The organism is Gracilimonas amylolytica (genome assembly GCF_002911695.1).
In the GTDB taxonomy this organism is placed as follows: Bacteria; Bacteroidota; Rhodothermia; order Balneolales; family Balneolaceae; genus Gracilimonas; species Gracilimonas amylolytica.
This window is the reverse complement of sequence record NZ_PQBS01000007.1, coordinates 1-57,671: the sequence shown is the minus strand read 5'-3', so window position 1 is coordinate 57,671 and position 57,671 is coordinate 1. Positions and strand designations below refer to the sequence as shown.

Genomic DNA, 57,671 nt, shown 5'->3' with positions numbered 1-57,671 from the left:
GGGTTGTTCTTATACCTCAGGGAATGGCCTATGCTGTAATTGCAGGGCTGCCCCCGATCTATGGACTATATGCCGGACTGATCCCATTATTTGTGTATCCATTTTTTGGAACCTCCAGACACATTTCAATTGGACCTGTTGCCATAGATATGTTGATTCTTGCTGCCGGCCTCGGGTTTTTAGTAGGAAGTGATTCAACCGAAAAAGTCACTTTTGCCATCCTTATAGCTGTCATGACCGGTACCTTTCAGGTTTTGATGGGATTTATGAAGCTTGGTTTTGTTTTCAACTTATTCTCCCGGCCGGTCATTTCCGGATTCACCATTGCCGCTCCTGTTATTATAATAGCCAGCCAAATGGGAACACTGCTCAATATAGATGTACAGAACTCACAATTCATTCATGTAATGATCATGGATGTTTGGGACCAACTCGGTAATATTCATTTTCCATCATTTGGTCTGTCAGTGTTCTTTATTCTCTTTCTGTTACTTATGAGAAAGTATTATGCTAAACTGCCTGAGTCAGTCATTCTCGTAACTATTACCATCATTGTGGTTTCATTTATAAGTATCTCCCAATGGGGGATTGATCAAGTTGGGGCCATACCGGTTGGCTTGCCGGAATTTGCCCTGCCAAAATTCGATATGGAATCGATCAGGAAGATAGCATCGAATGCATTTACCCTGGCCCTTATACAATTCATGACAGTGGCTTCATTATCCAAATCATTTGCCAGAAAACATGGTTACACGGTCAATCCTAATCAGGAGCTAATTGCTGTGGGTGCCAGTAACATTGCCGGAAGTTTATTTCAATCCCTGCCGGTTTCTTCCAGTTTTACCCGCTCTGCCATTGCCGAACAAGCCGGAGCAAAAACCTCACTGAACAATGTGTTTGCAGGAATATTGATCCTGTTTACGCTGCTTTTTCTAACGCCTTTATTTGAGATCTTACCTGAACCTTTACTGGGTGCCATCATAGTAGTATCAGTAAGTGGACTCATTGATATCAAAGAGCTTAAATTCCTAGTCAATACTAAACGCAGAGATGCACTCGTGGCATTGATCACTTTCATAAGTGTCTTGGCGATTGGTATTCAGGAAGGTATCATAATTGGTTTGGTTTCATCCGTTCTGGCATTACTCCTAAAGATGAGTAAACCAACCGTTGCTGAACTTGGACTGATGCCAGAAACACGTGATTTTAAGAACAAAGAACGATTTTCTGAGGTTAAAACCATTCCCGGCATTTTAATTCTTAGAGTGGATGCCCCCTTCTCTTTCGTTAATGCGGAGTTCTTCAAAAACTATATACTTGAAAAAAGCATGAACGGATCTGAGGCACCCAAATACGTGATCATTGATGGAACCACAATTGGTGACCTTGATATTTCGGCTATGGATTCTTTGTTAATGATTATCGAAACGCTCAACAAACAAGGAATTGAACTATACATTTCAGGCTTGATCGGACCGGTTCGGGATGTGATCCGAAAGTCTGATATCAGCACCTTTGTTAAATCAAATCGGTTCCACAATACGGTTCATGACGGAGTGAAAGCAGCTCTCAAAAAACTTGATTCGGAAGATGGAGGTCATCGACTGGAAGAATACAACAAGTTTTGTGCCTGACCTGCAAACTTCTGTTACTACTTTAATTTTTAAAGGTTCGTTTTAAAAATTGAGGCATTCATTTCTTATCTTCGACAAAAAACAGACTAACTCACTCTAATGCCCAATAAAAAACGAATTCTTGTTACTTCTGCCCTTCCCTATGCAAACGGTCCTATTCACCTTGGTCACCTTGCAGGAGCTTACCTTACACCGGATTTTTATGTCCGATACAAACGACGTACTGATGCCGACGTGGCATTTATTTGTGGATCCGATGAGCATGGCGTTCCTATAACAATCGCCGCTGAAAAAGAAGGCGTATCTCCTCAGGATATTGTGGATAGATACCATGGAATGAACAAGAAAGTATTCGAGGACTTCGGGATCTCTTTCGATTACTATGGGCGTACCAGCTCAAAAGTACACCATGAGACCTCACAGGAATTCTTCACCACCCTAAATAATAAAGGGTTCTTCAAGAAAAAGACCGAAGAGCAGCTCTATGATCCAAAGGCAGACATGTTCCTCCCAGATCGTTATGTAAAAGGAACCTGCCCGAATTGTGGATATGAAGAAGCCTATGGAGATCAGTGTGAGAAATGCGGTACCTCACTTTCCCCTACCGAATTGATCGATCCCTTCAGCGCCCTTAGCGGTGAAAAACCGGAACTCAAAAAAACGGAACATTGGTATATGCCGTTGGGTGATGTACAGCCAAAACTCGAGAAATGGCTGGATACCCGTGAAAACTGGAAACCCAATGTAATGGGTCAGGTCAAAAGCTGGCTCACCGATGGACTGGCAGATAGGGCTGCAACCCGGGATCTTAGCTGGGGCGTACCTGTTCCACTTGAAGAAGCCAAGGGTAAAGTACTCTACGTATGGTTTGATGCCCCTATCGGTTACGTTTCAGCCACTAAAGAATGGGCTCAGAAACAGGGGAATCCGGATCTTTGGAAAGATTACTGGCAAAATGAGGAGACCGAGTTATATCATTTTATTGGAAAGGATAACATCGTGTTTCACTGTATCATGTTCCCCATTGTATTAATGGAACATGGTGGATATGTGCTGCCAAAAAATGTTCCCGCAAATGAGTTTTTAAATCTTGAGGGTAAAAAACTATCCACTTCACGCGGATGGGCTGTGTGGCTGCACGAGTATCTTGAGGATTTTGAACCTGACCTTCTTCGTTATGCCCTTGGAACGACCCTGCCGGAATCTAAAGACTCTGATTTTTCATGGAAAGACTTCCAGATGCACATCAATACAGAGCTTGCAGATGTGTTAGGAAACTTCACAAATCGCTCACTTTCATTTACCGTCAATTATGTGGAAGGCAAGGTTCCGGAGTTAGTGGAACCATCAGATATTGACCTGGAAGCATTAAAAGCTATTGAAGATCAGAAAGAAAAGGTCACCCAGGCTTACGAGAATTTCCGTTTTAAGGAAGCGATCTCAGAGACCATGAACCTGGCCCGTATTGGAAACCGCTATTTCACAGAAACAGAACCCTGGAAAACCCGAAAGACCGAACCCATAAAAGCGGGTAACACGCTTCATGTGAGTTTACAGATCAGCGCAGCTCTCTCCTGCCTGTTTGACCCAATACTCCCAGATAAAATGAAACAACTGAGATCTCAGCTTGGGATATCCGATTCTTTTACATGGAATGATATCTCAAACAACATGCTGAAGGTCGGTGATTCAGTGATACAGGGCGACATACTATTTGAAAAAATTGAGGACGATATCATCGAAGAACAAATCCAAAAACTGCACGACAAAGCCAAAGAAGCAGATCCAACCCCTGATGTACCTGAACTTAAAGACAATATCGAGTTTGGTGATTTCATGAAGCTGGACCTGCGTGCCGGTAAGATCATTTCTGCTAAAAAGATCGAAAAATCCACCAAGCTTCTGGAGATCAAAGTGGACATCGGTATAGAGCAGAGAACGATCGTATCAGGTATCTCAAAATATTTTGAAGCAGATGAACTGGCAGGACAAAAAGTAAGCGTCGTAGCTAATCTGGCTCCCAAAAAACTTATGGGTGTTGAGAGTAAAGGCATGATCCTTATGGCAGAAAATCCGGATGGTTCCCTCAAATTTGTTGAAACCGATGCAGAACCGGGTAGCCCCATTACTTAATGCCTAATAATTCACATCAGCAATGCAGTATATCGGGAATAGAGGATTATCCCCTGGGATGTACTGTATCAGATAAGAATACCCTGTTCAGGTTGTTTTCGCCAAAGGCTCATTTTGTCGAAGTGGTGATCTTCGAACAGTATGAGGATGAAGAGGGATTAAGCTTCGTCATGGAAAAGAACCATGAAGGTGTCTGGAGTTGCCTTATTCAGGATGTGTTCCCGGATCATTGGTATGCCTACAAAATTCAGGGACCGGTTCATGACCATTTCTTTCTTTCTACTGATGAATTTATCGCGGATCCCCGAAGCAGGCATGTAACAACCAGGAACCATTACCTACAATATCCAAAAACCAGGATCTGTAATCCCACTGAATTTGACTGGGAAGATGACACCTTTGTTGTACCCGAAGACCCCAGGGATCTTATCATATACGAGACACACATCAAGGATCTTGTGGCACATAGTTCAGCAAAAACCAAAGTTAATGGGATTTACAACGATTTCCGGGAAGCTGAAGTTGGGGGTGTCAGTCACCTTAAAAGACTGGGAGTAAATGCAGTAGAGTTTTTACCTCTTCAAAAGTTTGCCTATTTCGAACCCCCTTTCAATGAAACGGTTCCAAACGGGATCAAGAATGTTTGGAATCCATATTCCATCAATTACTGGGGGTACATGACCTCCTTTCATTTTGCCCCTGAAACGGTCTATGCCTCTGATGCTACCTTAGAATTAAATAAGGTGAATGGAAGTACGGTTACCGCAGAACATGAACTTAAAGAACTGGTAAAAGCACTTCACAAAGAAAATATCACAGTTCTGATGGATGTGGTATATAATCATGCTTCTCACTATGACCTCAACCCTCTCAAATACACTGCAAAGGATCATTATTTCAGTTTAGATGACAGCGGTAACTTCACCAACGATAGCTGGACCGGTAATGATATTGATACGACAGCCAGGTATTCACGTGAATTGATCGTAGAATCTATCAAATATTGGATGAAAGAGTACCACATTGATGGTTTTCGTTTTGACCTGGCCGGTATCATAGATTGGGAAACGGTAGATCTGATCAGGGAAGAAGCACATAAGATCAATCCAAATGTTTTACTCATTGCTGAACCCTGGGGCAAAGAATATAAGCCTGATGGTTTCTCTGATCATGGTTGGTCATCCTGGAATGATCGGTTCAGAAATACTATAAAAGGGTATAATCCGAAGGAAGATAAAGGACTGATATTTGGAAACACGGGCCATAACACAAGATTTGGTCTGGAAAACTTGATACGCGGAACCCTCAGATCAGGCGAAAATGGATTATTCCACCATTCAGGTCATTCAGTAAACTACCTGGAAAGTCATGATGGATACACCCTGGGAGATTATATCCGCATTGCCTTAGACCCTGAAAAGGCTGACAAAGTCTTTGAAGATGTGAGCCACATAGCAGACCTGAATACTCAGGAAGAGTCTATTGCAAAACTTGCTGCCTTGGTTTTATTTGTTTCTCAGGGTATAACAATGATGCATGCGGGACAAGAATGGGCTCGCTCAAAGATCATTCGTGATCCCAAGAATATTGACTCACAAAAGGGTAAGATTGATCGAGACACATACAACAAGGATGATCGTACCAATTGGCTTAATTTCAACGAAATTCAGATCAATCAATCCTTATTTAATTATTATAAAGGGTTAATAAAACTTCGTTTAAACGCACCTGCGTTCAGGAGATCAAATCCTGAAGACATTCATTTCAAGGTTTATAACGACCCCTTACATATCACGTTCTCAATTGACGGAAAAAGTTCAGGTGATATGTATAATTACTTTGTATCATTGAACGCAAGTTTGGAGCAGGACTATGAGATCATACTACCGGAAGGTTATTGGGAAATAGTCGCAGATGATCAGCATTCAGGTATAAAAACTTTAAAAAGCGTTAAAACTAAGTATAATGTGCCTGCAAGCTCCGGAATTATTTTAAGAAAGTTGCGTGTGAGTAAAGCTTAAAATATTTTACGCCGTCTAAACAAATAACATCCTAAGGAGGAATACACTTGGCTGGAACAACCACCACTGACAGAGGTTCTTGGAATTCAAAACTTGGCTTTATACTCGCTGCGGCGGGTTCGGCTGTGGGTTTAGGTAACATTTGGGCCTTCCCAACTAAAGTAGCCACTCAAGGTGGCGCTGCCTATCTGATTATTTACCTGCTTTGTACGTTTGCCATTGGTTTTCCGGTAATGGCAGCAGAAATTGCCATTGGCCGTAAGTCAGGAAAAAATCCTGTTGGAGCATTCAAAGCTATTACCTCAAACAAATTCTTCCCATTGGTAGGTTTGTGGGGTGTTATATGTGGAGTGATGATCCTTTCCTTCTACACCGTTATTGCTGGCTGGGCATTTGGTTTTGCCTTCGAAGAGATCTTTTACTACTTCGGATGGGCAGCTGCAGCTGACTGGTTAACGGATACCGGAAACGGATTCAAAAACGCATTGATTGCCACCCTGTTTATGCTGGGTACTATCAAGATCATTACCGGTGGAGTCAGTGATGGTATTGAACGGGCAACTAAAGCCATGATGCCTTTGCTCATTAGTATCATCGTGATAATGATTATCTATGTATTGCTTCAGCCCGGAAGTGCTGAAGGTGTTCGAACTTACCTCCTTCCGGATTTCTCAAAGATCAATGCTGAATTGATCTTCTCAGCCATGGGTCAGGCCTTCTTCTCTCTCTCACTAGGTATGGGAGCCCTTATTACCTACGGCTCTTATCTGAACAAAAAAGAAAATATTCCCCAAGCGGCTGCTTTTGTAACGCTTGCAGATGTTGGTATTGCATTTTTAGCCGGTCTGCTGATCGTGCCAGCCATGTACCTGGCTCAAAGTCAGGGTATTAACATCAACGCCGGTGGTTCATTGGCCTCAAGTACAGATCTGGTATTTCAGATCTTGCCCGCCCTGTTCCACACGATTGGTGGTGGGGTTGGAATGTTGCTTGGTGTAACATTCTTCCTCTTGTTGAGTATTGCCGCACTTACCTCAACCATTTCACTTCTTGAAGTGCCGGTATCTTACGTGATCGATGAATTTGAGGTGAAACGTAAAAAAGCTGCCTGGTCCGTTGGGTTAGGAATTCTTGCAGTTTCCATCTGTGTGGCCTTCTTCCCTGTTATGATCGGTTGGTTCGATTACCTGTTCAGCAGTATTGGACTTCCATTAGGTGGATTCCTTATCTGTCTGTTTGTCGGTTATGTTTGGACCACTGATAGCGCCTTAACCGAAATGGAATACGGGTATGCCGGCATCAAGCAGACATTATTCTCAAAAGTTTGGCCGATATTCATCAAATTTATCTGTCCTGCTGCCATCCTTTATAACTTGATATCTAATTTCATTTAAACAGGTTTGTTATCCAAAGAGGCAGGTGCTATTTTTGGATGAATTTTTATTTAAGGAGAATCTAAGGAATGTCAAAAGTATCTACATCAGATTTCAGAAACGGAATGGTTCTGGATCTTGACGGTGAACTGTACTCGATCACTGAATTTCAGCATGTTAAACCCGGAAAGGGTCCTGCGTTTGTAAGAACCAAACTAAAAGGGATCATGAACGGTAAGAATATTGATAAAACCTGGCGATCAGGTGAAAATGCTGAGTCAGTGCGGGTTGAAACTCGCGATTACCAGTATCTGTACAATGATGGCGAGCTATACTACCTCATGCATACAGATACCTATGAACAAGTTCCGGTTAACGCCTCACAAGTTGAGCGAAAAGGATATTTTGTTGAAGGTCAGAATTGCACCGTGGTTGTAAATGCTGATGAGGAATCTATTCTCTATGCGGAACCTAAAGACCACATTGAGGTAACTGTTGAAAAAACCGATCCTGGGTTACGTGGCGACACGGCTCAAGGTGGAAGTAAACCGGCTACCCTGGAATCGGGTGCAACTGTTCAGGTTCCACTTTTTATCAACGAAAATGAAAAGATCAAAGTTGACACCAGAACCGGCGAATATATAGAACGAGCTAAATAAAACGAATCATGGATTTAAAACTTATAAAAAACATATTAGAACTCATCTCCGAAAGTGATGTAAATGAAGTATCACTTGAAGAAGGAGATTTCAAGATCAAAGTTAAAAAACAGGGCGAAGTACAGCAGGTGAGCTACTCTCAACCGGCTCCGCAGGCTCCTGTTCAGCCGGCTGCTCCGCAAGCTCAACAAGCGGCCCCTGCTGCTGAAGCATCTGATGCACAAAAAGCTGATCAACCCGAAGGTGATACGGTTAAGTCCCCAATTGTAGGAACCTTCTACACGTCCCCTTCACCCGATTCTGATCCGTTTGTTAAAGTTGGCGATCATATTTCCAAAGGGGAAACATTATGTATCGTTGAAGCTATGAAGATCATGAATGAGATCGAAGCAGAGTTCAGTGGTACGGTACAAAAGGTGTTGGTCGATGACGGACAACCTGTAGAGTTTGACCAGCCATTATTTATCATTAAAAAAGACTAAAACGGCTTTCATGTTCAACAAAATTCTGATCGCTAACAGAGGTGAAATTGCACTGCGTATCATTCGCACGTGTCAGGAAATGGGTATCAAAACAGTGGCTGTTTACTCCACTGCCGATGCTGATAGCTTACATGTGAAATTTGCGGATGAAGCGGTATGTATTGGGCCACCTGCAGGTAAAGACAGTTACCTGAAGATCCCAAGCATTCTGGCTGCAGCTGAGATCACCAATGCAGAAGCTATTCACCCCGGTTACGGATTTCTATCTGAAAATGCTGAATTCTCACGTATTTGCGGGGAACATGACCTCAAATTTATTGGCCCCTCCCCTGAGTCGATCAGTAAAATGGGTGATAAGGCCGTGGCAAAAGCAACCATGATAGCCAACGACGTTCCGGTTGTTCCTGGTAGTGATGGTGTTGTTGAAAGCTTTGAAGAAGCCAAAAAAGTATGTGATGAGATCGGATTTCCGGTGATCATCAAAGCATCTGCCGGTGGCGGAGGACGTGGTATGCGCATGGTGATGGAGGCTAAAGACCTTGAAAAAAATTATAAGATGTGTCGGCAAGAGGCCGAGACTTCTTTCAATAATCCGGCTGTTTATATTGAGCGGTTTGTCCTGAACCCTCATCACGTTGAGATACAGATCATGGCCGACCAACATGGTACAGCCGTTCACTACGGTGAACGTGATTGTTCATTACAGCGTCGTCATCAGAAAGTTCTGGAAGAATCCCCCTCTCCACTAATGACCGAGGAATTACGTGAAAGAATGGGAACTGCCGCTGTAAATGCAGCAAAAGCAGTAAATTACGAAGGGGCCGGAACCGTGGAATTCCTTGTGGATGATGACCACAACTTCTACTTCATGGAAATGAACACCCGTATTCAGGTAGAACATCCTGTAACGGAAGAAGTGACCGGCATTGACCTGATCGAACAACAGATCAGGGTTGCAGCAGGCGAGAAGATCGATGAATACCCTCTAAACTTTGAAAACCACGCTATTGAATGCCGTATCAATGCAGAAGATCCTGAGCATAATTTCAGGCCCTCTGCGGGTGAAATTACGGTGTTCCACCCACCGGGAGGTCATGGCGTTCGTTTAGATACCCATGCGTATTCCGGCTACAGAATTCCTCCGCATTACGATTCAATGATCGCAAAATTGATCGTAAGCGCTCCAACCCGGGAAGACGCCATTAAAAAGATGAAGCGTGCCCTCAAAGAGTTTATCATTGAAGGAATTAAGACTAACATCCCTTTCCATATTCAATTGATGGATGACGAAAATTTTATAAAAGGAACCTTCGATACCAAATATCTGGAAAGAGAATTCAAATTCATACCAAATAAAGACTGAGATGAGTATACCGGCTGATTTAAAATATACAAGAGAACATGAATGGATAAAGGACAACGGTGATGGAACCGTCACAGTTGGCATCACTGATTTTGCGCAGGGTGAACTTGGCGATATCGTTTTTGTAGAACTTGAACCTGAGGGTTCAGAGTTTTCACAGGACGATACATTTGGAACCGTTGAAGCCGTAAAAACAGTATCTGACCTTTATGCTCCTGTTGATGGAGAGATCGCTGAAATCAACGAAGCTTTAGAAGATGAGCCTGAGTTGGTTAACGACGATCCATATGGTGAAGGCTGGATGGTTAAGATCAAACTATCAGACCCTGATCAGTTGGATGATCTTCTTACTGCAGATGAATACGAAGAGGTTATCGCCTAATTATTTAATAAACCGATTTCATGCATAGCCGACATTCTGAATGGATCCTGATCCTTGACTACGGTTCACAATTTACACAACTCATTGCACGTCGGCTTAGAGAGCTGAATATCTACTGCGAGATCCACCCATTTAATGTGGATCTGGATACTGTCAGGGAACCACATCCCGGGGGTATCATCCTATCTGGAGGCCCCAAAAGCGTCAATGACAAAGACGCCCCTGCCCTTCAAACTGAAATTCTAAGCTGGGATGTTCCGATTCTTGGAATTTGCTACGGTTTGCAACTCCTGGCTCATACTGAAATTCCGGGTAGTGTAGAGAAAGCTGAAAAAAGAGAATACGGCCGCGCAAATCTGTTGATCGACAATCAGGAAGACCTTTTAAAAGATATTCCGAATGAAAGCGTGGTATGGATGAGTCACGGTGATCACATCCATGAACTGCCAGAACCCTACGAGATCATTGGCCATACCTCTAATGCTAAAGTAGCGGCTGTTCGTCATAAAGAAGATCATGTATATGGTGTGCAATTCCACCCAGAGGTTGCCCATACGGATCATGGAAAACAATTACTTCAGAATTTCGCTTACAACATTTGTGACCTTAAGGGTGACTGGACCTCTGAGTCTTTTATAGACGAGCAGATCAAAAGTATTCGTGAAAAAGTCGGTGATAATAAAGTTTTATGTGGCCTCTCAGGGGGTGTTGATTCAACTGTGGTGGCAACACTCATTCACAAAGCCATTGGAGATCAGCTTGAATGTGTATTTGTGGATAATGGACTGCTTCGAAAGAATGAATTTGAGTCGGTCATGCATCTCTATACTAGAGACCTTCACCTGCCAGTTCGTGGTGTAGATGCCTCCGAATTATTTCTTTCCAGACTGGAGGGTGTATCTGATCCCGAAGAAAAAAGGAAGATCATTGGCAACACCTTCATTGATGTTTTTGATAAGGAAATTGGAAACGACTCTGACTTTAAATATCTCGCCCAGGGAACCCTCTATCCGGATGTGATCGAAAGTGTTTCTTTCAAGGGACCATCTGCCACCATTAAATCGCACCACAATGTAGGCGGGCTTCCAGAAAAGATGAAACTTGATCTGATTGAACCGGTTAGGGAATTATTCAAGGATGAAGTCAGAAACGTTGGTCGTGCATTAGGGATTCCTGATCATTTTATTGAACGACACCCCTTCCCGGGCCCGGGATTGGGTATCAGAGTTTTGGGAGATCTGTCCAAAGAACGACTCAGCTTACTTCGTGAAGCTGACTATATCTTTGTCGAAGAACTTAAAAAACAGGATCTATATCACGAGGTATGGCAGGCTTTAGCCGTACTTCTGCCGGTTCAAAGTGTAGGAGTTATGGGCGATGAAAGAACCTATGAGTTCACTTGTGCCTTACGGGCAGTGACCAGCCTGGATGGTATGACAGCTGACTGGGCTCACTTACCTTATGAATTTTTAGCTCATGTATCCAATCGAATCATCAACGAGATCAAGGGAATAAATCGGGTGGTGTACGACATAAGTTCCAAGCCCCCTGCCACCATTGAGTGGGAATAAAATTACTCGAGAACAAATAGGTCTCATTTAAGTTAATACTTAGTGTACCCTAAAATAATGGAAATAATGAAACGTATCTCTCTGGTTTTTACTCTTTGTTTTTTAATTGTTACAGCAAACGCTCAATCCCTGCAAACAGGGGTTAATTTTTATGAAGAAGGTAATTATGAAGAAGCTTTACGCATCTTTGACTCCATTGAAGAACCTACTTCCTACCTATTTTCCGGTAAATCATATTTTGCCTTAAATAACTACCTGAAAGCCAAAAAAGTTTTAAATAAGGTAGATAGTACAAACATCACTTCTGAGATCTTTTACGAAGCTAAATACACTAAAGCCTTAGCTGACTTTGAGCTTCAAAATTTTTCAGCTTCACTTGATGCACTGTTCGAGATCAATCAATTTTCTACTCAGGGAAGTGTAAAACGTGATGCCTTTAGTTTTTACCGGGATCTGCTTAATTACCTAACCCTTGAACAAAGGTTCTCGACTTTTAAAGGGGTATCCTATGATGAAATTCGTTTTGACCTGGTTGATGCCGCCATTGGAATAGTAGATTATCCTTCTGCCAAGTCATTGTACACAGCTTATACCAATACAGTGCAGATTTCTGATTCCAGTAATTATGAAAATGTATTTAGTGTATTAAAAGATTCAGCTTCTTACGCACAACGTTACAATCCAAACAAATACACCCAGGCACCTACCGGATTATCATACAATATTGGGGTCGCACTACCCGAATTTGATATGGAAGCGGATGAATTTGAGATCACTCAGCATTTATATTTTGGCATTCAATTAGCCGTTGAACGCTTTAACTCACAAAATAATCGTCAAAAAGCATTCCTAACCTATCGAAATACTGATGCTGACGTAGAGAATGCCGCTTTTATCGCTAATGATCTGATATGGAATCATGGAGTCGATGCTATCATTGGTCCATTATTCTCTGAAGTTGCATTGGAACTTTCAAAATATGCTGAGATGTATGAAACTCCGCTGCTCACTCCTCTGGCAAATTCGGATAACATCAACCTCGATCTTAATTACACCTTCCAGTTAAACCCTACCTTTGCTATTCAGGGACAAGAAATGGCTCGTTACGCCATCCAAACACTGCGATATGATACCTTGGCTGTCTTAGCAGAGAAAGGCTCTCTGGGTGAAGCCTCAGCTTATGCATTTTTAGATGAAGTCAGAAATCTTGGTGGAGAAGTGGTTCGATTTTATGTGGAGGACCTCGCCTCAGAAGGATATGATATCAGTGAATATGTTAAATATTTTGACCCTGAAGTTGATACAGTATTTAACTACAACATAGATGCCGTTTATGCTCCATTTACCGGAAATATTGCACAGACTCTGATGAGCTCTCTGATCACAAATCTTGAGGCTATGGGTAGCGAAATGTCCATATTAGGTTCTGAAGAATGGGAAACTGCTAACATCAATTCCGGCCGACTTCCTGAAACGAATGTTTATTACACAAAATCATTTGAAATAGATTCCACCAATTCAATGGTGAATGACTTTGAAAGTGAATTTCGATTAAGATTTGAGTCTCAACCCAATCAGTTTGCCTACATTGGTTATGACGCTGCTTCAGTTCTGCTTGAAAGTCTTCAAAGAGTTCAAAACCCTGAATACTTAAAAGAAGGTTTAAAATCACTAAATAACTACAGAGGGCTTATTAACCGGGTAAGCTTTGACGGTTCACGTATTAATCAAAATGTGAAGATCAAAAGACTAAGCAACAGTAACTAACCAAGAGCAAATTCTAAGTTAGCTTACTAATTAATTACTTTGTAAAGCCTCTTGCTGCCGTTTTATACGGTATTGTTCCCTCAGCCAAATTCTCCATTTTTCACTTTCTCTCTGATGCTCTCTGAATGTTTTAGTGAACACATGGCCTCCTTCAGGATTGGCCACCATATATAGATAATCATGATCTTGTGGATACAAAGTAGCCTCTATGGTACTCAAACTGGGGTTCGTTATTGGTCCGGGCGGTAAACCTTTGTTAACATAGGTGTTAAATGGATGGTCAAATTCATAATCTTCAAATAAAAGCCTTCTTCTCTCTCCCAATGCATAATTAACGGTTGGATCGGCTTGCAGTAACATTCCTCGGTTCAGACGATTCCAATATAGTCCACTGATCACAGGTTTTTCCTCACTGATCTTTGCTTCCCATTCTACAATAGATGCCAGGGTAACGATCTCATCCGGAGTGTAATCTAACTCCTGAAATCGACCTTCATGTTGGTCAATAACTCTTTTATCAAATTCTCTCAATATCTGATTGACAATTTCTTTTGGAGACCGGGTCCAGTAGGTTAAATATGTGTCCGGTAACATTCTGCCAAATAGTTGTTCTTTCGACAGATCTTTTGAACTTAGAAAAGTAGAATCAGAGAATAAGGTTAAAAGGTCCTCTTCCTCAAAATGAAGTCTGTTGGCTATTGACGCCGAAACCCGATCGATGGTAGTACCGGGAAGGATTGTAATTTCTACCGGATCCTGAATTCCCCTGGTCATTTTAGAGAGAAAAGCATTATAACTCAGTGCACCTTCAAATTTATAACTGCCTCTTTGATATTTTCGCCATCCAAGTAAAGTAGCCGCCCACCTAAGTTCCTCTGACCCGTAATTCACACCAATTGAATCCAATTTTACTTCTAACTCATCCAAACCTGAAAGCTGATTGAATGTGAGCTCAGTTTCTACAGGGAATACTATAGCATCATTACCTGACAACCTGTTTAGTCTGGAGGTCATTACCAATATTAGGACAAGTAGAAATGCTACAATGGCGGTTATTAACTCCGCCCTGCTTATAGATGTTAGTTGTTGAATATTCATACGGTAAGATAAGAAACAGTGTACATATTGATAATACCGTGTTAAATAAAATTCGATACGATCCCATAAACACAAAATGTAACAAAAGTATTCAGTAGTCGTACAGGCACGGGAAGAGCAAAAGAGCTTTTGGATGCTGCAAAAGCACCAAATGCCCTAAAGAAAAAAACCCGGGTCTTGAACGATCCGGGTTTTTTATTCTTGATATAAGAACTTGTTCCTAAAATGTTGGATTTAAACGGAGCCAAAATACACTTTGGCCTCCCACACCGGAGATCGGTTTTGCAACTTCAAGTTTGATAAAACCTAATCCCAATCCCATACCTACATTATGAGAGAGATCACCAAATGAAATGTTGTAATGACCTAAGGGATCATCAGACATTTCTAATCTACTATTATAGTTGGAATAACCGGAATCCATAAAAATTGAGATCGTGGTGTTACTCAGATCCGGCCATCGATTTCCGTGATCCCTGCTGCTGCCAAATTCGAGTTCAATATTACTTAACAGCATTTGATTACCCTTCATCATTTTATAGCCAAAGGCTCTTAAACTGCCAATGCCTCCTAAAGCAAAATTTTTGTAATCAGGGGCTACTCCTGTAATACTACCGGCCATCACCCGCCATTTAAGCATGGTACTTTTATCCAATCGAAGAAATGATTTGGCTTCTGCCTGATAGGAATTGTACCGAAAATCATTATTGAATCCTTCTATGTTTGCCAGTTCAGCTTTTGCTGAAAGTGTGGTTTGAAGGGCCGAGTTACTTCTGATTCCATATGGATTGAATGTAACTCCAACAGTAAGATTCTGTAGCCCGATCTGATCAAACTGGGAATCAATAGCAGGATTTGGTCTCCAGTCAGAATAGCGACTGAATATTGAGAACTCGGTGTGTTGTTCTAAAGTGCTTACGGTTTGGTTGTTGTAAGCGAGACCTAACTCAACATTTCTCAATGGTTTCAACATCGTATAGAAACCAAATCCATCACTTTGCTGGTAATCCATGTAATCGAATCCGGTGAAAAATGATGTAACAGAGTTTTCAAAAATTCCAGTACGCCAATAATCTTCAGTTGAAGTGGTTTGATATAACTCACCGCCTATCAGCCACCACTTGCGGTCGTTTCCAATACTTTTTTCTGCACCCAGTGAATACTGAAGGTTACCCAAGGCGGTAGAAAAGCCTATCAATCCATGCAGATCGACATTTTCTACATTCAGGAAATTAGAATTATTCCAATCCATTTTGTCTTCCTGATACCCAATAAATAATCCATCCACGCGATTGTAACGCAGCATGGAGTTGACAGGAAAAGCGGAGTAAATAGGGTTTTTAACGCCAAAGTTACTTTCTGTGTAGAAGTCTTTGTCTAAACCTTCATACAGATCTACAGAGTAATGAAGTTTGTTCTCTAAATGCTGGGCATCAACGCTAATTGAATAGCTCAAAATTATGATAACTGCATAGTATATTACTTTCATATTATCCTGTTTTGTTGATGTTTGTACCTCTCCGAATAAATAATACCCTAATAGGATAATAAAAATCACATAATCATGCTTTAAAAACATTGATCAGGAACTGTATATGCTCCCTGAGCTCCACTCCAATCAATTCAGCCCCCTTCCTGATGTCCTCTCTCGGTACATTAGCAGCAAATTTTGAGTCTTTTAGCTTTTTAGTGACCGATTTTACTTTCATGTCATCAAACGCATTGGGCCTCATCAGTGATACTGCATTCATAAAACCGGAGAGTTCATCGCAGGCAAAAAGATAGCGTTCTATTTCAGATTCAGGGTGTTTACCGGTTCTTTCCGGTGCATGGGCTTTTACGGCATCTATCACCTCTTCAGCATAACCGTGATCAGGTAAGATCTCATCAACTGCTTTATTTGGATGTTCATCAGGGAATTTCTCCCAATCGATGTCATGCAGTAACCCGGCTTCCCACCAATGTTCAACCTCTTCTTGTGCCTTCTCAAGATGGCGTGCATAAGCTTCCATAGCCTGTGCTACCATTTCACAGTGATTTATAAGATTTTCATTATCTATGTACTGCTTTAGTAAGTTGATCGAATCTTGTCTGTTCATCATTATTTTATGTATGAGTGGACTTCCTTAGCTACATTCCGGTTGTATTGAAAAGTAAGATCCTTATAATTGATCAGATCTACGATCGTACCTATCACACAAAGTCCTCCGGTTAAGATGTACAATATCCCCATTCCGATCTGATTGAGTATCAAACGGTGCACTCCTGCTATTAAAAAGAAACCCAGCAGACAGGTAATCAGGATAGTTTGAGGGTCTTTACGCCTGCTTCGATAAACATTAGCAAACTTTTCTGCTTCATCCTCATTCAACTGATTCAGCATTTTACCTACGTATAAAGATTCGTCGCCTTCGAGTTCAGGTAAGTGATCTAATATATTAGCCATGTTGTTCCTTCTTTTCCGTTAATTGAGATGTGATCATTTCTTTCCAGATATATAAAATTCTTAAACCCAGAACCACGACTGCAAGCGGTCCGGCTAAATGAGATTCCAAAGCAGCAGTAAAATCTCCCCTGAAGGTATAAGATATGGAGTGCCCCAAGCCTTCACCCGGGCAATATTCCAACCCTATAAGATCAAACATACACAAACTTGTCCCGACTGAATCAGGATTCATCAAGCCAAGCAAAAGTAGTCCGGCACCAAATATGACCCACTCCGAGTGTCTATGTATTTGATTCAATATCATGTTCCTCCCTACGGGTGACATTAAGATATGTTTCTATTGAGCTTTGTTAGTTGTATCTACAGGTAACTTTATAAAAAAACTGGTACCAATATCTTCTTCCGATTCAACCCATACGTTTCCATTATGCCTGTTCACATACAATTGAACAATATCCAGCCCAAGCCCCGTACCCGCCTCTCCTCCGGTTCCATCCCTGGAATATTTCAGGTCACTTTCAAACAGATCATTTTTCATGGATTCCGGAATTCCAATACCGGTATCTTTTACTTCGATCAGTACATATTGATCATTATCTGTAAGATGTGCCGATACCGTAACGTCACCTTTCGAGGGTGTAAACTTTAGTGCATTTGAAACTAAATTATTCAGAGCGATCTCGATCTTATTCCTATCCACTTCCAATTGAAGATCATCCGGTTCAACATTATAGGTCAGTTCAATATTTTTCAATGTTGATTTGGCCTTATTCATGGATACTACCTGTTCTATAACGTCCCTGAATTCTACATTTTTTAACTCTAACGATTCAGGCTCCTCTTTTTTACTCTCCCTGTCAAGTACCTCTTTTACCATATTTAGGAGGTTGTTGCCACTATTTTCAATGACTGAAAGCATATGCTTACGATCATCTGAAGACAATTCGTCAGTATCTCTCATGAGTTTGACCAGCCCAATTATTCCTGTAAGAGGATTTTTAATATCATGGCTTACCATTCTAACCAGGTCATCTTTCTTTTTATTGAGCCGGCTCAACTCGATCTCACGGTCTTTCAAAATTTGAATACGCTCATTCAACTCATTTTGAAGTTTACGTATTTTTAAATGGGTGTCAATCCTGGCCAGTGTCTCTTCTTTTTGAAAGGGTTTGGTGATGTAATCCACCCCACCATATTTAAACGCCTGAATTTTATCGTCAGTCTCCGTTAAGGCACTCAAAAAGATGACAGGGATATCTTCAAGCCCCTCCTCCGATTTGATCCTTTTTACCGCTTCAAAACCATCCAGTTCAGGCATCATAATATCCATAAGGATAAGATCAGGCTGATGCTCCTTAGCCAGCTGAATGGCTTCCCTTCCGTTCTGTGCCTCAATGTGATCGTAGCCCCCATTATCCAGAACGTGAGATAACAGTTTAAGGTTTAGCTTGGTATCATCCACAATAAGAATAAGACTGTCTCTGTTTCTGCGCATTCAGTCAGGTATTATTGATCTTTCGTACTATAAAAGTATCTTAAATTTAAATTCAGTGGAATAAACTAAAAAAGACACCCCAAATAAAGGAATGTCTTAAAAGTTTTGTTAAAAGAACTAATTAGATAAAGCTCTCTGTTCAGAAGTCAAAATCATCCATAAGCTCTATGGGTTCCTTGGGCATGGCAATGGCTAACCCAATGTAAACCAATAAACTGGCGCCCCATCCCATTATAAATGCAGCTGCAAAGATGAAGCGAACTACGGTAGAGCTGATACCAAAATATTTTGCCAAACCACCACATACTCCTGAGATCTTTTTATCAGATCTTGATTTCATTAATTTTTTGGAGTGGCGGTATCCGTAAGAATCCAGTGAATACTGAGAAGATGACGTTGTAGCTTTATTGCGGTCTCTGTCCAATGCATTATTCAATCGGGATCCTGAACTCATTCCACTATCCTCAGATCCGTGAATGTCTCCGTAACTTTCCTTGTGACTTGGTTGATATGATTTTTTTCGAGCCTTTTTGATCTTTTTAGCTCTCTTTCTGTCTCCTACCAAAAAACCAAAACCAACAAGTGTAATAAGAGCTCCACCAATTAATGGAAGTACAGATGAACCAATTAACCCTTCAGTTAACCCGGATAAGAACTCCCCGGTAGGTAATCCAATCGTCTGAATGATGAAGGTAAAGGCTAAAAAAATCATCACCATGCCGGAAATAGTGGCGATGTTCCATATACTTTTACCGGTATCTTTTTCTTCTTCCTTGAGAAACTCCTGCATGGTAGAATTCAACTCAAATTCGTCAAATTCCAGAGTTGCGGTTCCCGTTTTGGATGCTGCCTTTTGTTTTGTCTTTTCTGCCATAATTTTCCCTTTGTAGCCTGCTACGATAAGAATGTAATAATGTTACGGAAAAATGACTTCCCTATCGGTTATAATTGCATCTAATTTTTCATCAAAAGATTCAGTCGGAATCTCATCAAAAAGAAATTCATGAAAGATCATACCAACTTTAAATGCACTACTTTCTTTCAAGAACCGGTCATAAAACCCTTTACCGTAACCTAATCGATTGCCTTTTATGTCAGCCGCTGCCATTGGAATAAGTATGATATCCAATTTAGAGATGTCAAATTCATTGATCTTGGCAGGTTCCTTGACTCCCCATTCATTTTTTTTCAGAATGTCTTTGGCAGGCAGTAATGAATGTGTTAGAGTTCCATCTTCAAAATTGGTGACCGGAACAATGAGTTGTCTTCCAGATTTTAAAACATCATCGATAAGAGAATCTGTGGCAACCTCGTTTCTATCGTTCATGGAAACATAGCAGTGTACCGCATTCGCATTCCGAAACTCGTTTAACTGCCTGACTTTTTCGGTGATTTTTTCCGATTTCTCCTGCCAGGCTTTGGAGTCGAGTTGTTGCCTTTGGTTCAGTACCTGTTTTCTGAGGTCAGATTTTTGTTTCCTTAGGTCTGACATATCATAACTTGATCAAATGGTGTTTACTTAGGTCCACACCCTGTTCAGTCATTTCCTGTAGCATGTTATGCCAGATATCTGTGCCATATTTATTCATAAAGTAAACCGGTGATACCGCCCTTTCCTGTAAACCACCATCCGGGAACAAGTTGATCTTAATTTTTTCGATCCGCTTGAGCTGCGTTTCTTCCTGCTGCTTGATGGAGCGATACACTTTGCCTTTCAACTTATTTAATTCATTTTCAAAACCGGCTACCGTCTTGCCTACGGTCCCATCTAAGGTTGGGTCGATTTCATCAATGACTTTAAGAGGCTTTTCAGCTGCCTTTTCGAGATCATTTTTCCATTCACTGAATACTTCTTCAATATCTACATTGTCGGTTTGTTCAACGTATGCTGATTCAAGGTCTTCGATGCGTTTGGCGTATTCACAAACCTTGAATGGAAGCTTTTCGAGGATTCGATCAATTCCTGATTCAATAATTGTAGCTGTGTATCTCGGAATAATAAGTGGCATTTCCATGTCAAACAACTCGTACAACGCCCGCATTTGTCCGTAGTAGGCAAGTTCACCGGGACCTGCTACATAGCCCAGTGTTGGAAATAATCTGTCTTGAATTACAGGTCTTAGAAAGACGTTAGGTGAAAACCGTTCAGGACTTTCCTGTATCAGACTAACCAACTCCTTAGTTGTCCATTTCTGATCATCTGCTGTCCACTGCTCACCTTCTCTGTGAATCTTTATCCTCTCAGAATCTTCATTAAGGTAGAATAAATTGGAATCACCGTTCATTACTTGTCGGTGAAATAATGATTCCAGCTCAGCACTTTTACTTTCAATAGCTTCAAAGACCTCATCTGCAGAAGAGATACTTTTCGCCAGGTCGTTTGCTACTAAATTCTTTAACCCTTTATGGTTACTTCCTGCGATCAAAAGTCCTTCTTCGGCAAATAACTCGTTTATAAAACCGGCAAAAGCTTCGCCATGAGATTTTCCGGCTTGGTAATGACTATCGATCAAATCCCAAAGCTTTTCTGAAAAATCAGTTTCAAACATCTCACTTTTGATAGCTTCCCTGAAAGCCTCCACTGAATCGTCTAGCTTTTCGAATGCTACCGGTTTATTGGCTCCCTCCTGGTTTAACTTCACCTTGATATAATCTTGCCGGCCAAGAATTCCGGACCAGGCGATCTCTTCAAAATCATGATCTTCATCGGCCATCCAGAAAACAGGTACAACGGGAGTATTGAGCTCCTGTTCGTATTTCCTTGCCAATGCGATGGTCGTCAGGGTTTTATAGATCGTAAAAACAGGTCCGCCATACATACCCAGCTGTTGACCCGTTACCACAGCTAATGCATTATTCTTCGAGAGTTTTTTAATTTGGTCCGATTGGGTACCAGAGATCCCAAGTTTAGAGTGGAAATCATTCAGGGCATCAATAAGTTTGTCCCTGTCAACAAAGCCTGAAACACGTTCAGCTTTTTGTTGCACATCCTGTTTTGAGAGGGGATTATATGAATAAAATGATCTTAATTTGTCAAAATCATTTATGTAAGTGGTAAATAGTTTTGAGTACGATAGTTCGCTAAATGAACAGTCAGAAATATCCAATGTTTATCCTTTCATTTTAGAAATGCGGTCTCTGATCTTGGCCGCTTTTTCATAATTTTCAGTTTCGATGGCAGTTTTTAGTTCTGCCTCAAGCTTTTCGAGTTGTGATAACTCTTTTTGCCCCGGAGAGGTTTCATCGCTGTTTAAAGCTTTTTCAATGGTCTTTTGTTCGGGTTCCGTTTTAATTCCGGCCTCAATCAATACACTATCATCTACATATATAGGAGATCCAAATCTTACCGCAAGGGCGATGGCATCACTTGGCCTGGAATCCAGTTCTATGATCTGATCTTCTCGTTCAAGAATGATCTGAGCAAAAAAGGTACCCTCTTTCAGTTCGTTGATATACACTTCCTTGACATCTGAGTCAAAGTTCTGCACAAATTTTTTAAGCAGATCATGTGTCATGGGTCTGGGCGGCTTTATATTCTCAAGTTCAAGAGCAATGGCCTGAGCTTCAAATGAACCAATGATTATGGGCAGTCGCTGATTACCCTCAACTTCACTTAAGATTAAGGCATACGCCCCTCCACTGCTTGGACTGGTGGATAGACCCAATATTTCCATTAAAATTTTACTCAAAGCGTCACCCTATTTGCTTAAAATTCATTTATATGAAGTTAACGATTTTTCAGTAAGTCTTAAACCAACCTGAAGAATATTCCATCTTCTGATCTAGCCTGACTTAAAACTCAGGAATTACTCGCAAATAATATCTTGTATGATCTTCGATTACCCCTTAGATCTTTATAAAAAATGCTAATGCATCGCATCAATTGCCTAATCAAAACATGCGATATAATTTGGTGAGCCTTCGTTTTAAACTTAGCTCAGCCAACAAAATTAACATAAAACAAGAGGATGCCATGAAAGCTCTGAAGTTCGTATTAGTATTATTAGGTTTACTCACATTAAGCTCTTGTACCATTTACGATAATAATGTTGAGGGGGACGCCGATCTTGTTTACTCCAGTACGATCAATATCCGTTCAAACGATTTTACGTATGTGGATGACTACATCACCATGGCCGAATACGGTTGGGACAATCTGGATGAGGAAATGGTGGATTTTGGTTTAGTTCATGGCTATCTGAGATTTGAAGGAACGACGGCCTGGCATGCCCTTCCCTTTTCAGTTCCATTTGAGAATGATCTGGTTAACCTTCGATATCAGTTTGATATTGGGTCTTTTAATCTATTACTGGAAGGTGAAGTAGCCGGAAACAATCAAGCCAATGCAGATCTGTTTCATAATGATTTTCTACGCGTGATTGCCATTCCTCCATCTGCCATAGTTCGTGGAAAAGGTATCGATTACCGGAACTATCAGCAGGTTATTGAGTTATATGGATTAAATGACATAGACTGATCAAGTTAAACACACATCAGTTCTTAAATATAAATCGAGAACCAATTCAATAACCCATGAAATCAATTAAAGCGTTTAGTTTTGCCACTTTTTTTACCGTTAGCTTGTTTTCAGCCTCACTCCTGGCTCAAAATGTACCTGAATCCGGAACCATTGGGCTTAGAGCAAATTTTGTTGGCCAAACAGCCATAGAAGTTCCATATATGTTAAATGATAAGCTTTCTCTTGCTCCCTACTTTGGACTGAATAGCGTACAAGACCAGTCCACCAATTTTACATTGGGCGTAAGACCAAGGTACTATATGAGTGAAGACCGGGCTTTGGCAACTTACGTTACCGGAGCCATTGGCTTGTCTAACACCTCATTTGATAACAATAATGTAAACTCAGTGACAAATTTTAACCTTGCCATTGGGTATGGTGCTGAATATTTCTTTTCTGATCAATTCAGTATCAGTTCAGATGCTAATTTAGGTACAGGATTTGGTGACAGTAACACCAATATTTCAACTCAGGCAAGGATCTCTGCTTCCATTTATTTTTGATTAAGAGAAAATCATAAACCATTATTCAAAAGCCACAGAGAACCTGTGGCTTTTTTATTTGCTTCAATAATTTAAAGATTTATTTTGGATGAAAAGGTTAATCGGCGTTGGTTAATCTGCAATGGTATTCATACCGATATCTTTTGGGGTTAGAATACTTTCATCCAAACATTCTTCAGGAGCCAAGCTTACCACATGGTTGATCGTAATAAAATCATAGAGATCTTTAAAGCCTCTCCAACTCCTACCTCTATCCTAAAGCCCAGTGAAGGCAACTTTTATTTCATCCAGGTAAATGATGCTTACTGCGAAATGACACAAGTGAGTGCTGATAACCTAATTGGGCAGGAGGTTTTTGAAAAATTTCCACCTAACCCGAATGAAGAACTCCCACATGGTCCTTCCAGGCTAAAGCAGTCCTTTCAAAAGGTAATTGACACAAAACAACCCGATGAAATGCCTGTCATCAGATATGACATAATGCTGGATGGCAGTGAGTTCAAAGAAGTATTCTGGAAGTTTATAAACACTCCGGTTTTTGACGATAACGGTGAGGTTGAATACATCATAAATTCTGCAACCCCGAAGACTGAACAGGTTTTAAGTGAAAGAGCCAGAAACCTGATGCTCAACAATACGGAAGACAGCTTTATATATTTAGATAAGGAGCTGAAGATCATCGATTATAACACCAAATTTTATATAACCTATAAGGATATTTTTGGTAAGGAGGTAAAAAAAGGAAACTCTATCTGGCTTCATGTTTCAGAAGAGCGTAATGCTGATCTCTGGGAACTTTATAACCGTGTACTTACCGGAGAAACCATTACCTATGAGACCTCACTTGATGACCCTCAGGAAGGGAAATGGCATTTTCAGATCAAAAATAAACCCGCTATCGATAATGGTACAATCGTTGGGATATTCATTTCCATGCTTGAGATCACCGACCGAGTTGAAGCCGAAAAAAGTATCATAAATGCTAAAGAAAAATACGAATCTCTTATAAGTACGGTGAATGGAATTATTTGGGAAGCGGACCCTGAACATTTGCAAATATCTTTTATAAGTGAACAATGTAAGTCCTATCTGGGATACGATCCTGATGAATGGATAAATACAAAAAATTTCTGGTCAAAGAGGCTCCATCCTGAAGACAAGGAAGGCGTACTCGAAAAATACCACACGGAAGTTAAAAATGGTCGCAACCATGAACTGAACTATCGTTTACAGCACGCATCCGGCCATTACATATGGATCAGGGATCTTATAACTGTCGTTACAGAACAAGGTAAACCCTCTGTGATCCGTGGTTTGATGATGGATGTTACCGAGGAAATGAAATTACAGGAGAATCTATCTGAAGCCTACAAGATATCCAAAATTGGAAACTGGGAATTAGATCTTATAAATAGGAAGCTTCACTGGTCGGATTATGTGAAAGAGCTACATGAAGTGGGAAAGGATTTTGTGCCGGATCTCGATTCTGCTATCAATTTCTATAAGGAAGGCTGGTGCAGAGATAAGATCGCTGAAGCTGTTCAAACATCCATTGAAACCGGAAAAGCATTTGACGAAGAACTCATCATAATAACAGCTAAAGGTAATGAAAAATGGATCAGAGCTGTTGGGAAAGCTGAATTTGTACACGATGAATGCGTAAGAATATACGGCAGTACACAGGATATAACGAAAAGAAAAAAGGCGGAGTTAGAACTTAAGGAAACCAATCAGGCTTTAACGGAGAGGGTTAAAGAACAAAGGTGCCTCTACAAAATATCTAACTTAGACGAAAACAGCTTGACCATAGAAGAATTACTGGAGCAGGCTGCTAATATCATTCCAAAAGGTTTTTACCTTCCGGATAAGGCTCAGGTTCAAATAGATTTTATGGACAAGGTTTACAGAACCACTCCATTTGACGCATCCTGGTCTGAGGAAAGAATTTCTGAGACTGCATCAAGAAGAGATGTACAAATAAAGATCACCGCCGGATACGCAAAAAATATTCCTTCATTTGAAGTGAAAATTCTGGAAGAGGAAAAAACCCTTTTGAACGCCATTTCACAGCAACTCATTCAGAAAGTCGATCAGATCCGCAAACAAAATGAATTTAATGCTATTCAGCAGAGGTACAAAAATGTGGTTGAATATACCACTAACATGTTCTATCAACACGATACGGAAGGCATACTGACATATGTTAGTCCACAAAGTAGCTGGTTCCTGGGTTACCCTCCTGAAAAAGCCCGCAAGAATTGGCAAAACTTTATTACTGAAAACCCGCTTAATAGAATTGGAGAAACCCTAACTCAAAAGGCTATTGAAACCGGTAACATTCAGGAACCTTATGAGCTTGAGTTAAAAACAGCCGATGGCAGAACTATTTGGGTGGAAGTCCATGAAGCACCCATAAAGAAAAATGATAAAGTGATCGGCATTGTAGGTTCACTAACCGATATTACAGACAGAAAAAATATTGAAACAGATCTTAAAAATAGCCTTGAGCGCTTTGAGTATGTGAAGAAGGCAACTCGGGATGCTATATACGACTGGGACATCAAAAACGACATACTAAATTGGAGTGATGGCCTTCAGTATTTATTTGGTCATGATCCTGTTAAAAATAACCGGCTCGATCAGTGGAAACAATTTCTTCACCCTGATGAATTTGAAGAAGTTATCAGGGACCTGGATTTTACATTAAATGATTCATCTATGAGCCATTGGTCAAGAGAATACCGTTTTATAAAGGATGATGATGAATATGCAAATGTGGTCGAAAATGGCATTATTGTCAGGAATGAAGATGGTGATGCTGTTCGAATGATCGGTGCCATCAGGGATATTTCAGATCAAAAATTGACCGAAAAAGAACTGAAAGCTTCACTTAGTGAAAAAGAAACCCTGCTTGCAGAAATTCATCATAGGGTAAAAAATAACCTGGCTGTTGTATCCGGTATGATGCAGCTTCAAGCCTTTGATACTGATAATAAAGAATTGCAGGAACAACTTTACGACAGTGTGGTCCGGATAAAAACCATGGCTTCGGTTCATGAATTACTGTATCAATCGAATAGTTTTTCACAGCTCGATTTTGCTGAAACCCTCGAACAGTTAGTTAAAAATGTATCGGACACTCTACAATCTGAAAATAAAATCGAGATAGAGTATCATGCCGTACCAGTTAAGTTGAATATCAATCAGGCTATTCCGGCCTCGCTCATAGTCAATGAAGTTATAACTAATGCTTTTAAACACGCTTTTAAGGGTATTGAAGACTCTAAGTTAACGATCAAATTATCCGAAGAAGATGATCAGCTGGAGATCTCAATTATAGATAACGGTTTAGGCATTCCCGATGACATTCAGAACACCAAAGAATCTTCTTTAGGCTTTCATCTGATCGATTTGTTATCTGAACAACTATATGCGGATAAGGTGTATAAAAAGAACCCGGATGGCTCCGGTACAATATTTAGGATATCATTCACCAAACTAGCCAATAAAAAAGGGATTGGCAGTTCATCTGTTACTTGATTACTATACAGTTATGTAGAAGTATTTTGGGAGTTTGATTCACATGAGTCATACTCAGAATTTATAAAAGTAATGGCTTTAGAAGATCAAATTTCTCACTCTCCTTTTGTTGGTTTTGCAGAGTTAAAAACTGAGACCACTAACAAGTCCAGCATTCAGAAGCTTAGCTTTTTAAAGGTAAATGAAACATTCGGTAAGATGACCGGCTTTGATATTCTTGATTTAATAGATAAGCCTCTCTCCTATGTGTTTCCTGAACTGCTGACAGATGCTTCCTGTATTTCTCAGATCAATAAAGTATTTGACTGTTCCGAATCGGTTAGTTTTAAGCAACATATTGAAAGCCTTAACTGTGAATTCGGTTTTCAGCTGTGGACTGAAAAACCAAATACCCTTAGCCTATTAGTTACTATTACTGATGCAAATTCAAGTATGGTAAAAAATGCAAATGGTCCTTATATCAAAGATCTAAGCTTTGTATTTGATAACCTTCCCCAAAGTATCTTTGTGATCGAAGTAACTAATGATAATAATTACAGAATTATCGATTTCAATCAGACCCAACTGTCGTTTATGGGGATGAACCGGGAAGATGTTCAGGGGAAATTATTACAAGAACTATTTCCTGAAGAGATAGCTAAAAGTATAATTCCCAGGTATGACCAATGTCTGGAAAAGAGAAAACAGATTACATACGAAGAATATGTCCCCCTTCCCGATGTTGGAGAACGCTGGTACCTGACTACATTAACCCCATTATTTGATGAAAACGACGAGATCCATACGGTAGTCGGTAATGCTATAGATATTACCTTGAGGAAAGAAGCCGAGAGAGCTTTGACGCACGAGCAAAAATTCAAGGAAACACTTCTCGATACAGCAACAGATGGAATTGTGGCATGTGATGAAACCGGTAAACTGGTTTTATTCAATCAAACGGCACAACGCTGGCACGGAAAAGGTCTTAAGGAGATCTCAGTTGAAGAAGCCGTTGAACCTTACAACTTATATCATTTTGACGGAGTTACCCCATTAAAACCACATGAAATTCCATTACAGAGAGCTTTTTCCGGAGAGATCCTGAATAATGTCGGTATGGCCATCAAAGTTAATGATGAACCTGTCAGATATATCTCTACTACAGGATCCCCCGTAATTGACAAGGATGGCAATAAACTGGGTGCTGTAATTCTGATGAGAGATGTTACTGAAAACCTAAAGCAACGCAAGGCTTTACAAGCGAGTGAACAAAAATTCAAAACGCTGGCTTATAATACTCCGGGTGTTATCTATTTGTGTGAAAATGATGAACACTACACCATAAATTATATCAACGAACAGGTAAAAGAACTGACCGGCATTTCAGCTGCTCAATTCCTGGAAAATAGAGCAAACTTTGTTGAACTATATCATCCTGATGACAAAGAAAAGATCTTTACAGCCGTTGATAAAGCTATGGCAGATCAGGAATCCTTTCAGGTCAGTTACAGACTCAAACATACCTCAGGTGAGTGGAAATGGATATTGGAAAATGGAAAAGGTATTTATGATGACCATGGTAAACTGATCAATATTATTGGGTACCTGACTGATATAACTAAACAAAGAAGAGCTGAAGAGGTCGCCTGGAAAGCCAATCAGCAACTCTCCTTCCATTTGCAAAATTCTCCGTTGGCTGTCATCATTTCAGATGAACATTTTAATGTCAAAGAATGGTCGAATAGTGCTGAAGATCTATTTGGATGGACTGAAGAAGAGGTTTTAAATGTAAAGCCTGAAAACTGGAAATTCACTCACCCGGAAGATCAGTCAATTGTTGATCAAAAGATCAGGGAATTAGTAGATGGAGAAAAACCAAGAAATCTTTGTTTAAACAGAAACTACACAAAGGATGGCAGATTACTGCATTGTGAGTGGTATAATTCGGTTATGTTCGATTCAAGCGGTGAGATCATATCTATTTTTTCCCTGGTTCATGACATAACAGATCGTATTGAAAAAGAGAAAGAGCTGGAAGACTCTTTAAAGGAAAAAAATATACTTCTTGCTGAGATCCATCACCGCGTTAAAAATAATCTTGCAGTAGTTTCAGGGATGATACAACTGCAAGCCTTTGAAACAGAAAATGAAGCCTTACGATCTAAATTGTTTGATAGCGTGGTGCGAATTAAATCCATAGCTACTGTTCATGAACTGTTATATCAGTCTGATAACTTTTCTGATCTCAACTTTACCGAAACCATCAGTCATATTGTGGATAATATTTCGGCAACGCTGCAAAGTGGTAAGAGCATAAACATAGATTACCAAACGGATCCGGTCAGATTAGATGTAAATAAAGCAATTCCAGCTGCTTTGGTTATCAACGAAGTGGTCACAAACGCATTTAAACATGCATTCAATGAAAGACAATCGGGGCATATCCTCTTTAATATCAAACACACAGATAAGACTGTTGAGATCACAATTACAGACGACGGCGTTGGTATAGACTTGGAAAAATTAGAGTCCGGTCACTCTCTTGGAATTCAACTTATAAAAGAGATCACAAGTCAGATCTACGGCACCTATTCTTATTCCAAACTGAAAAAAGGAACAGAGTTTAAGCTAACCTTTCAGATCTGAAAGATATCATTCCAGAATTGGGAACTCACCTAATCCAAGTAATTCAGCAATTTTAATTCCCACGTAGGTATTATCTCTCCACCCCATGAATTCGGTAGCCTTAGGCCCATAAGCCATTAGAGGCACAGGAATTCCGGTGTGATAATCTGTGGTCCAGAATACTTCAAGTGAATCACCTTCTGCCACCTGACGTTGCATGGTCATACCTCCTGTTTCGTGATCGGCTGTAAGCACTACGAGAGTTTCTCCGTCCTCCCGGGCAAATTCAAGCACTTCCTGTACAGCTTCATCAAAATCCTGCACTTCACGCTTCAGGTACTCAACATTGTTATCGTGCCCTGCCCAATCGATCTGACTTCCTTCTACCATCAGGAAAAAACCGTTATCGTTCGTATTTAGGTTTTCCAAAGCTTTAGATACCATTTCTTTAGATGAAGGTTCATTCTCTGTTCTTTCCAATCCATCTTCAGAAAATAAGCCTAACATATTATTTGATGAGGAAGTGGAAAGTCTGTCTTTATCAAGAATGATCTCATAACCCTTGTTTTGGAATTCATGCAACAGATCTAATGAATCCGACCGCATATCCTTATGAAACCATTTCACTCCACCACCCAAAAATACTTCTACACCTGAATCCAGAAAGTCAGCTGCGATATCTTCTTGCATGCTTCTTTGCACTACATGAGATGCAAAGCTGGCAGGTGTGGCGTGGGTAATGGAAGATGTAGATACCAATCCTGTGCTTAAACCCTTCTCCTCAGCCAGTTCAAGTATGGTTTTACATGGAATTTGGTTCGGATCTACCCCAATGGCTCCATTGTAGGTTTTTAATCCACAGGAGTAAGCAGTTGCACCGGCTGCTGAATCGGTGATGAGATTATCAGAGGAATGAGTTTTTACGATCCCGGTAACCGGCATGGTCTGCATATGAAGTAATCCATCCGGACCTGCAACGGCTAACTGACCGGAGGCAATTTGAGCCAATCCGGTTCCATCTCCGATCATCAGGATCACATTTTTGATCTGTTTGTCTTCAACCAGTGGCAAAAGATCTTTAGTGGCATTTTCCTCAGAAACATCTATGGTTTCGATCTTATGATCTGCAGATTCCTGAGTTGCTGTAAATGAAATGGTGATAAGAAGAAATGCTAAAAACTTTTTCATGTCTTTTATTTTTAACTTAAAACTTGCTGCATTCAAACGTGTTAAGCTTATATAAACTATTAATTAAGAAAAGAGAGCTTTGATAAGTCCCAAAAACCCTTTGGCAGGTTTAAGAGATTTCTGATTTCTCTTTGTAGCTTTCTTGATCCGTTCAGCCGGAATAACCGGTTCATTGTTATTAGACTTCTTATCGGAATCGGCTGATTTACGTCTGGATTTTCCTTTACCTGAATTAGAGCGATCGCTTCCGGAATCACTCTTCTTTTTGTCATCCGATTTTTTAGAGGATCGTTTTTTACTGCCTTTTAAAATCACATCCACGCTATCCAGGTTCTCTACCCTTTTATTTGCTTCCTCTATCTCTTTTTTAGTCAGCTTCTTCTTGGGTTTTGGATCATCGTTGGCCTCAGCAACCTTCTTAGTATCTGTTTGCTCCTTTTTGGACTCTTTCGAACTGCTTTTGTCCGTATTCTTATCAGGTGATTTTCTTCGTTTTTTGTCTGAGTCCTGATTTTTATTCTCGGAACGTTCAGATTTATTTGAGCTGTTGCCACCCTTTTTGTTCATTTCCAGTATCTCAAGCTGATCTCCAACTTTATCCTGAATAGCAGAAAAGGCTCTTCGGTCTTTTTTATTAACAAAGGTCACAGCTATACCGGATTTATCATACCGTCCGGTTCTACCAATGCGATGTACATAATCCTCAACCTGTCGTGGAACATCGTAATTGATGATCATTGAAATGTTATCAATATCTATACCACGCGCTAATACATCCGTTGCCACGATTACCGGCACTTTCCCGGACTTAAACTCATGCAGGGATTTATTTCGCTCATCCTGATCTCTGTCTCCGTGTATACTGCCGGCCTTGATTCCTTTTTTGATCAGCAGACGTTCCAGCTCATCAGTCCCTCTTTTAGTGGCACAGAAAATGATGCATGATTCCCATTCTGTCTCATCTAAAACCTCCTGAACCAGTTTGAGTTTATCTTTCTGATCTACGAAGTAGGCTTTCTGGGTAATACTGCCGGACGGTTTCTCAATAGCGATCTCGATCTTTTCAGGCTGCTTCATGAAATCGTTTGCCAGCTTCTTGATCTGATCCGGCATGGTGGCAGAAAACAGTAACGTTTGTCTTTCTGTAGGTAGTTTTTTGATGATCTTGGTCACGTCCGGAAGGAATCCCATGTCCAGCATTCGATCCGCTTCATCCAGTATCAGAAATTTCACGTGACTGAAATCAATATCCAGTACTTTGGTTTGATCGATCAATCGGCCCGGTGTGGCAACAATTATATCGATCCCTGACCGGATAGCCTTAGCCTGTTTTGAAAAGTCCTCGCCACCAATGATGGTAGCAGATGTAATACCGGTGTGATAACCAAGGGCAAATATCTGTTCATCGATTTGTTGAGCCAGTTCCCGTGTTGGAGACAGGATCAAAGCCTGGGTATGCTCAGACGGATTCTGCAGTATCTGATGCAGCACAGGAATCACAAATGCCCCTGTTTTACCGGTTCCGGTTTGTGCAGCCCCAATTAAATCTTTTTTTTCTAAAATAATGGGAATCGATTGTTCCTGAATGGGTGTCGGCTCAGTATATCCAATGTCTCTCAAACCCGCTTTCAGGTCGTCGTGTAAATCAAAATCGTTAAATGTCAATGTATTCGTACTCGTCTGTTATGAAAAATTCTAAACTATCCTACAATATACACAGATTAAATGATTATTTATTCCACTTTGCCATGATTTCCCCTATTTTGCAAACCTTTGAAAAATCATAAATCATTTAAATCTCAATAATACACATGGATTTTAAGAACATTAGTTTAGCTGCATTACTTGTAACTGCTATCGCAATCACAGGATGTGATCAAAATATGGGTGATGCGGCAAAAGCAGACCTATCTACAGAAATTGACAGTGTAAGTTATGCCCTCGGTTATCAAAACGGAACATTTTTAGCTCGTGAAGGGATCACAGACATTGATCTCAGTAACTATGCCGCGGGATTAAATACAGGATTGAATTCTGAGGAAGGTGCGCTGACCCAAGACGAAGTATTTGCAGTGGTAAACCGTTACGTACAGCGGATGAACGAAGAACGCAGCTCAAAAAATCAGGAAGAAGGCGTTTCTTTTCTTGAGGAAAACAAAGCAAAAGAAGGTGTAATGGTTACAGAATCCGGCCTGCAGTACAAGGTATTGGAAGAAGGTGACGGAGATTCTCCATCTGCTGAAAACATTGTGAGTGTTAACTACGAAGGACGTTTAATTAACGGAGAAGTATTTGACAGTTCCTACGAAAGAGGTCAACCAGCTGAATTTCCACTGAATCAAGTTATTCCCGGATGGACTGAAGGTGTTCAATTAATGAGAGAAGGTGCCACTTACGAGTTTTATATTCCTTCAGAACTGGCATATGGAGCAAGACCTCCACAAGGCAGCCCCATTGGCCCTAATGAAACTCTTATTTTTAAAGTTGAATTACTCGAAGTGAAAGAAGCTCCAGCCGCAAACTAAAAAGAGCTTAACGGTCTTAAATAAGAGCCTGTTTCACACTTGTGAGGCAGGCTCTTATCATTTCAACCATATTTTGTGTGCCAAACAATAAGAATTCTTTAATCCCGATTAAAAATATCTAAGTGGGATTTAATACAGACTTGCACATATTTAGGAAAGCAATGAGGGGAAACAGCTATCAACTGTTTCCCCCTGATACGTTGGCTTTTTGGGGTATAAAATCGAGCTACAATGTGTAATGCATTGTAGCTTTTGTTTTTTAAAAAGTTCCGGGAATTTCTGAGAATTTATGATCCTTGCCAGATCTTATCCTTTACCCCACTATGTCTGCTTACCGAACGCTTAACTGTTTTTAGTATTATATCCTTACTTCCAACTACAAGAGTATTTTTTCGGGCTCTTGTTACAGCAGTGTACAAGATTTCTTTTGAAAGTACTGCTGAATCCCTCTCAGGCAGGATTATAGCTACATCATCAAACTCTGAGCCCTGGCTTTTGTGAATTGTGATAGCGAATGCACCCTCATGATCAGTCATTCTTGACGGTGAAATTGAAACTTTATGTTCACCCTCAAACTGAATTTTATTAGACTTACTGTTAAATATCCCCATTTCTCCATTTCTGATTCTGATAGTGCTATCATTCTTTGTAGCCATTACCAACCTTCCATCGTACCACTCAGTAGAAGTAATTAAACTATTTTTCCTTTTAATTCCTATTTCGACCGCATTATTTATTGAATCTACACCAAGCTTGGTTTTACGAATTGCGCAGAGGATCTTCTTTTTATGGGATGCATCTATCCTTCTTTCATCCTGAAATGCCACATAATCTTTATGGTGAGTGATCCCATATCTGTGTAGAATTTTTTCAAACGAAGACTGATCCGGTTCAAACCAATGCAGATCCGGATAATTTTTACTTTGAAGGAGTTCTAAAACTTTATCTGCATCTTGATCATTGATGGCACCGGCCAGTTTATGGATACCACTGTTTTCTTTAAATCGATAACTCTTTGTCAAAAAGACCAAACTATCATTAATGGATGAAGTACCGGCTTCTGAAATTGGAAGTGATACACCGATCATCTGCTCAATGGTTTCCGCTACCTCATTAGAGAAAGAATTGGTTCCACCACACAGATCACCTAAAATAGAGCCGGCTTCAACCGATGCAAGCTGGTCTTTATCTCCCAGAACCACCAGTTTTGTATCCGGACCAATGGCTCTGATCAATCTCACCCACATATGGATATCCAGCATGGATGCTTCATCTACAATGATCAGATCATAAGGCAGGTGATTGTTCTGATCAAACTTGAATCTGTTACCGCGATAGCTTGCCCCTAACAACTTATGCACGGTTTGAGCCTCAGTAACTTCTCCTAACAAGTGTTTGAATTTATCCGGAAGGCTATCTTTTCCATCTTCAATAGAATCTACTAACCTTCTTGCTGCTTTACCTGTGGGGGCCGCCAGTGCCACTTTAAAGTCTTCATTGTTATTCTTAGACGCTACCGTGTGAGCAGCTATGATATTTAAAACGGTATAGGTTTTACCTGTTCCAGGTCCGCCTGAGATGACAACCAGGTCTTTAATAAAACTCAAACAAAGCGCAATTTCCTGCCAGTTGATTTCAAAAAGATCTTCCCGGCCTTTTATAAAATGTCGGATCGCATCTTTTTGTAGATCAGTGATATCATGCAAGCCTGAAGACCGCTTTAGGACCCATCGAGTAAATTCTTCCTCAAATTTCCAGTATTTATGCAGATATAAGCGACCTTCTTCTAAAACCAAAGGTTTTAAACTTCCATCTTGACTCACCAGATCAGATCTTGACAATGAAGCCTCCCACCTCTCTAATACATTTTGATCAAGAATATACCCTGTGTTCTTTTCCCCAAAAAGTGGCTCATTATCATACTGCCGGAGGTCTAAACAAATATGCCCTTGTTTTTGCGCGTTTATACATGCTGCAGCAGCTATCAGTACATCATCCTCTGTTTCCGGCTGAATCTGAGTAAGAAAGCGTACGAACTCAAATTCAAGATCTTCAATATGACTTTGTTTTTTCCAGTTCTTTAGAAGTTCTAAGGCTTTCACGAATTCCCCCCTTTTACTACTTCATTCAACTGCCTGATCAACTGTGCATCCGGTTTATCAAAAAATACGCCCGAGCCGGGTTCTAAAGGTTTAACGCCTCTAAGGAACAGGTATAGTACTCCACCAAAATGATCCTCATAGGAGTAATCGGTTAAACGCGATGACAGATACCGATCTAGCGCGAGAGTGTACAAATGATACTGTAGATCGTAACCGGCATCTATAACAGCATTCTTTAAAGCAGACGCATTGTAATCTTCAGCATTATTACCGAGGTGATTCGATTTATAATCCAGTATGTAATATTTCCCATCCCAATAAAAGATCAGGTCAATATATCCTTTTAAATAGCCGTGATATGAATCATGGGTCGTCTCTTCACTATGACGTAAACGGATCAGCCTCCAAATCTCGCTAACCTGAAGGTCACTTACAGGAACAAAGAACTCCATTTCTTTAATCAATTGATCCTCATTCAGGTCACCAAGAGACATATCCGGTGTGTTGAGTTTGTGGTTTAAAGTTTCGTCAATCCACGATCTTACCACAGTCTCCCAATCTCCTGAAAACCCAAACCGACCTAAGTTATCGCGAATGACTTTTGTTATTGCTTCCATATCCTGAAAGGATAGATCCTCGAATATTTGGTGAAGAAACGATCCGGCATTTGCTCCTTTTGGAAAACTAAAACGGTTTAACGATCCAGACTCTTCCATTGGTTCTCTATGAGTTCCAAAGGTTATTCCATCATGATCTTTTCCGGATTGATGATCACCTTGCCCTCCCACCAGGGATGAGTAACTCAACATCCTCGGATAATTTAAAAGATCATGCCTTTTAAAGGATTCTGCTCTAAGATTTAGATCGTTTTGTACATCATGGTCCTTTTTCCTTTTGAGCTCTTTGACCGGTTCCCTTACTACTATGTGTTCTTTTTCTAACAATTTTGATTTTATGGAATCAAAATCAACCGCTCCGGAGAGCTCCTTACCATTCAAAATGTAGGATATAGGGGAATGTTCAATTTTATTATAATCAGGCAGGAATACATAGCAAGCTGAAATGGAGCGGGTCAAAGACACATAAGCAAGGCGCACATCTTCAGCCATATTTTGTTCTCTTGCTAACTGAACATTCTGATCCTTATTTTTATAATCGGTTTTTCCACTCAGATCAATATAGCTTTGCCCATCTTTTTTAAAGGTGAAAGAAGACTCATTCCCTGAAATTACCTTTGAACTCCAAAGAAACGGGCAAAATACAACCGGATACTGCAATCCCTTGGCCGAATGCATGGTTGTTATTTGCACCAATTCTTCGTCACTTTCAAGACGCATTTGCTCTTCATCTTTGGTCTTACCAGAATTGGCCTCTTCATTTAGCTTTGAATAGTACCATCTAAGCAATGCTCTGGGACTAAAATGGTTGATCCTGCTTTCCTGAGAAAGAAGCTCTGTTAAATGCAATACATTTGAGATCTTACGTTCTGCATTTTTTAAGTCAGACAGATTTCCTATCACATCAAATGACTCAAACAATAACTTCAGGCTACCCTCGATCCCATTTTTTTTCCATTCATCCCTGACATCAGTGAGACGTGAAATAATTTCACCCCACGAATTTTCATCCTCATCAAGTTTCACAAGATCTATCGCATCGTACCCTATCATTGGGCTCACCAATGCTGCCTTTATGCCTGACTCATGACTCAAATTTTGAACAGCATTTAATACCCTGAACAGGTCTTTGGATTCTTCTGTAGAGAACACGCTGGTATTCGATCGAAGTACGCTTTTTATGCCAGCTTCCCTAAGTACATCCTGTATCTTTTCACCATCCGCCCCTTTCCAAACTAAAATTGCGATGTCTTTCTCTTTAACCTCCCGCAGTTCATCAGAATTATCCTGTTTAACCATGTAATCTCCGGATAGAAGTTCGAGTATTTCCCGGGTTAAGGCAGAGTAGATATCATTATTTAAATGTGTCTTATTGGAGTACTCTTCATCTTTTAACTCAATGAATTGCAATGGATTGATTACATTACCTGATTTATCAAATAAATAGTGCTCATCCTCTTTATCTTCCGGAAAGTTTACCTCATGGAACTGAATCTTTTCCTCAATAAATGAATTCTGAGACCCTTTGAAAAGCTGATTTACGCCATCAATCATTTTACGATTTGAACGAAAGTTTGCCGTTAACCCATAAGCCTGATCATTGCTAATATCTGATTTAGCCTCAATGTAAGTATATACATCGGCTCCCCTGAAACTATAGATCGCCTGCTTGGGATCACCGATCATGAACAAACCTGTGGAAGGCCTTTGATGGTAAATTGATCTAAAAATATTGTACTGAATTTCATCGGTATCCTGAAATTCGTCAACCAGGGCAAACGGATATTTATCTGCAAGCCGTTGTTTCAGGGAATCAGATGATTCGGCCGTCAACCCCTCTTCTACTTTAGTTAACATATCATCATAACTCAACACCTGTCTGCTACGCTTTAAAGCCTTGAACCTATCCTGAATGTCTTCAATTGACTCCTTTATAAACGCAACTTTAAATGAGGTGAGACTTTCAATCAGTTCAAGAAAGCGATCAATGGTCTTACAAAGATCCAATACTTCATAATCCGGGGCTGACTTTTTGAACGAGTCATAGAGATAAAGGCTGAATTTTGACAATTCAGCCGGGTGCTCAATAGTGAACTCATCATAGCCTATCCATTCATTCAAGACATCCCAATAATCATTCAGTTTTTCTTTTTTGAACTTATTGGCATATAAATGTCCACTAAACAGAATCTCATGAAGTTTATCCTTATCCGAATTCCACTGCTTCTTAGCCCTGAAATACACCTCTTTTAGTTCCTCAAGAACAGGTTTTAATGAATGCAACCTAATATCAGGTACAACCTTAAGAGTGGTTTTACCCATCACGTTACTTGAAATATCCTTTAATTCATCCGGACCAAATCCAGTATTGATCAAGTAATTCAGGGTAAACCATTGCAGGGGGTCCCTATCAGCATTTTTGTTGAATTCGATCCAATATTCATCTACACATTCCTGAAGTAGCTCATCCGGATTAGTGAGTAATTCAACATTTGGAGGCACATCAAATTGAACACTATACTCAGTCAAAAGTCGATTACAGAATCCATGAATAGTAAAAACGGCTGCCTCATCAAAGGTATCGAGTGCATTCTTCAGTTTTTCGGCTGCCCTATTATAGTTCGAGGAGATAAGTGACCTGAAAAATGGATCTTCAGATGATTTTACACCCCTGACAACCGACAATGATTCTTTTATACGATCCCTCAACCTCGACTTTAATTCAGCAGTAGCCGCTTCCGTGAAAGTCATAACCAGGATCTGTGATGGTTCCAGGTCCAACTCCAACAGAGCCCGAACGTATAAGGAAGCAATGTTATAGGTTTTACCGGTTCCGGCACTGGCTTCCACTAAGCTGATCCCATCTAAAGGCACCTCAAAAAGATCCAAAGGTTTCAGTTTACTCATTTGAATCCTCCAAAGCCTTTAAATACGGCTTCCAGAATAGAAGAGCGTTTTTACTGAAGGATGATCTCATGAAAGGATTTAGATTCCGCCATACTACTATATTGGATTCCTCAGCGCCCTCTGCATATTTATTATAGTTACTTGGCGTATAGGCTGCCAGAGCCTTATTCAAAGCTTTTTCTTCATCCTCAGTCTTCAACAAAACTTCAGTGTAGGTTTTACTGGTTTTAGGGAAGAAATTCATTTTGTCCAGTATAGACGAATCTGCCAAATACCACTCCAGGAGGTTTTCAAAAAGATTTTCATCAATAGCCCGGCTATTAATTCTGTTTACTTCAATGGCATTGTTTTTGTCAAATGATAGATAGTAACTCTCCTTTATTGGGTACCCTCCGGCAAGCAAAGCATTATGCAATAACCATTGTTCAATTTCATGACTTTCCCTTCTTTGACCAACGCGATGAAGCACTAATGAATTACCGTACAAACCTTTCACGTTACCATAAATTTGTACTCCCTTATAAGTAAAACGAAGCTCATAACTTTGTTCATCCTTTTTTGTTAACTGCGATACCTCATTCAGGAGCCCCAGGGTCTTTTCGTATTCTATTTCGAATGCCTTTTTTCCTTTTAACATACCCGGGATATACCCTGCTTTAGTAACGTAATCGAAAATCTGGGAGTCAGAGACATCTTGCTGAATAGATTCATATAGCAGATCATCCACTTTATATTTATCCAACCCTTTTAGTTTGAACTTTTCTCTGTCCTCCACTTCATCCATCTTTATGTTGAAATTAACACCTAATTCATTTTTCAGCATGTAGTTAGCCGGATGAGTGTAAAAGGATATTAGATCATGAATGGCCAGGTTTTTTACCTTAAAAATTTCGGGTGATCCGATCTTTTCCAATCTGAAATCGGCTGTTTTATTAAGCGAATTCCTGATCTTGTCCGCAACTGCTTTTTGTTTGTCATCATACGACTTGCGAAGTTTTTGTCCCTGTTTCCCATGTTCTTCGAGAAAATACCCCGGATTGAAAGCATGGAGCCGATGCCGGGTTAACGTAATTTGATCTTCCGGAAGCGACTCTTTAAGCTGCTGAACTAGCATAGATGGTAATCGGTCCATTTCGCTTTTAAGATCCTGTCCCTTATAACTGATATGAAGGTGATCCCTAGCGGATGAAAGTATTTCATAAAACAGGTAGGTATCATCTTCACTTAGTATTCTATCCCCTGTCCGTGGTTCTTTGTATATCAGATCAAATTCAGGTCTTACGGATCTTCGGGGAAATACTCCTTCATTCAATCCCAAGACAGCTACAAAGTTGAATGGAACAGATCTGTATGGAATGTAGGTACTCACAGTGATTCCCTGACCAAATCGGCCGGACGACGAATTTGAGGCAGTGATCCTTCCTTTCAACCAGTTCCGAAATAATGAAAATGGAACGACTTCTTTACCCTCAGTGTAGGCGATGTGCTCTTTAATCCTGGAGATTGTCCTGTATATAGATGGTTCTTTATCCTCGTTTTCAGGGTCGATTATGAGCGTTTTGCACATCTGTTCAACTAAGAACAGCCATTGTTCCGGGGTTTTGTTTTCCCGAGTCTCTTCAGCAACTGATTTCAAGGCATGAATGAATGATGAAAACTTAGCTGCTAAAATCATCTCGTCAGAGGCAGATAATTCAACAACGGGAACCAGCCCCTTGAAACTTTCAAGATGATCAGGTGACATCACGGCTCCTGTAATCAGTTGATTTATCCCTTTTTGCCAACTAAAAGCATCATTAAATGAATCCCCCAAACCTCTGAATACTCGATTTGAGCGGATCCAAACTTCAAGGAGATCAATATCATCATCACTGAAATCAAATCGTTTTTTGACCGGCTCAAGACTTATTAGATCAATTACTGAACTGGGTTTGAAGGAAGAATTCAGAAGATCCAACAAACTAAGTAGGCTATGTTCATTTAATTGGGATTGTTTCCAATGAAGCCTTGTTAGTGGTAAGTTATGACCTTCAGCATCATTGATCTCACTAAAATGGGCTTCCAGTAATGGAGCATACTGCTCGGCGTCCGGAACTAGAATCAATATATCAGATGCTTTCGAATGAGGGTGTTGATCCAGAAAATGCAATATCTCATCTTTAAGGACTTCAACTTCTCTTCGTACACCATGGCACGAATGAATCTCAATGTGTTTCAGCTCATCCTTTTGTTTTCCAACCTCATACCCAGCAACTTCATACCCACATTCTTTTACAAGTTCATTTAGTAACTGATTTTGATCTTGATACGGTGCATTCCAGCCTTCAAACAATTCTTTACATTCCTGAGAAATTGATTTCAACTCAATATTTCTGTTAAAAAAATGCACTTTTTTATACCCTGAAATACGAGCGAGAACTTCCATAAAAGGTTGACTGATATGAGATAATCCAAAAACAAAGATATGTTCAGGAAGCCCTATCAATAGGTCATTATCTCCATTATCAAGCCAATTTTTTACTCTTTGATGAGCTAATGCACGTGTTGGAAAATTTTTAATTTTTGACTTAGCAGCCCAATACTCCTCTAATGTTCTCCATAATTTTAACTGCCATTGCTCATCTGACTGTCGCGTAATTAGTCTTCCTTCTTTCCAGCTGGAGATCATATCCGGCCTGTAAACCTGATATTGATCAAACACATCCGCAATCTGACCGGCTAATTGGAATCGCCTGGATTTAGATACTTCTGTGCCTTTAATGTGTGGAATATCATCCAGGATCTCACTACTCTCTCCAAAAAGCTCAAACAAGGTCCACTGTAAAGCATTGAGGTCTGAAGGAAGAGCCTGTGGCACCTCTGTGTGCTTGAGTCTGTAGATCATCCAAATGAACTCAGACGGGAAGATAAATTTTATGTTTCCTGAAATACCATTTTGTTCAGCGACCTGAAGCGAAAGCCACTCTTTTACTTCGTTATTTTGAACAACAATCCAGGTTGGCTGCATTGGATTGCTATCTTGCGCAGCAGTTAATTCCGATAATTTATGGGCAAGATTAGTAAGCGAATGTGATTGATATTTATAAAACATAGTCCATTAAATATGGACTTATTCGATAAAAGAAAAGCTAAATTGTTCAGGATTTTGATGTAATGTTACGAAGAGAATCCTTGAGCAGATCGTTAACTAAAGCTGAGTAAGAAGTATCTTTTTGGTCGGCAAGATCTCGAACCTTATCAACAAGAGGTTCTTCCAGGTAATAACTGGCTGTTACTTTATTTACCTTTTTTTCTTGTTTTACAGACTCTTCTACTTCTTCCTCTTCCTTATAAGAGGGAGTAATGAAATCGAAAGATGCGTGGGCACGCGTGCTGTATGAAAGCGGATTGTGCCCTAAGCTTTTCTTCTTACTCATCGTTTTAGTGTCCGTTTTTAACTTCCTTAGCGAGTGCTAAATAATCCTCAGCTCCTGCACTGTTACCATCATATTCAAAAATGGTCTTGTGGTGACTTGGAGCCTCTGCCAACGATACGTTATCTCTTATGATCGTTTTAAATACTTTTGGCCCAAAATAATCTTTGATATGTCCAACTACCTCTTTATTCAGGTTCTTGCGGCTGTCATACAGGGTACAAATAATTCCGCCCACTTCGAGATGATTATTCAATCTTTGCTGAACCACTTTAACTAGATCTAAAAGCTTGGACAAGCCGTGTAATGCAAGGTACTCTGACTGCAATACAATGAAAATATCCTCAACCGCTGTGAAAGCGTTCAGCGTCAATAACCCAAGGTTTGGCGGACAATCGATCAAAACGTAGTCGTAATCATAATTACGTTCAATGTCTTTGATCACATTTTTAAGCAACCCTTCCCGGGCCGGTTCACTGGCTAGTTCCAACTCTGCTCCTGACAGTTCCAGAGATGAGGGTAAGAAGTCGAAACCATTGTGCTCCACTAATATATCCTTAACACTTGCCACTCCTTTTAAGGCATGATAGATCGTTTTATCCAAACGATGTGAATGCGTTCTCAGTGAATAAGTAAGGTTTGCCTGTGGATCAAGATCAATGAGTAAAACTTTTTTTCCGAGTTTAGCTAAACCCGCTCCCAAATTGATCGTTGTGGTTGTTTTACCAACTCCACCCTTCTGATTTGTCAGTGCTATTGTCTTCATAATTTTCTTTAGCCGTGATATTTCTTTTTACATAGAGAGTAAAAATAGAACGCTTTGTTACAATAATATATGTTCTAATAATAATCTAATAGAACATATTAATTCTAACATTCTCAAATCAAATTATTTGATTAAATCATTATCTCTTATCTTTAAGGTACTAATAATCAATAAGGATAAAATGAGATTTTTTAGCAGAAAACTAATAAAACCTGAAGATCTGAATGCACATGGTACGTTATTCGGTGGAACGGTTATTTCCTGGATCGATGAGGAAGCCGCTATCTATGTTCTTTGTCAGTTGGGCAAAGGCAATATTGTTACCAAGTATATGTCTGAGATCAATTTTGTGAACTCAGCCAAACTTGGTGAAGTGATCGAGATCGGAATGGAAACTGTAAAATTTGGCCGAACTTCAATCACAGTTAAATGCCTGGTACGCAATAAATTCACTAAAGAACATATCATTACTATTGATAAGATCGTTTTTGTACATCTTGATGAATTTGGAAAGCCTGCTCCCCATAATATTGTCGAACCAGTAAACGAGGAATAAATTGACTAAACGAAACACCTTGATCGATTTTAGCAGTCTCTCAGAAATGCTTTACGGGGAAGAAAAATACATCAGTGAGTTTTCTGAAGCCGCCGTGGATTCCTTTACAGAGTTCAATAATAACTATAAGAAATTCCTGCTAATCAGAGATGAAACCAGCTTCAGAAAAGCCGGTCATAAGATCAAGCCGGTAGCTCAAATGTTAGGATTAGATCAGATCGTGGAAGAATATGAGCATGCAAAAACACTGCTATGGGACGAAAAACCTGATGAAGATCTTGAAAAGTCAGTCAGTAAGATTGACTCCATATGCACTAAAGTGATCACAGAATTAGAATTACGCATCAAATAGATCAATAATCATGAAAGTATTTGTAACGGGTGGAGCGGGATATATTGGAAGTCATACAGTACTTGAACTGTTAACGGCCGGTCATGATGTGATCGTCATCGACAATTTATCTAATAGCAGCTATGAAGCCATCAAAAGAGTGGAGCGTATTACGAGTAAGGAAGTTACTTTCTACGAGGAAGATCTGCTGAATAAACAGGCCGTTCAAAAGATCTTTAAAGAACATGAGATCGATTCGGTCATACATTTTGCCGGGTATAAGGCGGTGGGCGAATCTGTGGCAAAGCCGTTGATGTATTATAATAACAACATCACTAGTACACTTATCTTGTGTGAGGTCATGAAAGAATTTGGAGTTCATAACCTGGTTTTCTCATCATCGGCAACCGTTTACGGGGATCCTGAAACGGTTCCGATCACTGAAGACTTTCCCCTCTCGGCCACAAACCCATACGGTCGCACCAAGCTGTTTATTGAATATATTCTCAAAGACCTGCATGTCTCAGACTCAACCTGGAATATTTCACTTCTAAGGTATTTTAACCCGGTAGGAGCTCATAAAAGTGGACTGATCGGCGAAGATCCAAATGATATCCCAAATAACCTCATGCCCTACATCTCTCAAGTTGCCGTTGGTAAACTCGAAAAACTATCGGTCTTTGGCGGTGACTACCCTACTGCCGACGGAACAGGCGTCAGAGACTACATTCATGTGGTAGATTTGGCTGTTGGTCATTTAAAAGCACTTGAAAAGTTAGAATCCAACCCCGGCCTGATCGTCCACAATCTTGGTACCGGTAAAGGTTCAAGTGTATTGGATATGGTCAAAGCTTTTGAAAATGCATCAGGTAAAAAAGTACCCTACGAAATTACGGACAGGCGACCCGGCGATATAGCTGAGTGTTATGCCGATCCCACTAAAGCAGAAAATGAACTGAATTGGAAAGCAGAACGAAATATCACTCAAATGTGTGAGGATACCTGGCGATGGCAATCAAAAAATCCTAATGGTTATAAGTGATCTCATTCCCGATCCATCTCAACAACCCAAATACCGCGTAACTCTCCGGCCCCATACCCTGTAGCCTGATCGTTGGGATACAGCTCTTTGATCTTAGCTAAAGTTTCTTCATTGATCTGATCGTTTTCGCTGCCATGGCATTGCATGCACATCTGATTGGTGATGATCGGATAATAACCGGTCACTTTACCATCCATCACACTTATGTCAGGACTCACTTGTTCACCAGCGCCTAATTTTTCCTTGAAAGACGCAATGTATGTCAGCTCATCCTTATTGTCTATATTGGCTTGATTTCTGGGTTTATCCGTTACCCTGGTAATATGAGCTTTCAGTGCCGTAGCCATACTATCAGTAAGTGGATATGCCTGAATATTACAGAACTCAAGCGCATTGATCGGTCCACCTTCGTTGATCGCTTTCATTAGGTTTGAACCGAGTACTTTTTGGGTTTCAGTGGCCAGATCCTGACCTTTCTCCAAATACTCTGTTTGCTCAGTCTCTGTTAGTTCTTCTTGTTTATTCCCACACCCGACAAAGATCATAGCTGTAATAAGGAATATTGATGTCAGCAGTATTGTAAATGATCTCATATGTACATTCCAATTTAAGTTTGATTAAAAGAAACAGGATTAATGATCAAACACAACATATCATAATAAGTAAGCCCCCGACAGTTTTATGCCGAGGGCTTATTCTATGATGTTTAAATGCTTAGTTTAAAATCACTGTATGCGACCTTCAATGATACTTTCAACCACCTCAGGGTCTTGTAGCGTAGACACATCACCGAGATCATCCGTTTCGTTGGAAGCGATCTTTCTTAGGATCCTCCTCATGATCTTACCGGAGCGTGTTTTCGGTAATCCTTCACAAAACTGAATTTTGTCCAGTTTCGCAATAGGCCCAATGTGTTCAGAAAGTATCTGATTGATCTCCTTTCTAAGATTGTCTTGCACACGAGATTCCCCGGTTTCCTTCAGCGTGATGAAACCATACAACGCATTACCCTTGATCTCATGTGGGAATCCAACGATAGCAGATTCAGCCACTGCCGGATGCTCATTTATAGAATCCTCAATTGGGGCCGTACCCAGATTATGCCCTGATACGATCACAACATCATCCACCCTACCTGTAATTCTGTAGTAGCCGGTGGCATCTCTTCTGGCTCCATCTCCGGTGAAATACATGTTGTCGTAAGCCGAAAAGTAGGTATTCTTGAACCGTTCATGATTGCCCCAGATCGTGCGTGCCATACCGGGCCATGGATATTTGATACACAACCTTCCTTCAACCTGATTACCTTTGATCTCCTGGGCATTTTCATCCATCAGAGCCGGTTGAACACCCGGTAGCGGCATTGTGGCAAAAGTAGGTATGGTTGGGGTTACATATGGAATAGGAGATATCATGATACCACCTGTTTCCGTTTGCCACCAGGTATCCACTACGGGACTATTCTTATTCCCAACGTTATCATTATACCAGTGCCAGGCCTCCTCGTTGATCGGTTCACCTACTGTCCCCAACACTTTCAGAGATGACAGGTCATGTTTTTCAAGGTAAGACAGATTTTCTTTAGCCAGGGCCCGAATGGCGGTCGGTGCTGTATAAAATTGATTTACCTTATGCTTTTCAACGATTTCCCAAAACCTGCTAAAATCCGGATAACTTGGTACTCCTTCGAACATAACAGATGTAGCCCCATTTAGTAACGGACCATATACGATGTAACTATGCCCGGTGATCCAACCAATATCAGCCGTACACCAATACACATCCTCGTTTTTGTATTGGAAGACATTCTTAAAGGTGTAAGCCGTGTACACCATATAACCGGCCGAAGTGTGTACCATACCTTTTGGCTTTCCTGTTGAACCGGATGTGTATAAAATAAATAAGGGATCTTCAGCTTCCATGATCTCGATGTCACACTCATCAGGAGCATCATCCAATAATGGCTGCAACCATTTATCACGACCATCCACCATTTCAATGTCTGATTTAATGCGTTTAGCAACCAATACCCTTTCAACATCAGGACACTGCTTCAACGCTTCATCTACAATACCTTTCAGATCGATAGTCTTTTGTCCCCTGTAAGAACCATCGGATGTGATCACTATTTTTGCATCACAATCCTGGATCCTTGTTGCCAAAGCTTTAGACGAAAAACCGGCAAAGACCACTGAGTGTATGGCTCCAATCCTGGCGCAAGCAAGCATAGAAACGGCTAGCTCAGGGATCATGGGCAAATAGATACAAACCCGGTCTCCTTTACCTATCCCCTCAGCCTTCAGAACATTGGCAAACTTGTTAACGCGTTTATGCAGATCTGAATAGGAAATATGTTCAGCTTCCTCATCCGGATCATTCGGCTCAAACAAAATAGCTGTTTTATCACCTTTGGTAAGTAAATGTCTGTCTACACAGTTTTCAGTAATGTTGAGTTTTGCCCCTTCAAACCATTTTATCTCGGGTTTGTTAAAATCCCATTCCAGGATATTATCCCAGCCTTTTCGCCATGTAAAATGTTCTTCAGCTATCTCTGACCAAAACAGTTCAGGCTCTCTGACTGAATGTCTGTACACCTTAAAATACTCTTCTAAACTTTTGATATGATAGTTACTCATAGCACCTACTTAATTTTCATTTTCATTTACTTATTCACACTAAAATAATAATAAATGAAACTGATGCTATAAATAACTCATCACTTAAGGGAGATGAAAATATCTGACAGTGAGATATTTGAGTCAAACACAACAAAGCCCTGCAGTTTTCTGCAAGGCTTTAGTACCAAAGGTGGGACTCGAACCCACACTCCCGGAGGAACGCGATTTTGAGTCGCGCGCGTCTACCAATTCCGCCACTTTGGCTTTTTTGAAGACTACAAAGATAAGGTTTCCTGCAAGTAAATAACAAAACGTATTTACATAATTAATTCACTAAAAAAACAATCAGTTGATCGTTTTTTATCAGGAACAATGCTCTGCTCAAACATTATAAGTTTGTAATAAATCTGTAACGCATTGGGTCTTTTACTCTCTTGTAAGAAAAACAAAAAGGTGATTGTTATGGTCAAGTATTTAGTATTCTGCGTTTTTGTAGCAGCCAGTTATATTGTTTACTCTACATTTCCTGTAGACCGCGGTCCGGGAGTTATGGTTAAAAATGCCCCAGAAATAGAAGGATTAACCTGGCAGGAACCTTTCACTTTTAAAGGGGCAACAGTTTCACCAAAGAAAGTAATTGAAGGTGAAGTTCTGGTTATCAAAAGAAAACGATATTTCTTTGACAACCTGACCAAATATGCCCCAACGGATGCCATGGTTGGTTGGAATCAGCTTTCAGATGAGCGAAACCTCGATTACGTATTTTATTCTCTGAAAGGTCGTTCATTCAACCTGGATCTCACTCGCCCCCCACTTCCATTAAATACAATATATGGAGAAAGTGATCTTTGGCACCTCATACCTTCCACATCAGAGATCAGCGAAAAAGTAAAAACCCTGCGTGATGGTCATATCATTTATGTGAAAGGTTTACTGGTTGATCTTGAAACAGAAGATGAACAATTACTAACAACTGAGACTGCCCTGACAACAACCCGAAGCTCTGAAGGGATGGCGATCTGGATCGAAGAACTCAGAATTCGATAACAGAAAGTATTTACAGGTTACTGTTGATTGTAATATTCCCAAAAATTATTTTAGTTCTTGTTATGGGTAACTTTAGTAGTTATCTCTGTTTCTAATGTTAATTAATTTTGGGTTATATGTCAGACAAGCAAAAGGGTACGGTCAAATGGTTCCACAATACTAAAGGTTACGGGTTTATCAGTACTGACACAGGTGAAGATGCCTTTGTACATTACTCTGAAATTCAGGCTGATGGATTTAAGAAATTACGACGGGGTGAAGAAGTAGAGTTCCTATTGGATGAAGGTGATAAAGGCCTTCATGCCAAGGAAGTCGTATCACTTAACCCTATACAAGATCAGGTAGATTAAATTTAATGAAATGGCTTAAAGACGCCTATCTCGACGTTGTAGTTCTTCTTATTATCGCATTATATGCAGTGTATCCCAACGATGTACTAAATATCGTTCTTTGGGTGTATACAGCATTACTACTGATCAGTAAGCTGCTCACCTTTGTAATGCCTACCCTTAACAGTAAGGCAAACAAAACTTCAGCCCCACCTATTTTCTATCATATTATATATGGACTAACCGTTGGAATATTTTACTATGCTGATAACCTATATCTGAGTGGCGCGTGGATAGTCATATGGATCGTTTCAGTGATCAGCTTTTTAAAAACCAACAAAACCAAATCCTGATCTATTTTTTTGAAGTTTTCCAGTGAGTTACGGTTTGTTTTATTCTTTTTGATTGTCTTTACCTTCATTTCGGTATCACCTTCAAATGCTTTAGCTCAGAATAAAAACTCTTCGGTTTCTCAACATTTCGACAACAGATATACTTTTTGGGGTGGTTATTCAGCTCAATCTGTAAGGTTTCTGGGCAAAACAAGAAATTCACAGACTCAGATATTGAGAATTGGATTTCAAAAATATATCAAAGAGTTGAATAATGGATTTTCCCTGTGGTATTCAGCAGGAATCATTCCGTATCTTCATTTTGACTACCCTAAACGAGACGCTAACGACCGCCGTACTACAAGCAGTGGGTTTGGTTTCTCCCCTGCCGGATTTTTAGTTAAAAAATATCACTCAAAATGGATAACCCCTTTTGCTCAAACTACCGGTGGTATTATATTAATGGACGAATATTTCCCGACTGACAAAGGAAGAAAGCTTAATTTCACTTTTGATATAACGGTTGGAAATGTTTTTACAATAAATTCCTTTTCAGATCTGTCACTGGGCTATAAATTCCACCATATTTCCAATGCTCAGACCGGATCAGAAAACCCCGGACTCGACTCAAATTTCCTATTTTTAACTCTTTCATTTCATTAAAACAGATCATGGATATTACTTGTACACTTCACACGAATAAGGGGAACATCAACATAAAACTGTTTCCTGACAAAGCCCCAAAGACGGTAGCTAATTTTGTCAATTTAGCTTCACGTGGATTTTATGATAACTTGTTTTTTCACCGTGTGATCAACGACTTTATGATACAAGGTGGGTGCCCTAACGGTGATGGCCGAGGCGGACCGGGTTACCGTTTTGAGGATGAATTTGATCAGAGCTTGATCCATAATGAACCCGGAAAGTTATCCATGGCCAATGCCGGACCAAATACCAATGGCAGTCAGTTCTTCATTACTCATGTTGAAACCCCCTGGTTAGATGGACGACATGCTGTGTTTGGTGAAGTTATGTCCGATGACGATATGGCTGTTGTAAATCAGATCGTTCAGGGAGACAAAATTGAGCGAATTGAGCTTGATGGTGACGTTGAGAATCTGCTATCAACCGTAGATGAAGTGCAAAACTGGAATGATGTACTTAACGACGAATTCCCAGAGTTGAAAGATCCATTGGTCTGATCAAAACAGATCCAAAAATCCGGGTATTTTTTACAACCTTTTTGCCTCAAGTTCGTATGGAACCCTGAATTTCAATACAATTCCAATTCAGGCTATGAACAAGTTCCTTCTATCAACCTTTCTGATCGTTACAGCATTGGTTTTACATCCGGCTGTGACGTGGGCTCAAGATAAACAACAAAACGACTTAGAATACAGAAAGTGGAGGGTGACCCTCTTCCCTCCCCTTAGCACAAATGGAGTAGAAGCACCTAATTATACGGCCAGGTATTCCATCAATATTCTCGGCGGTTATCATGGCGGTTTGGATGGTGGTGAGATCGGGGGCTTGATCAACTACAATAAACACTACGCCTCTGGTTTTCAACTGGCCGGATTAGGGAACATCTCAAAAGGTAATTTATCAGGAATCAACCTTGCCGGTATCGGTAACTTTTCAGGCCGGGATTTGTCCGGTGTTCAGCTTGCAGGTATAACAAATTTTGCATCAGGTGAACTGGAGGGATTTCAGCTTGCAGGATTGGCAAACATATCCGGAGAAAGTACCGGTGGCATTCAACTTTCCGGGGTTTCTAACATTGCCAAAGGAAATATTGAAGGCTTACAGGGTTCGGGATTATTCAATGCCTCTTATGGTGATATATCCGGGCTTCAGCTATCCGGAATTACTAACGTTGCAAAACAAGATATCGAGGGTTTGCAGGTTACCGGGTTATTGAACTTTGCAGGTGCTAATGCCTCCGGGTTACAGGTTTCCGGTTTAGGAAATTCAGCACTTGGAAATATTGAGGGATTAATGGTATCAGCCGCATTTAACTTAGCAAAAAGCTCTGCAAGTGGTTTACTGGTGACAGGTGGATTGAATTATGCCCGAGAACTTGAGGGAGCTGCTATTTCAGGAGCTGCCAATATTGCTCATGAAATGGAAGGACTACAATTTGCCGGGTTTTTAAATGCTTCTCAAAAAGCAACCGGATTACAGATCGGTTTGATCAACTATGCCAAAGAATTTGAAGGGGTACCTATTGGATTCATAAGCTACTATGGAAACGGTCGTAAAAACATCGATGTGCGTTTTTCTGATGGCGGGTTTACTGATCTTGGCCTGACTCTTGGGACACACAGAGTGTACAACTCAGCCATCTTTGGATATAATCCTCTGTTAAACCGAGATGTTTACAGGGTGGGACTGGCTATAGGTCTTGAGAAAAACGTTACTGATTCTTTTGAGAACTGGAAAAACGAAACCGTGTTTGTTAATCAGGAATTTTCAGTTTTGCATCATTTTGAAGATGAATGGAGAGAAGATCTTAACCTCATATATTCCTATAAATTTCTGTTGGGTAAAAGACTGGCTAATGGGTTTTCAATATATGGCGGGCCGCCATTCAACGCACAGGTCACCAGAATCAATAATGCTAACGAATACACCTGGTATAGCCTGTGGTCTCCCGAACGCAAAGGCAGACAATATCGATTCTGGGTTGGATTTACTGCCGGTATCCGGCTATTCAAACAGGAGGCCCCGAAACGTTTCCAAGATGAATTCAATAACTGGGACATTGATTGGTAATTTTTATTAAGCAATTCATAGAATAAACTATTCGTAGGCTTTTACTGTTAGGTTGGGAGCTGAAAGAATTCTAACCTATATACCATTGAAATGAAGCTAAAAATAATAGCCTTTCTATCTGCTATCCTGCTTGCAGTTGGATTTTATTTTATCAATAACCAGCAAGATGAAGTTGTAGTTGCTGAGCATTCAAGTATCGCTATGAATATCACTCAAACTGACACTATGCCGGATGAGAACTACCCCCTTCAAAAAACAGAAGCTGAATGGAAAGAAATATTGACCGATAAAGAATATCGCATACTCAGGGATCGAGGAACCGAACTTCCTTTCGTAAATGAATATAACAGTAATAAACGCGAAGGTATTTACGTATGTGGAGCCTGTGGACAGAAACTTTACAGCTCTGAACATAAATATGAAAGTGGTTCCGGCTGGCCAAGTTTCTGGCAACCTTTAGCTGACTCTTTGGTTGGTGAGCGGGAAGATAACAGTTGGTTCATGACCCGAACAGAGATCGTTTGTTCCAACTGCGGTAGTCACCTGGGGCATGTTTTTGATGATGGGCCGCAACCAACCGGACTGCGATATTGTATGAATTCCCTGGCAATGGATTTCATCCCAAATGAAGAAATTCAAAATGATTAAGACACCATCTTTAGTATATTTCGAGGTATTGCTGATCATTAACAGACATCATAAAAATTCGGATCAATGACCTCAAAAGCCGCCGTGATACATAAGGCAGAATTCAATCCACGCATTAAATCGTATGTACTTTGGTACGCATCCCTGGTTTTGGTTATCTCCGTTGTGTTACTCCCCCTGCTTCCATTTTGGTTAATACTGGGGAACATCTACCTAAACCGATATTTTGATCGTTTAGAGTGTGAACTAACCACTCGCTCACTGCGCTTTAAAAAAGGTTATATATTTCAAACCGAACGAACCATACCCTTAGATAAAATTCAGGACCTCACTTTTAAGGAGGGGCCACTGCTAAAGTACTTTGGATTGAGTATTCTCAGAATTGAGACAGCCGGAAATACCGGTCAAAATACGGCAGACCTATCCCTAATAGGGATAATCGATGCGGTAGAATTTCGCAACATGGTATTTGAGCAAAGAGATAAAGTCACAGAAATGACTTCCTCTGCCGAACCATCAGTAAGTACCTCAGACCTGCTCAAAGATATTCGAGATACTCTCAGATCCATCGACAATAAGATTCAACCTTAAAACACCTGTTACATGAAGATTGCAGTTGTTGGAGCAGGGTTAGGAGGCCTCTCGGTTTCATGTTTATTAGCTTCAAAAGGTCATGATGTAACCGTATTTGAGAAGAATAAAGGGGTAGGCGGTAAAATGAATGAGATCAGAGCTGAAGGATTCAGGTTTGATACCGGACCCAGTTTGTTGACCATGCCTTTTTTGCTTGATAAACTCTTTAAAGTATGTGGAGAGGATCTTCAGGATCATCTGGAGTTTGTCCCCTTAGATCCTATATGCCGATATTTTTATCAGGATGGAACCGTCTTTAACAACTTTGAGAACAGACAAGATTCTGTTGAAGAAATTCGATCTTTTTCAGCTGAAGATGCTGAGGCTTATCCTCAATTCCTGGATCATGCTGCGGACTTATATGAAAAAACTAAAGATGCATTCATCTTTAACCCACTTTATGGATTTAAAGACCTCAAAAAACTCAAAATTCTGAGTTTCTTTGGCATTGATGCCTTTAGCACAGTCGCTAAGAAAGTGGATCAGGAGTTCAGATCTGAGTATATGCGAAAGTTCTTTAAACGTTTTGCTACATACAATGGCTCCTCTCCTTTTCAGGCACCCGCTACCTTAAATGTTATTCCTCATGTTGAACTGAATCAAGGTGGTTATTATGTAAAAGGAGGTATGTATCAGGTTGCTAAAAGCCTGTATGATCTAGCTCTATCTATGGGTGTCAATTTTCATTTCGAACATCCTATTCAGTCATTGGTCATAAAAGATGGTGAGGCTCAGGGTCTCATTTTAAATAATGGTGAAACTGTTAAAGCTGAATTGATCATATCAAACAGTGATGCTACTGAAACCATCACAAACCTGGTTTCTGATCACTCAATAAAACCATCAAAAAAGATAAAAGCGGAATCCATTGAACCATCTTGTTCCGGTTATGTACTGTTACTTGGTTTGGATAAGACATATGAACAGCTTGTTCATCACAACATATTTTTCTCTGAGAATTATGAATATGAATTCGAACAGATATTCAAAGATAAGGTAATGCCGGATGATCCTTCGATATATGTTGCAAATACTTCGTATTCAGATCCTACTCATGCACCCGATGGCGGCAGTAATCTTTTCATATTGGTAAATGCCCCTTACCTGAATGAACACTACGACTGGGATAAGAACAGCACCTCATACGGTGATAAGATCATTAAGGCATTACAAAAACGTGGTTTAGATTCATTATCAAACCATATTGTATATCGTTCACAGATAACGCCGGTTGATTTTTCCGAAAAATATCTCTCAAATAAGGGAAGTATTTACGGCACATCCTCCAATAATCTGTTTTCAGCTTTCCTGCGGCCGAGAAACAAATCAAGAGATATTGAAAAACTGTACATGGTGGGCGGATCCACTCATCCCGGAGGTGGGATTCCATTAGTTATTCAATCAGCTTTCAATGCTTTAACATTAATTGAGCGTTACGAAAATATTTAAAATAGATTGAAAGAGCTTACTCAGCAGCTTCCTCTTCCTCAATATCTAAATTGATAACCTCAACATTGTGGATCTTACCGTCATCGATTTGAAAGCGAATGATGGTACGGTGCGACTGAAACCCTTGTTTCCCTGCTGCACCGGGGTTCATGTACAACATGTTTTCAAGATCCTGATCTCTCGATATCCGTAGTATGTGAGAGTGCCCGCAAATGAATAGCTCCGGCGGGTCGCTTTCAAGTTCCTGCCTGATAGGTAAGCAATACCGTCCAGGTACCCCACCAATGTGTGTGATCCAGATATTAAGACCTTCCCTTTCAAAGCGTTGATGCAATGGAAATTCCTGCCTGATATCTTCCCCATCAATGTTACCATATACACCGATCACAGGGGCGATCTTTCTCAGCTGTTCAGCGATCTGAATGTTTCCAAAATCACCGGCATGCCATATTTCATTGCATCCCTCAAAGAAATCCAAAACCTGAGGGTCTAAATAGCTATGTGTATCAGATATAAGCCCTATTTTGATCATACTTTTTGTATCATCTGACGTTTGTTCATCCGGCCGATTTAATAAGATGGCTTCAGATCATTAATCTTAACATTCACAAAATTACATTCATTCATTGAAAGGCTTCAGTATCATCATAGTTACCTGGAATGCTCTTGATCATCTCAAGAGATTTTTGCCGTCCGTGGTTGAAACTGATTATCCTGATTTTGAGATCATCATAGCTGATAATGCATCTGATGACGGTTCAAAAGAATGGATCAGGTCCAACTACCCTGATGTAAAAATTGCGTCCTTCGATCGAAATTACGGCTATTGTGGCGGAAATAACAGAGCAGTTCCATTTGCTTCCAAAGAAATTGTCTTGTTTCTCAATAATGATGTTGAGGTGGATAAAAAGTGGCTTTACGGACTCAATTCTGCCTTTCAGTCTGAAAATACCGCAGCAGTTCAACCCAAATTAAGAGACTACCGCAAGAAAGATCACTTTGAATATGCCGGTGCGGCAGGTGGATTTATCGACAAGTTTGGGTATCCATTTTGCCGCGGAAGAGTATTTGATACGGTAGAAAAAGATGACGGACAATATGATCATGAGGAGTATATTTTTTGGGCGAGCGGAGCTGCATTGGCTGTTCGAAAAGATCTTTTTACAGAGATCGGCGCATTTGACGAGGATTTTGAATTTCATATGGAAGAGATCGACCTCTGCTGGAGACTTCAAAATCAGGGGTATAAGATCGGCATTACTCCTGAAAGCATTGTTTATCATTTAGGAGGCGGTTCGTTGCCAATGGATTCACCTCGTAAAGTATATTACAATTTCCGAAACAGCTTGTTCATGCTATGGAAAAATTATTCCACATCAAGCTTATTGAAGCGCATACCTGTCCGGATCATACTTGACGCTATTGCTGCCTGGAAAGCTCTTTTGGAGGGGAAACCCAAGGAATGGATGGCCGTGCTTAAAGCCCATGTTCATTTCTTTATGAAACTACCCTTGATGCATAAAAAAAGGAAATCCCTAAGGTCTAAACGAATTGAATCCGGTGAACCGGCAACGATGTCTACTTTCAGTATCGTGTGGCAGTATTTTGTTAAAGGGAAAAAGACCTATAACGCATTGATCAACGAGTGATCCATTTAATATGACTTAAACGCTGAAATAAATCCTCACTAATTGAAAAGCTTCGATCTGGAAAATATCCTGGATAAATCTCTGCCACACATCAAAAAATGGTGGTTCTCAGTAGTTTGTATTCCATTTTGCTGGGTCCTGGCTGAACAATACTGGATGGCATTAAAATGGGAGATCTCTTTTGCATGGATCTACCCTTACCCTTTCTTCCTGACTCCCTTTTTCTTTTTTATCGATAATTTTTTACTGATCGTTCATGAAGCAGGTCACACTTTTTTTGGGTTCACAGGGTCGAGGTTTATCACCATTTTGGGAGGAACCTTATTTGAGATACTTCTGCCCTTCACCATTTTTATATTCGGTTGGTGGAAACGGCAGGACCTGACGGCACAAATTGGACTTTTACTAACGGCCTTCGCATGGATCGAATCATCGGCCTATGCCGCCGATGCCATGGCCCGGAGAATGCCACTTATAGGTAATCTCCCTAAATCATCTCATGACTTCTACAACCTGTTTACTATGAAGAGTATTTTGGCTGATTACATGACCTATGCCTGGGGCATGTACTGGATCGGAGTAATTACCTTGCTGTTATTTCTTCTTTATCCCCTCTTTGAACGCAAGCACTACGAATATGCAGTTATTGAGATGGATCTGTGATCTTTTGATTGATAGTATAGTACTGGTTCCGCCACTTCGCTGCGGAACTCTGGCCGGAGGCTCTGCCTCAAAAAACATCACCCTGAAAATATATTCACCGAGATCAAACCTTCTTCACCCTCGTAATTTAATGCCGATGAATATCGCCAATATAACGGGGAAGAAACGAAACCGGATTTCACCGGATTATAGTGAATGTAATTGATCTTCTGTCTCATTATTTTTTGAGTTGAAACCTGTTTGGGATGAAAACCCTCCTGCCACACCTGGAATTCACTGTCTTTATGATTATCCAGCTTACCTGCCTTAAGTTGGTCTAACGTCCTTGTCTTCTTGTTCGCTTTTAGATAGTTAATAATACTTCGAGCGGTATATGATTTGAACGCTCTGAGTCGGGCAGATAATGCTTTACCCTCTACAACCATATGAATGTGATTGGGCATGATAACATACCCATACAATGTTATATCATGTTCTTCTTGTACATATTT

At 40.3% G+C, this 57,671-nt stretch carries 50 protein-coding genes and 1 tRNA gene (1 of these 51 running past the window's edge); 29 read left to right on the top strand and 22 right to left on the bottom strand.

Going from position 1 to position 57,671, the window contains the following annotated elements:
- The 10 genes from C3B73_RS01250 to C3B73_RS01205 form a co-directional block, all read left to right on the top strand.
- Positions 1-1,634, top strand: the 3' portion of a protein-coding gene (locus C3B73_RS01250; RefSeq protein WP_103663817.1) for a SulP family inorganic anion transporter. 100 nt of this gene lie to the left of the window's left edge; the window shows 1,634 of its 1,734 coding nt (coding positions 101-1,734); its start codon lies off the left edge, out of view; the stop codon is at positions 1,632-1,634.
- 99 nt (positions 1,635-1,733) lie between these two features.
- Positions 1,734-3,767 (top strand): methionine--tRNA ligase, encoded by a 2,034-nt coding sequence (gene metG, locus C3B73_RS01245; RefSeq protein ID WP_103663816.1) that lies wholly within the window; start codon positions 1,734-1,736, stop codon positions 3,765-3,767.
- The gene (locus C3B73_RS01240) at positions 3,767-5,788 is read left to right on the top strand and encodes an alpha-amylase family glycosyl hydrolase (RefSeq protein ID WP_103663815.1); all 2,022 of its coding nucleotides are present in this window, start codon (positions 3,767-3,769) and stop codon (positions 5,786-5,788) included. The genes metG and C3B73_RS01240 overlap by 1 nt, the downstream gene beginning before the upstream one ends.
- 47 nt (positions 5,789-5,835) lie before the next feature.
- On the top strand, positions 5,836-7,182 hold the full coding sequence (locus tag C3B73_RS01235) for a sodium-dependent transporter (protein ID WP_103663814.1): 1,347 nt from the start codon (positions 5,836-5,838) through the stop codon (positions 7,180-7,182).
- Between the two features lie 68 nt (positions 7,183-7,250).
- A complete protein-coding gene (efp, locus tag C3B73_RS01230; RefSeq protein WP_103663813.1) occupies positions 7,251-7,820 on the top strand; it encodes an elongation factor P in 570 nt (189 codons plus the stop codon).
- A gap of 8 nt (positions 7,821-7,828) precedes the next feature.
- Complete coding sequence (accB, locus tag C3B73_RS01225) at positions 7,829-8,302, top strand: acetyl-CoA carboxylase biotin carboxyl carrier protein (protein ID WP_103663812.1); 474 nt, start codon at positions 7,829-7,831, stop codon at positions 8,300-8,302.
- 10 nt (positions 8,303-8,312) lie between these two features.
- Positions 8,313-9,665 carry an acetyl-CoA carboxylase biotin carboxylase subunit gene (gene accC / locus C3B73_RS01220; RefSeq protein WP_103663811.1) on the top strand — a complete coding sequence of 451 codons (1,353 nt, stop codon included), beginning with the start codon at positions 8,313-8,315 and terminating at the stop codon, positions 9,663-9,665.
- Between the two features lies 1 nt (position 9,666).
- A complete protein-coding gene (gcvH, locus tag C3B73_RS01215; RefSeq protein WP_103663810.1) occupies positions 9,667-10,047 on the top strand; it encodes a glycine cleavage system protein GcvH in 381 nt (126 codons plus the stop codon).
- A 20-nt stretch (positions 10,048-10,067) separates the two neighbouring features.
- Positions 10,068-11,618: a glutamine-hydrolyzing GMP synthase gene (gene guaA, locus C3B73_RS01210; protein ID WP_103663809.1), complete on the top strand. Its 1,551-nt coding sequence runs from the start codon at positions 10,068-10,070 to the stop codon at positions 11,616-11,618.
- A gap of 66 nt (positions 11,619-11,684) precedes the next feature.
- Positions 11,685-13,385 (top strand): ABC transporter substrate-binding protein, encoded by a 1,701-nt coding sequence (locus C3B73_RS01205; RefSeq protein ID WP_157939384.1) that lies wholly within the window; start codon positions 11,685-11,687, stop codon positions 13,383-13,385.
- Positions 13,386-13,415: 30 nt separating this feature from the next.
- Here C3B73_RS01205 and mltG read toward each other — a convergent pair whose 3' ends face one another.
- From mltG to C3B73_RS01155, 10 genes are all read right to left on the bottom strand, one after another.
- Positions 13,416-14,399 (bottom strand): endolytic transglycosylase MltG, encoded by a 984-nt coding sequence (gene mltG / locus C3B73_RS01200; protein ID WP_232802907.1) that lies wholly within the window; start codon positions 14,397-14,399, stop codon positions 13,416-13,418.
- A 304-nt stretch (positions 14,400-14,703) separates the two neighbouring features.
- Positions 14,704-15,972 (bottom strand): BamA/TamA family outer membrane protein, encoded by a 1,269-nt coding sequence (locus C3B73_RS01195; protein WP_157939383.1) that lies wholly within the window; start codon positions 15,970-15,972, stop codon positions 14,704-14,706.
- Positions 15,973-16,045: 73 nt separating this feature from the next.
- Positions 16,046-16,585, bottom strand: coding sequence for an HD domain-containing protein (locus C3B73_RS01190; RefSeq protein ID WP_232802906.1), 540 nt, complete (start codon positions 16,583-16,585; stop codon positions 16,046-16,048).
- On the bottom strand, positions 16,585-16,929 hold the full coding sequence (locus C3B73_RS01185; protein ID WP_103663805.1) for a TM2 domain-containing protein: 345 nt from the start codon (positions 16,927-16,929) through the stop codon (positions 16,585-16,587). Before C3B73_RS01185 ends, C3B73_RS01190 begins: the two co-directional genes overlap by 1 nt.
- Complete coding sequence (locus tag C3B73_RS01180; protein WP_232802904.1) at positions 16,922-17,128, bottom strand: DUF2752 domain-containing protein; 207 nt, start codon at positions 17,126-17,128, stop codon at positions 16,922-16,924. The genes C3B73_RS01185 and C3B73_RS01180 overlap by 8 nt, the downstream gene beginning before the upstream one ends.
- A gap of 138 nt (positions 17,129-17,266) precedes the next feature.
- Positions 17,267-18,424, bottom strand: a complete 1,158-nt coding sequence (locus C3B73_RS01175; protein ID WP_103663804.1) for a hybrid sensor histidine kinase/response regulator — start codon at positions 18,422-18,424, stop codon at positions 17,267-17,269.
- Positions 18,425-18,563: 139 nt separating this feature from the next.
- Entirely contained in the window at positions 18,564-19,298 is a 735-nt protein-coding gene (locus C3B73_RS14130) for a PspC domain-containing protein (RefSeq protein ID WP_103663803.1), read from the bottom strand.
- Between the two features lie 42 nt (positions 19,299-19,340).
- A complete protein-coding gene (locus C3B73_RS01165) occupies positions 19,341-19,916 on the bottom strand; it encodes a 5-formyltetrahydrofolate cyclo-ligase (RefSeq protein WP_103663802.1) in 576 nt (191 codons plus the stop codon).
- 1 nt (position 19,917) lies between these two features.
- On the bottom strand, positions 19,918-21,531 hold the full coding sequence (gene bshC, locus C3B73_RS01160) for a bacillithiol biosynthesis cysteine-adding enzyme BshC (RefSeq protein WP_103663801.1): 1,614 nt from the start codon (positions 21,529-21,531) through the stop codon (positions 19,918-19,920).
- 3 nt (positions 21,532-21,534) lie between these two features.
- The gene (locus C3B73_RS01155; protein WP_232802902.1) at positions 21,535-22,113 is read right to left on the bottom strand and encodes a bifunctional nuclease family protein; all 579 of its coding nucleotides are present in this window, start codon (positions 22,111-22,113) and stop codon (positions 21,535-21,537) included.
- 284 nt (positions 22,114-22,397) lie between these two features.
- Here C3B73_RS01155 and C3B73_RS01150 point away from each other — a divergent pair, with 284 nt between their 5' ends.
- The 4 genes from C3B73_RS01150 (at position 22,398) to C3B73_RS01135 (ending at position 29,611) form a co-directional block, all read left to right on the top strand.
- On the top strand, positions 22,398-22,901 hold the full coding sequence (locus C3B73_RS01150; RefSeq protein ID WP_103663922.1) for a hypothetical protein: 504 nt from the start codon (positions 22,398-22,400) through the stop codon (positions 22,899-22,901).
- 56 nt (positions 22,902-22,957) lie between these two features.
- Positions 22,958-23,446, top strand: a complete 489-nt coding sequence (locus C3B73_RS01145) for an outer membrane beta-barrel protein (RefSeq protein ID WP_103663799.1) — start codon at positions 22,958-22,960, stop codon at positions 23,444-23,446.
- 195 nt (positions 23,447-23,641) lie between these two features.
- Positions 23,642-26,986 carry a PAS domain S-box protein gene (locus C3B73_RS01140; protein WP_103663798.1) on the top strand — a complete coding sequence of 1,115 codons (3,345 nt, stop codon included), beginning with the start codon at positions 23,642-23,644 and terminating at the stop codon, positions 26,984-26,986.
- Between the two features lie 72 nt (positions 26,987-27,058).
- A complete protein-coding gene (locus tag C3B73_RS01135) occupies positions 27,059-29,611 on the top strand; it encodes a PAS domain S-box protein (RefSeq protein ID WP_103663797.1) in 2,553 nt (850 codons plus the stop codon).
- 6 nt (positions 29,612-29,617) lie between these two features.
- Here the strand turns inward: C3B73_RS01135 and C3B73_RS01130 are convergent, their stop codons facing one another.
- The gene (locus C3B73_RS01130) at positions 29,618-30,778 is read right to left on the bottom strand and encodes an alkaline phosphatase (protein WP_103663796.1); all 1,161 of its coding nucleotides are present in this window, start codon (positions 30,776-30,778) and stop codon (positions 29,618-29,620) included.
- Positions 30,779-30,841: 63 nt separating this feature from the next.
- A complete protein-coding gene (locus C3B73_RS01125) occupies positions 30,842-32,443 on the bottom strand; it encodes a DEAD/DEAH box helicase (protein WP_103663795.1) in 1,602 nt (533 codons plus the stop codon).
- A 146-nt stretch (positions 32,444-32,589) separates the two neighbouring features.
- On the opposite strand from C3B73_RS01125, the gene C3B73_RS01120 reads away from it, so the two are divergent.
- A complete protein-coding gene (locus tag C3B73_RS01120; RefSeq protein WP_198597249.1) occupies positions 32,590-33,303 on the top strand; it encodes an FKBP-type peptidyl-prolyl cis-trans isomerase in 714 nt (237 codons plus the stop codon).
- Between the two features lie 287 nt (positions 33,304-33,590).
- Here the strand turns inward: C3B73_RS01120 and recD are convergent, their stop codons facing one another.
- Genes recD through C3B73_RS01095 form a run of 5 tightly spaced genes read right to left on the bottom strand, consistent with a single transcriptional unit; the run spans position 33,591 to position 43,108 of the window.
- Positions 33,591-35,405, bottom strand: coding sequence for an exodeoxyribonuclease V subunit alpha (gene recD, locus C3B73_RS01115; protein ID WP_103663793.1), 1,815 nt, complete (start codon positions 35,403-35,405; stop codon positions 33,591-33,593).
- The gene (recB, locus tag C3B73_RS01110; protein WP_103663792.1) at positions 35,402-38,929 is read right to left on the bottom strand and encodes an exodeoxyribonuclease V subunit beta; all 3,528 of its coding nucleotides are present in this window, start codon (positions 38,927-38,929) and stop codon (positions 35,402-35,404) included. Before recB ends, recD begins: the two co-directional genes overlap by 4 nt.
- Positions 38,922-42,020, bottom strand: coding sequence for an exodeoxyribonuclease V subunit gamma (locus C3B73_RS01105; RefSeq protein WP_103663791.1), 3,099 nt, complete (start codon positions 42,018-42,020; stop codon positions 38,922-38,924). Before C3B73_RS01105 ends, recB begins: the two co-directional genes overlap by 8 nt.
- A gap of 46 nt (positions 42,021-42,066) precedes the next feature.
- A complete protein-coding gene (locus tag C3B73_RS01100; RefSeq protein ID WP_103663790.1) occupies positions 42,067-42,345 on the bottom strand; it encodes a hypothetical protein in 279 nt (92 codons plus the stop codon).
- 4 nt (positions 42,346-42,349) lie between these two features.
- Complete coding sequence (locus tag C3B73_RS01095) at positions 42,350-43,108, bottom strand: ParA family protein (RefSeq protein ID WP_269800971.1); 759 nt, start codon at positions 43,106-43,108, stop codon at positions 42,350-42,352.
- A gap of 181 nt (positions 43,109-43,289) precedes the next feature.
- Here C3B73_RS01095 and C3B73_RS01090 point away from each other — a divergent pair, with 181 nt between their 5' ends.
- From C3B73_RS01090 to galE, 3 genes are read left to right on the top strand one after another with little or no spacing between them, the layout of a single operon-like run.
- A complete protein-coding gene (locus C3B73_RS01090) occupies positions 43,290-43,664 on the top strand; it encodes an acyl-CoA thioesterase (protein ID WP_103663788.1) in 375 nt (124 codons plus the stop codon).
- Between the two features lies 1 nt (position 43,665).
- A complete protein-coding gene (locus tag C3B73_RS01085) occupies positions 43,666-44,016 on the top strand; it encodes a taurine dioxygenase (protein ID WP_232802900.1) in 351 nt (116 codons plus the stop codon).
- A 10-nt stretch (positions 44,017-44,026) separates the two neighbouring features.
- A complete protein-coding gene (galE, locus tag C3B73_RS01080) occupies positions 44,027-45,037 on the top strand; it encodes a UDP-glucose 4-epimerase GalE (RefSeq protein WP_103663786.1) in 1,011 nt (336 codons plus the stop codon).
- A 2-nt stretch (positions 45,038-45,039) separates the two neighbouring features.
- Here galE and C3B73_RS01075 read toward each other — a convergent pair whose 3' ends face one another.
- The 3 genes from C3B73_RS01075 to C3B73_RS01065 all read right to left on the bottom strand — a co-directional run bounded on the left by C3B73_RS01075 (position 45,040) and on the right by C3B73_RS01065 (position 47,919).
- Entirely contained in the window at positions 45,040-45,630 is a 591-nt protein-coding gene (locus C3B73_RS01075) for a c-type heme family protein (protein WP_103663785.1), read from the bottom strand.
- Between the two features lie 132 nt (positions 45,631-45,762).
- Positions 45,763-47,673: an acetate--CoA ligase gene (gene acs, locus C3B73_RS01070; RefSeq protein WP_103663784.1), complete on the bottom strand. Its 1,911-nt coding sequence runs from the start codon at positions 47,671-47,673 to the stop codon at positions 45,763-45,765.
- Between the two features lie 164 nt (positions 47,674-47,837).
- Positions 47,838-47,919: transfer RNA gene (locus C3B73_RS01065), tRNA-Leu, on the bottom strand.
- Between the two features lie 198 nt (positions 47,920-48,117).
- Here C3B73_RS01065 and C3B73_RS01060 point away from each other — a divergent pair.
- The 9 genes from C3B73_RS01060 to C3B73_RS01020 all read left to right on the top strand — a co-directional run bounded on the left by C3B73_RS01060 (position 48,118) and on the right by C3B73_RS01020 (position 54,868).
- Positions 48,118-48,702: a hypothetical protein gene (locus C3B73_RS01060; RefSeq protein ID WP_103663783.1), complete on the top strand. Its 585-nt coding sequence runs from the start codon at positions 48,118-48,120 to the stop codon at positions 48,700-48,702.
- 116 nt (positions 48,703-48,818) lie between these two features.
- The gene (locus tag C3B73_RS01055; protein ID WP_103663782.1) at positions 48,819-49,052 is read left to right on the top strand and encodes a cold-shock protein; all 234 of its coding nucleotides are present in this window, start codon (positions 48,819-48,821) and stop codon (positions 49,050-49,052) included.
- A 5-nt stretch (positions 49,053-49,057) separates the two neighbouring features.
- Complete coding sequence (locus C3B73_RS01050; protein WP_103663781.1) at positions 49,058-49,384, top strand: hypothetical protein; 327 nt, start codon at positions 49,058-49,060, stop codon at positions 49,382-49,384.
- A gap of 213 nt (positions 49,385-49,597) precedes the next feature.
- Positions 49,598-50,026, top strand: coding sequence for an acyloxyacyl hydrolase (locus tag C3B73_RS01045; RefSeq protein ID WP_232802899.1), 429 nt, complete (start codon positions 49,598-49,600; stop codon positions 50,024-50,026).
- Between the two features lie 8 nt (positions 50,027-50,034).
- Positions 50,035-50,565, top strand: coding sequence for a peptidylprolyl isomerase (locus C3B73_RS01040; protein WP_103663780.1), 531 nt, complete (start codon positions 50,035-50,037; stop codon positions 50,563-50,565).
- 94 nt (positions 50,566-50,659) lie between these two features.
- Positions 50,660-52,138 carry a pentapeptide repeat-containing protein gene (locus tag C3B73_RS01035; protein WP_103663779.1) on the top strand — a complete coding sequence of 493 codons (1,479 nt, stop codon included), beginning with the start codon at positions 50,660-50,662 and terminating at the stop codon, positions 52,136-52,138.
- Positions 52,139-52,228: 90 nt separating this feature from the next.
- Positions 52,229-52,786, top strand: a complete 558-nt coding sequence (msrB, locus tag C3B73_RS01030) for a peptide-methionine (R)-S-oxide reductase MsrB (protein WP_103663778.1) — start codon at positions 52,229-52,231, stop codon at positions 52,784-52,786.
- Between the two features lie 66 nt (positions 52,787-52,852).
- Positions 52,853-53,377 carry a PH domain-containing protein gene (locus C3B73_RS01025; protein ID WP_103663777.1) on the top strand — a complete coding sequence of 175 codons (525 nt, stop codon included), beginning with the start codon at positions 52,853-52,855 and terminating at the stop codon, positions 53,375-53,377.
- Between the two features lie 12 nt (positions 53,378-53,389).
- Positions 53,390-54,868 (top strand): phytoene desaturase family protein, encoded by a 1,479-nt coding sequence (locus C3B73_RS01020; protein ID WP_103663776.1) that lies wholly within the window; start codon positions 53,390-53,392, stop codon positions 54,866-54,868.
- A 16-nt stretch (positions 54,869-54,884) separates the two neighbouring features.
- Here C3B73_RS01020 and C3B73_RS01015 read toward each other — a convergent pair whose 3' ends face one another.
- Positions 54,885-55,400, bottom strand: a complete 516-nt coding sequence (locus tag C3B73_RS01015; protein ID WP_103663775.1) for a metallophosphoesterase family protein — start codon at positions 55,398-55,400, stop codon at positions 54,885-54,887.
- Between the two features lie 94 nt (positions 55,401-55,494).
- On the opposite strand from C3B73_RS01015, the gene C3B73_RS01010 reads away from it, so the two are divergent.
- Both C3B73_RS01010 and C3B73_RS01005 read left to right on the top strand, forming a co-directional pair.
- Entirely contained in the window at positions 55,495-56,517 is a 1,023-nt protein-coding gene (locus tag C3B73_RS01010; protein WP_103663774.1) for a glycosyltransferase family 2 protein, read from the top strand.
- A gap of 42 nt (positions 56,518-56,559) precedes the next feature.
- Positions 56,560-57,180: a hypothetical protein gene (locus C3B73_RS01005; protein WP_103663773.1), complete on the top strand. Its 621-nt coding sequence runs from the start codon at positions 56,560-56,562 to the stop codon at positions 57,178-57,180.
- 77 nt (positions 57,181-57,257) lie between these two features.
- Here the strand turns inward: C3B73_RS01005 and C3B73_RS01000 are convergent.
- A partial coding sequence (locus C3B73_RS01000; protein ID WP_103663735.1) for an REP-associated tyrosine transposase occupies positions 57,258-57,671 on the bottom strand: 414 nt, incomplete at its 5' end.

Excerpts from the sequence above, each read along its gene's own strand:
- metG (WP_103663816.1), top strand. The coding sequence starts at position 1,734 with ATGCCCAATAAAAAACGAATTCTTGTTACTTCTGCCCTTCCCTATGCA.
- C3B73_RS01240 (WP_103663815.1), top strand. The coding sequence starts at position 3,767 with ATGCCTAATAATTCACATCAGCAATGCAGTATATCGGGAATAGAGGAT.
- efp (WP_103663813.1), top strand. The coding sequence starts at position 7,251 with ATGTCAAAAGTATCTACATCAGATTTCAGAAACGGAATGGTTCTGGAT.
- accB (WP_103663812.1), top strand. The coding sequence starts at position 7,829 with ATGGATTTAAAACTTATAAAAAACATATTAGAACTCATCTCCGAAAGT.
- accC (WP_103663811.1), top strand. The coding sequence starts at position 8,313 with ATGTTCAACAAAATTCTGATCGCTAACAGAGGTGAAATTGCACTGCGT.
- gcvH (WP_103663810.1), top strand. The coding sequence starts at position 9,667 with ATGAGTATACCGGCTGATTTAAAATATACAAGAGAACATGAATGGATA.
- guaA (WP_103663809.1), top strand. The coding sequence starts at position 10,068 with ATGCATAGCCGACATTCTGAATGGATCCTGATCCTTGACTACGGTTCA.
- C3B73_RS01205 (WP_157939384.1), top strand. The coding sequence starts at position 11,685 with ATGAAACGTATCTCTCTGGTTTTTACTCTTTGTTTTTTAATTGTTACA.
- mltG (WP_232802907.1), bottom strand. The coding sequence starts at position 14,399 with ATGACCTCCAGACTAAACAGGTTGTCAGGTAATGATGCTATAGTATTC.
- C3B73_RS01195 (WP_157939383.1), bottom strand. The coding sequence starts at position 15,972 with ATGAAAGTAATATACTATGCAGTTATCATAATTTTGAGCTATTCAATT.
- C3B73_RS01190 (WP_232802906.1), bottom strand. The coding sequence starts at position 16,585 with ATGATGAACAGACAAGATTCGATCAACTTACTAAAGCAGTACATAGAT.
- C3B73_RS01185 (WP_103663805.1), bottom strand. The coding sequence starts at position 16,929 with ATGGCTAATATATTAGATCACTTACCTGAACTCGAAGGCGACGAATCT.
- C3B73_RS01180 (WP_232802904.1), bottom strand. The coding sequence starts at position 17,128 with ATGTTTGATCTTATAGGGTTGGAATATTGCCCGGGTGAAGGCTTGGGG.
- C3B73_RS01175 (WP_103663804.1), bottom strand. The coding sequence starts at position 18,424 with ATGCGCAGAAACAGAGACAGTCTTATTCTTATTGTGGATGATACCAAG.
- C3B73_RS14130 (WP_103663803.1), bottom strand. The coding sequence starts at position 19,298 with ATGGCAGAAAAGACAAAACAAAAGGCAGCATCCAAAACGGGAACCGCA.
- C3B73_RS01165 (WP_103663802.1), bottom strand. The coding sequence starts at position 19,916 with ATGTCAGACCTAAGGAAACAAAAATCTGACCTCAGAAAACAGGTACTG.
- C3B73_RS01150 (WP_103663922.1), top strand. The coding sequence starts at position 22,398 with ATGAAAGCTCTGAAGTTCGTATTAGTATTATTAGGTTTACTCACATTA.
- C3B73_RS01145 (WP_103663799.1), top strand. The coding sequence starts at position 22,958 with ATGAAATCAATTAAAGCGTTTAGTTTTGCCACTTTTTTTACCGTTAGC.
- C3B73_RS01140 (WP_103663798.1), top strand. The coding sequence starts at position 23,642 with ATGGTTGATCGTAATAAAATCATAGAGATCTTTAAAGCCTCTCCAACT.
- C3B73_RS01135 (WP_103663797.1), top strand. The coding sequence starts at position 27,059 with ATGGCTTTAGAAGATCAAATTTCTCACTCTCCTTTTGTTGGTTTTGCA.
- C3B73_RS01130 (WP_103663796.1), bottom strand. The coding sequence starts at position 30,778 with ATGAAAAAGTTTTTAGCATTTCTTCTTATCACCATTTCATTTACAGCA.
- C3B73_RS01120 (WP_198597249.1), top strand. The coding sequence starts at position 32,590 with ATGGATTTTAAGAACATTAGTTTAGCTGCATTACTTGTAACTGCTATC.
- recB (WP_103663792.1), bottom strand. The coding sequence starts at position 38,929 with ATGAGTAAACTGAAACCTTTGGATCTTTTTGAGGTGCCTTTAGATGGG.
- C3B73_RS01105 (WP_103663791.1), bottom strand. The coding sequence starts at position 42,020 with ATGTTTTATAAATATCAATCACATTCGCTTACTAATCTTGCCCATAAA.
- C3B73_RS01100 (WP_103663790.1), bottom strand. The coding sequence starts at position 42,345 with ATGAGTAAGAAGAAAAGCTTAGGGCACAATCCGCTTTCATACAGCACG.
- C3B73_RS01095 (WP_269800971.1), bottom strand. The coding sequence starts at position 43,108 with ATGAAGACAATAGCACTGACAAATCAGAAGGGTGGAGTTGGTAAAACA.
- C3B73_RS01090 (WP_103663788.1), top strand. The coding sequence starts at position 43,290 with ATGAGATTTTTTAGCAGAAAACTAATAAAACCTGAAGATCTGAATGCA.
- galE (WP_103663786.1), top strand. The coding sequence starts at position 44,027 with ATGAAAGTATTTGTAACGGGTGGAGCGGGATATATTGGAAGTCATACA.
- C3B73_RS01075 (WP_103663785.1), bottom strand. The coding sequence starts at position 45,630 with ATGAGATCATTTACAATACTGCTGACATCAATATTCCTTATTACAGCT.
- acs (WP_103663784.1), bottom strand. The coding sequence starts at position 47,673 with ATGAGTAACTATCATATCAAAAGTTTAGAAGAGTATTTTAAGGTGTAC.
- C3B73_RS01060 (WP_103663783.1), top strand. The coding sequence starts at position 48,118 with ATGGTCAAGTATTTAGTATTCTGCGTTTTTGTAGCAGCCAGTTATATT.
- C3B73_RS01055 (WP_103663782.1), top strand. The coding sequence starts at position 48,819 with ATGTCAGACAAGCAAAAGGGTACGGTCAAATGGTTCCACAATACTAAA.
- C3B73_RS01050 (WP_103663781.1), top strand. The coding sequence starts at position 49,058 with ATGAAATGGCTTAAAGACGCCTATCTCGACGTTGTAGTTCTTCTTATT.
- C3B73_RS01040 (WP_103663780.1), top strand. The coding sequence starts at position 50,035 with ATGGATATTACTTGTACACTTCACACGAATAAGGGGAACATCAACATA.
- C3B73_RS01035 (WP_103663779.1), top strand. The coding sequence starts at position 50,660 with ATGAACAAGTTCCTTCTATCAACCTTTCTGATCGTTACAGCATTGGTT.
- msrB (WP_103663778.1), top strand. The coding sequence starts at position 52,229 with ATGAAGCTAAAAATAATAGCCTTTCTATCTGCTATCCTGCTTGCAGTT.
- C3B73_RS01025 (WP_103663777.1), top strand. The coding sequence starts at position 52,853 with ATGACCTCAAAAGCCGCCGTGATACATAAGGCAGAATTCAATCCACGC.
- C3B73_RS01020 (WP_103663776.1), top strand. The coding sequence starts at position 53,390 with ATGAAGATTGCAGTTGTTGGAGCAGGGTTAGGAGGCCTCTCGGTTTCA.
- C3B73_RS01015 (WP_103663775.1), bottom strand. The coding sequence starts at position 55,400 with ATGATCAAAATAGGGCTTATATCTGATACACATAGCTATTTAGACCCT.